51 protein-coding genes and 1 tRNA gene (2 of these 52 cut by a window edge) are annotated in these 57671 nt (G+C 71.8%); 28 read left to right on the top strand and 24 right to left on the bottom strand.

Features of this window, described 5'->3' with window-relative positions; all coding sequences use genetic code 11:
- On the bottom strand, positions 1-530 hold the 5' end (the start) of the coding sequence (locus AB0G74_RS00815) for a DUF1343 domain-containing protein (RefSeq protein ID WP_361138722.1). Its footprint begins 754 nt before the window's first position; the window shows 530 of its 1284 coding nt (coding positions 1-530); it begins with the start codon at positions 528-530; its stop codon lies off the left edge, out of view.
- 316 nt (positions 531-846) lie between these two features.
- Here AB0G74_RS00815 and AB0G74_RS00810 point away from each other — a divergent pair, with 316 nt between their 5' ends.
- Positions 847-1440 (top strand): TetR/AcrR family transcriptional regulator, encoded by a 594-nt coding sequence (locus tag AB0G74_RS00810; RefSeq protein ID WP_361138720.1) that lies wholly within the window; start codon positions 847-849, stop codon positions 1438-1440.
- 27 nt (positions 1441-1467) lie between these two features.
- Here the strand turns inward: AB0G74_RS00810 and AB0G74_RS00805 are convergent, their stop codons facing one another.
- The 5 genes from AB0G74_RS00805 to AB0G74_RS00785 form a co-directional block, all read right to left on the bottom strand.
- Positions 1468-2682 carry an acyl-CoA dehydrogenase family protein gene (locus AB0G74_RS00805; RefSeq protein ID WP_361138717.1) on the bottom strand — a complete coding sequence of 405 codons (1215 nt, stop codon included), beginning with the start codon at positions 2680-2682 and terminating at the stop codon, positions 1468-1470.
- A 5-nt stretch (positions 2683-2687) separates the two neighbouring features.
- Complete coding sequence (locus AB0G74_RS00800) at positions 2688-3722, bottom strand: phosphotransferase family protein (RefSeq protein ID WP_361138715.1); 1035 nt, start codon at positions 3720-3722, stop codon at positions 2688-2690.
- 118 nt (positions 3723-3840) lie between these two features.
- The gene (locus AB0G74_RS00795; RefSeq protein WP_361138713.1) at positions 3841-4206 is read right to left on the bottom strand and encodes a DUF202 domain-containing protein; all 366 of its coding nucleotides are present in this window, start codon (positions 4204-4206) and stop codon (positions 3841-3843) included.
- Entirely contained in the window at positions 4203-4601 is a 399-nt protein-coding gene (locus AB0G74_RS00790; protein ID WP_358825210.1) for a DUF202 domain-containing protein, read from the bottom strand. The genes AB0G74_RS00795 and AB0G74_RS00790 overlap by 4 nt, the downstream gene beginning before the upstream one ends.
- Before the next feature lie 66 nt (positions 4602-4667).
- Positions 4668-5207, bottom strand: a complete 540-nt coding sequence (locus AB0G74_RS00785; protein WP_361138710.1) for an NUDIX domain-containing protein — start codon at positions 5205-5207, stop codon at positions 4668-4670.
- Positions 5208-5338: 131 nt separating this feature from the next.
- Here AB0G74_RS00785 and AB0G74_RS00780 point away from each other — a divergent pair, with 131 nt between their 5' ends.
- Positions 5339-7000 (top strand): FAD-binding dehydrogenase, encoded by a 1662-nt coding sequence (locus AB0G74_RS00780; protein ID WP_361138707.1) that lies wholly within the window; start codon positions 5339-5341, stop codon positions 6998-7000.
- Between the two features lie 243 nt (positions 7001-7243).
- Here the strand turns inward: AB0G74_RS00780 and AB0G74_RS00775 are convergent, their stop codons facing one another.
- Positions 7244-8638, bottom strand: coding sequence for a gluconate:H+ symporter (locus tag AB0G74_RS00775; RefSeq protein ID WP_361138705.1), 1395 nt, complete (start codon positions 8636-8638; stop codon positions 7244-7246).
- A gap of 122 nt (positions 8639-8760) precedes the next feature.
- On the bottom strand, positions 8761-9276 hold the full coding sequence (locus AB0G74_RS00770) for a gluconokinase (protein WP_361138702.1): 516 nt from the start codon (positions 9274-9276) through the stop codon (positions 8761-8763).
- 144 nt (positions 9277-9420) lie between these two features.
- On the opposite strand from AB0G74_RS00770, the gene AB0G74_RS00765 reads away from it, so the two are divergent.
- The 4 genes from AB0G74_RS00765 to AB0G74_RS00750 all read left to right on the top strand — a co-directional run bounded on the left by AB0G74_RS00765 (position 9421) and on the right by AB0G74_RS00750 (position 13731).
- Entirely contained in the window at positions 9421-10170 is a 750-nt protein-coding gene (locus AB0G74_RS00765; protein WP_361138699.1) for an FCD domain-containing protein, read from the top strand.
- Positions 10171-10383: 213 nt separating this feature from the next.
- The gene (locus AB0G74_RS00760) at positions 10384-11859 is read left to right on the top strand and encodes an amino acid permease (RefSeq protein ID WP_361138696.1); all 1476 of its coding nucleotides are present in this window, start codon (positions 10384-10386) and stop codon (positions 11857-11859) included.
- 142 nt (positions 11860-12001) lie between these two features.
- Positions 12002-13087 carry an S-(hydroxymethyl)mycothiol dehydrogenase gene (locus tag AB0G74_RS00755; RefSeq protein ID WP_361138693.1) on the top strand — a complete coding sequence of 362 codons (1086 nt, stop codon included), beginning with the start codon at positions 12002-12004 and terminating at the stop codon, positions 13085-13087.
- Positions 13084-13731, top strand: coding sequence for an MBL fold metallo-hydrolase (locus tag AB0G74_RS00750; RefSeq protein ID WP_361138690.1), 648 nt, complete (start codon positions 13084-13086; stop codon positions 13729-13731). Before AB0G74_RS00755 ends, AB0G74_RS00750 begins: the two co-directional genes overlap by 4 nt.
- Here the strand turns inward: AB0G74_RS00750 and AB0G74_RS00745 are convergent.
- Both AB0G74_RS00745 and AB0G74_RS00740 read right to left on the bottom strand, forming a co-directional pair.
- Positions 13716-14636 (bottom strand): pseudouridine synthase, encoded by a 921-nt coding sequence (locus AB0G74_RS00745; protein ID WP_361138687.1) that lies wholly within the window; start codon positions 14634-14636, stop codon positions 13716-13718. The two genes, AB0G74_RS00750 and AB0G74_RS00745, sit on opposite strands and share 16 nt — an antisense overlap.
- 63 nt (positions 14637-14699) lie before the next feature.
- Positions 14700-14784, bottom strand: a tRNA-Leu gene (locus AB0G74_RS00740).
- Between the two features lie 175 nt (positions 14785-14959).
- Between AB0G74_RS00740 and AB0G74_RS00735 the strand changes: the two genes are divergently transcribed.
- From AB0G74_RS00735 to AB0G74_RS00725, 3 genes are all read left to right on the top strand, one after another.
- The gene (locus AB0G74_RS00735; RefSeq protein ID WP_361138684.1) at positions 14960-16285 is read left to right on the top strand and encodes a M20/M25/M40 family metallo-hydrolase; all 1326 of its coding nucleotides are present in this window, start codon (positions 14960-14962) and stop codon (positions 16283-16285) included.
- Between the two features lie 183 nt (positions 16286-16468).
- Positions 16469-16702, top strand: coding sequence for a chaplin ChpH (gene chpH / locus AB0G74_RS00730; RefSeq protein ID WP_361138682.1), 234 nt, complete (start codon positions 16469-16471; stop codon positions 16700-16702).
- 155 nt (positions 16703-16857) lie between these two features.
- Entirely contained in the window at positions 16858-17628 is a 771-nt protein-coding gene (locus AB0G74_RS00725; RefSeq protein WP_361138679.1) for a chaplin, read from the top strand.
- Positions 17629-17830: 202 nt separating this feature from the next.
- Here AB0G74_RS00725 and AB0G74_RS00720 read toward each other — a convergent pair whose 3' ends face one another.
- Positions 17831-18019 (bottom strand): DUF5703 family protein, encoded by a 189-nt coding sequence (locus AB0G74_RS00720; protein WP_056786418.1) that lies wholly within the window; start codon positions 18017-18019, stop codon positions 17831-17833.
- A 47-nt stretch (positions 18020-18066) separates the two neighbouring features.
- Between AB0G74_RS00720 and AB0G74_RS00715 the strand changes: the two genes are divergently transcribed.
- The gene (locus AB0G74_RS00715; protein ID WP_361138676.1) at positions 18067-18717 is read left to right on the top strand and encodes a hypothetical protein; all 651 of its coding nucleotides are present in this window, start codon (positions 18067-18069) and stop codon (positions 18715-18717) included.
- 118 nt (positions 18718-18835) lie between these two features.
- Here the strand turns inward: AB0G74_RS00715 and AB0G74_RS00710 are convergent, their stop codons facing one another.
- The 3 genes from AB0G74_RS00710 to AB0G74_RS00700 form a co-directional block, all read right to left on the bottom strand.
- Positions 18836-19762 carry an aminoglycoside phosphotransferase family protein gene (locus AB0G74_RS00710; protein WP_361138674.1) on the bottom strand — a complete coding sequence of 309 codons (927 nt, stop codon included), beginning with the start codon at positions 19760-19762 and terminating at the stop codon, positions 18836-18838.
- 151 nt (positions 19763-19913) lie between these two features.
- On the bottom strand, positions 19914-22331 hold the full coding sequence (locus AB0G74_RS00705; protein ID WP_361138671.1) for an AAA family ATPase: 2418 nt from the start codon (positions 22329-22331) through the stop codon (positions 19914-19916).
- Positions 22328-23311 carry an aldo/keto reductase gene (locus AB0G74_RS00700; protein WP_361138669.1) on the bottom strand — a complete coding sequence of 328 codons (984 nt, stop codon included), beginning with the start codon at positions 23309-23311 and terminating at the stop codon, positions 22328-22330. The genes AB0G74_RS00705 and AB0G74_RS00700 overlap by 4 nt, the downstream gene beginning before the upstream one ends.
- Positions 23312-23476: 165 nt before the next feature.
- On the opposite strand from AB0G74_RS00700, the gene AB0G74_RS00695 reads away from it, so the two are divergent.
- The 7 genes from AB0G74_RS00695 (at position 23477) to AB0G74_RS00665 (ending at position 30734) form a co-directional block, all read left to right on the top strand.
- The gene (locus AB0G74_RS00695; protein ID WP_361138666.1) at positions 23477-24526 is read left to right on the top strand and encodes an LLM class F420-dependent oxidoreductase; all 1050 of its coding nucleotides are present in this window, start codon (positions 23477-23479) and stop codon (positions 24524-24526) included.
- Positions 24527-24795: 269 nt separating this feature from the next.
- A complete protein-coding gene (locus AB0G74_RS00690; protein WP_361138664.1) occupies positions 24796-25584 on the top strand; it encodes a ferritin-like domain-containing protein in 789 nt (262 codons plus the stop codon).
- Between the two features lie 186 nt (positions 25585-25770).
- The gene (locus tag AB0G74_RS00685) at positions 25771-26493 is read left to right on the top strand and encodes a histidine phosphatase family protein (protein ID WP_361138662.1); all 723 of its coding nucleotides are present in this window, start codon (positions 25771-25773) and stop codon (positions 26491-26493) included.
- A 181-nt stretch (positions 26494-26674) separates the two neighbouring features.
- A complete protein-coding gene (locus AB0G74_RS00680) occupies positions 26675-27265 on the top strand; it encodes a DUF3090 domain-containing protein (RefSeq protein WP_358825322.1) in 591 nt (196 codons plus the stop codon).
- Entirely contained in the window at positions 27229-28068 is an 840-nt protein-coding gene (locus AB0G74_RS00675; protein ID WP_361138659.1) for an SCO1664 family protein, read from the top strand. The genes AB0G74_RS00680 and AB0G74_RS00675 overlap by 37 nt, the downstream gene beginning before the upstream one ends.
- Before the next feature lie 242 nt (positions 28069-28310).
- Positions 28311-29540 carry a cysteine--1-D-myo-inosityl 2-amino-2-deoxy-alpha-D-glucopyranoside ligase gene (gene mshC / locus AB0G74_RS00670; protein ID WP_361138657.1) on the top strand — a complete coding sequence of 410 codons (1230 nt, stop codon included), beginning with the start codon at positions 28311-28313 and terminating at the stop codon, positions 29538-29540.
- Between the two features lie 201 nt (positions 29541-29741).
- Positions 29742-30734 carry a superoxide dismutase gene (locus tag AB0G74_RS00665; protein ID WP_361138654.1) on the top strand — a complete coding sequence of 331 codons (993 nt, stop codon included), beginning with the start codon at positions 29742-29744 and terminating at the stop codon, positions 30732-30734.
- Between the two features lie 99 nt (positions 30735-30833).
- Here the strand turns inward: AB0G74_RS00665 and AB0G74_RS00660 are convergent, their stop codons facing one another.
- The 6 genes from AB0G74_RS00660 to AB0G74_RS00635 all read right to left on the bottom strand — a co-directional run bounded on the left by AB0G74_RS00660 (position 30834) and on the right by AB0G74_RS00635 (position 38552).
- Positions 30834-32087: a PAC2 family protein gene (locus AB0G74_RS00660; RefSeq protein WP_361138651.1), complete on the bottom strand. Its 1254-nt coding sequence runs from the start codon at positions 32085-32087 to the stop codon at positions 30834-30836.
- 237 nt (positions 32088-32324) lie between these two features.
- Positions 32325-32996 (bottom strand): FCD domain-containing protein, encoded by a 672-nt coding sequence (locus AB0G74_RS00655; RefSeq protein ID WP_361138649.1) that lies wholly within the window; start codon positions 32994-32996, stop codon positions 32325-32327.
- A gap of 132 nt (positions 32997-33128) precedes the next feature.
- Positions 33129-34739 carry a glycerol-3-phosphate dehydrogenase/oxidase gene (locus tag AB0G74_RS00650; RefSeq protein ID WP_361138646.1) on the bottom strand — a complete coding sequence of 537 codons (1611 nt, stop codon included), beginning with the start codon at positions 34737-34739 and terminating at the stop codon, positions 33129-33131.
- A 6-nt stretch (positions 34740-34745) separates the two neighbouring features.
- Positions 34746-36272: a glycerol kinase GlpK gene (glpK, locus tag AB0G74_RS00645; protein WP_361138961.1), complete on the bottom strand. Its 1527-nt coding sequence runs from the start codon at positions 36270-36272 to the stop codon at positions 34746-34748.
- A gap of 95 nt (positions 36273-36367) precedes the next feature.
- On the bottom strand, positions 36368-37153 hold the full coding sequence (locus AB0G74_RS00640) for an MIP/aquaporin family protein (RefSeq protein WP_361138644.1): 786 nt from the start codon (positions 37151-37153) through the stop codon (positions 36368-36370).
- Between the two features lie 622 nt (positions 37154-37775).
- On the bottom strand, positions 37776-38552 hold the full coding sequence (locus tag AB0G74_RS00635; RefSeq protein WP_361138958.1) for an IclR family transcriptional regulator: 777 nt from the start codon (positions 38550-38552) through the stop codon (positions 37776-37778).
- 431 nt (positions 38553-38983) lie between these two features.
- Between AB0G74_RS00635 and metH the strand changes: the two genes are divergently transcribed.
- The 3 genes from metH (at position 38984) to AB0G74_RS00620 (ending at position 45384) form a co-directional block, all read left to right on the top strand.
- On the top strand, positions 38984-42508 hold the full coding sequence (gene metH / locus AB0G74_RS00630) for a methionine synthase (protein WP_361138641.1): 3525 nt from the start codon (positions 38984-38986) through the stop codon (positions 42506-42508).
- 161 nt (positions 42509-42669) lie between these two features.
- Positions 42670-43371 (top strand): HAD family phosphatase, encoded by a 702-nt coding sequence (locus AB0G74_RS00625; RefSeq protein WP_361138638.1) that lies wholly within the window; start codon positions 42670-42672, stop codon positions 43369-43371.
- A gap of 414 nt (positions 43372-43785) precedes the next feature.
- Complete coding sequence (locus AB0G74_RS00620; RefSeq protein ID WP_361138635.1) at positions 43786-45384, top strand: ABC transporter substrate-binding protein; 1599 nt, start codon at positions 43786-43788, stop codon at positions 45382-45384.
- Between the two features lie 120 nt (positions 45385-45504).
- On the opposite strand, the gene AB0G74_RS00615 is transcribed toward AB0G74_RS00620, so the two are convergent.
- A complete protein-coding gene (locus AB0G74_RS00615; protein WP_030356234.1) occupies positions 45505-46176 on the bottom strand; it encodes a response regulator transcription factor in 672 nt (223 codons plus the stop codon).
- A 9-nt stretch (positions 46177-46185) separates the two neighbouring features.
- Entirely contained in the window at positions 46186-47094 is a 909-nt protein-coding gene (locus AB0G74_RS00610) for a PD-(D/E)XK nuclease family protein (RefSeq protein WP_361138632.1), read from the bottom strand.
- A 155-nt stretch (positions 47095-47249) separates the two neighbouring features.
- Here AB0G74_RS00610 and AB0G74_RS00605 point away from each other — a divergent pair, with 155 nt between their 5' ends.
- From AB0G74_RS00605 to AB0G74_RS00595, 3 genes are all read left to right on the top strand, one after another.
- Positions 47250-48506 (top strand): site-2 protease family protein, encoded by a 1257-nt coding sequence (locus AB0G74_RS00605; protein ID WP_361138630.1) that lies wholly within the window; start codon positions 47250-47252, stop codon positions 48504-48506.
- 282 nt (positions 48507-48788) lie between these two features.
- Positions 48789-49697, top strand: a complete 909-nt coding sequence (locus AB0G74_RS00600; protein WP_361138627.1) for a tRNA (adenine-N1)-methyltransferase — start codon at positions 48789-48791, stop codon at positions 49695-49697.
- 199 nt (positions 49698-49896) lie between these two features.
- On the top strand, positions 49897-50493 hold the full coding sequence (locus tag AB0G74_RS00595) for a hypothetical protein (protein ID WP_361138625.1): 597 nt from the start codon (positions 49897-49899) through the stop codon (positions 50491-50493).
- A gap of 43 nt (positions 50494-50536) precedes the next feature.
- Here the strand turns inward: AB0G74_RS00595 and AB0G74_RS00590 are convergent, their stop codons facing one another.
- On the bottom strand, positions 50537-50848 hold the full coding sequence (locus tag AB0G74_RS00590) for a ferredoxin (RefSeq protein ID WP_361138622.1): 312 nt from the start codon (positions 50846-50848) through the stop codon (positions 50537-50539).
- A 266-nt stretch (positions 50849-51114) separates the two neighbouring features.
- Between AB0G74_RS00590 and arc the strand changes: the two genes are divergently transcribed.
- From arc to prcA, 5 genes are all read left to right on the top strand, one after another.
- Complete coding sequence (gene arc, locus AB0G74_RS00585; RefSeq protein ID WP_358827409.1) at positions 51115-52881, top strand: proteasome ATPase; 1767 nt, start codon at positions 51115-51117, stop codon at positions 52879-52881.
- A 236-nt stretch (positions 52882-53117) separates the two neighbouring features.
- Entirely contained in the window at positions 53118-54629 is a 1512-nt protein-coding gene (dop, locus tag AB0G74_RS00580; protein WP_361138620.1) for a depupylase/deamidase Dop, read from the top strand.
- A gap of 217 nt (positions 54630-54846) precedes the next feature.
- Positions 54847-55065, top strand: a complete 219-nt coding sequence (locus AB0G74_RS00575) for a ubiquitin-like protein Pup (RefSeq protein WP_358827411.1) — start codon at positions 54847-54849, stop codon at positions 55063-55065.
- 169 nt (positions 55066-55234) lie between these two features.
- A complete protein-coding gene (gene prcB, locus AB0G74_RS00570) occupies positions 55235-56080 on the top strand; it encodes a proteasome subunit beta (RefSeq protein ID WP_361138617.1) in 846 nt (281 codons plus the stop codon).
- 58 nt (positions 56081-56138) lie between these two features.
- Positions 56139-56906 carry a proteasome subunit alpha gene (gene prcA / locus AB0G74_RS00565; protein WP_361138614.1) on the top strand — a complete coding sequence of 256 codons (768 nt, stop codon included), beginning with the start codon at positions 56139-56141 and terminating at the stop codon, positions 56904-56906.
- A gap of 75 nt (positions 56907-56981) precedes the next feature.
- On the opposite strand, the gene AB0G74_RS00560 is transcribed toward prcA, so the two are convergent.
- Positions 56982-57671, bottom strand: the 3' portion of a protein-coding gene (locus AB0G74_RS00560; protein WP_361138611.1) for a hypothetical protein. It continues 402 nt past the right edge of the window; 690 of the gene's 1092 nt are visible here — the last part of the coding sequence; its start codon lies off the right edge, out of view — the gene reads right to left on this strand; its stop codon occupies positions 56982-56984.

Genomic DNA, 57671 nt, shown 5'->3' with positions numbered 1-57671 from the left:
GCGAGCGCCGCCGACTCCATGCAGTCGAAGAGCGTCCAGATGTACGTATAGAACCGGGCACCCGCGTCCTGGATGTCGAAGACCACGGTGTCCACGCCCGACGCGGTGAAGACGTCCGCGAGCGGCTGCCCCGACTTGCGGTACGTGTCGTACACCGGCAGCCCGGTCGCCGGATCGTCGTACCGGCCCTCGGAACCGCCCGCCTGCGCCGTACCGCGGAACCCGTGCTCCGGGCCGAAGACGGCGATCAGATCCACCCGGTCGTCGGCGTGCATCACATCGACGATATGCCGGACGTCCGGGGTCACCCCGGTCGGATTGGTGACCACACCGACCCGCTCACCGGCGAGCAGGCCGAAGCCGTCGGCCGCGAGCCGGTCGAAGCCGGTCCGCACCCGGCGGCCCGGCCGCCCGCCGCCCCGGGCGCCCGCACCGTCCTCCCGGTCGTCGGCGCGGGCCGCGGACCCGGCCGCCGCGAGCGCGCCCGCCGCGCCGCCCGCGCCCAGAAGTCCCCGTCGTGACAGGCTCATACGACTCCTCGGTCTCGCTCGGCGTACCGCGACCGTCCCCGCGGCACCCCGATGATCGGATCGTGCGCCCCGCACGCTAGTACGACCCGCCCGGCCACGGAACGACCTCGTCCGCGGAACCTCTTCCACCCGCGATACCGACCGCTTAGTCTGTGTCCCCGATTCCGTCGGGGACGACCCACCGGCCGGTCCTGCCGGGGACGGCCGCGCCACCGGATGGGAGGATCCCGGGGCGGCCGGGCCCGTACTCCGTACGGACCCCGGTCCCGGCGCCGCGCGGCCCGGACCACGACGAGCACGGAAGGCGGTAGGCGGCATGGCGAGGACGACGGACGGGAGCGACATCCCCGTACCGCGGAAGCTGCTCTCCGCCGCCACCCGGCTGTTCGCGGAGCGCGGCTACGACGGCACCTCCGTCCAGGAGATCGTCGAGGCGGCGGGCGTCACCAAGGGCGCCCTGTACCACTACTTCGGCTCCAAGGAGGATCTGCTCCAGGAGGTGTACGGGCGGATGCTCCGCCTCCAGCAGGAACGCCTCGACACCTTCGCCGACGCCGACGAACCGGTGGAGGTCCGGCTCAGGGCCGCCGCCGCCGACGTGGTCGTCACCACGATCGAGAACCTTCAGGACGCGCATATCTTCTTCCGCTCCATGCACCATCTCTCGCCCGAGAAGAACCGGCGGGTACGGGCCGAGCGCCGCCGCTACCACGAGCGGTTCCGGGCCCTGGTGGAGGAGGGGCAGGCGAGCGGGGTGTTCTCCACCGCGACCCCCGCGGATCTGGTGGTGGACTACCACTTCGGCTCGGTACACCAGCTGTCGACCTGGTACCGCCCGGACGGCAGACTGACGAAACAGCAGGTCGCCGACCATCTGGCGGATCTGCTGCTAAGGGCGCTGCGCCCCTGACGACGCGCCGCCCGGCCGCACCCCGGGTCAGCGGTACCGGGACAGCTCGCGCCGGGCCAGCGACCGCTGATGGACCTCGTCGGGCCCGTCCGCCAGCCGGAGCGTCCGGGCCGCCGCCCACAACTCCGCCAGCGGCGTGTCCTGTCCGACCCCGGCGCCCCCGTACAACTGGACCGCCCGGTCGATGATCTCCACCACCGCGCGCGGAGTGGCGATCTTGATGGCCTGGATCTCGGTATGGGCGCCCCGGTTGCCGACGGTATCCATCAGCCAGGCGGTCTTCAGTACCAGCAGCCGGAGCTGCTCGACCGTCACCCGGGCGTCGGCGATCCAGTTCCGTACCACCCCCCGCTCGGCGAGCGGCCCGCCGAACGCGGTACGGGACACCGCGCGCTCGCACATCAGCCCGATCGCCCGCTCGGCCATCCCGATCAGCCGCATGCAGTGATGGATCCGGCCCGGTCCCAGCCGGGCCTGGGCGATCGCGAAACCGCCGCCCTCCTCGCCGATCAGCTGCGAGACCGGCACCCGGACGTCCTCGAAGACCACCTCGGCATGGCCGCCGTGGGCGTGGTCCTCGTAGCCGTACACCTTCATCGCCCGGACGATCCGCACCCCGGGGGCGTCCCGGGGCACCAGCACCATGGACTGGCGGCGCCGGACATCGGCCCCGTCCGGGTCGGTCGCCCCCATCACCACGAAGACGGCGCACGCCGGATGCATGGCGCCGGAGATGTACCACTTGCGGCCGTTGACGACATAGCTGTCGCCGTCCCGCTCGATCCGGGTCCGGATATTGGTCGCGTCGGAGGAGGCGACCTCCGGCTCCGTCATCGCGAACGCCGACCTGATCTCGCCCGCGAGCAGGGGCCGCAGCCAGCGCTCCCGCTGCCCGGCGGTGCCGAACCGGGCCAGCAGCTCCATGTTCCCGGTATCGGGGGCGGCGCAGTTCACGGCCGTCGGGCCCAGCCAGGGGCTGCGGCCGGTCAGCTCGGCGAGCGGCGCGTACTGGAGGTTGGTGAGCCCGGCGCCGTACTCGGTGTCGGGCAGGAAGAGGTTCCACAGCCCGCGCCGGCGGGCCTCGGCCTTCAACTCCTCGACCACCGGCGGCGTCTCCCACGGGGACGCGAGCCGGGCGCGCTGCTCCTCCGCGACCGGTTCGGCGGGCAGCACGCGCTCCGTCATGAAGGCGCCCAGCCGGGCCCGCAGTTCCTCGGTCCGGGCGTCGTAGGCGAAGTCCACGCGGTTCAGCCCTTCCGCAGGGTGTTCAGGCCCCGTTCGACGAGGACGGGGACGAGCCCGCCGATCCGCTCGAAGCCCGGTCCAACGGTCCGGCCGAGGGTGTAGCGGTAATGGACGCCCTCCAGGATCACGGCCAGCTTGAACCAGGCGAAGGCGGTGTACCAGGAGATGGCGGAGGTATCGCGGCCCGAACGGGTGGCGTACCGCTCGACCAGCTCTTCGACCGAGGGATGGCCGGGCGCCGTCGCCAGGTCGCCGACCGGGGCGCCGGGCACCCCGAGCGGCCGGCTGTAGACCGCCAGCAGGCCCAGATCGGTCAGTGGATCGCCGAGGGTGGACATCTCCCAGTCCAGTACGGCGCTGATCCGGTCGTCCGGGCCGACCAGGACGTTGTCGAGGCGGAAGTCGCCGTGGACGATCGCGGGCGCGGGGGAGCGGGGGAGCGCCCGGCCCAGTACGGCCCGGAGTTCGTCGATCCCGTCGAGCGGACGGCTCCGGGAGGCGGCGAGCTGCTTCCCCCAGCGCCGCACCTGCCGGTCGAGAAACCCCTCGGGGCGTCCGAAGTCACCGAGCCCCACGGCCTCGGGGGTCACGGCGTGCAGATCGACCAGGGCGTCCACGAGTCCGAGCAGTACGGCCCGGGTCCGCTCGGGCCCCAGGCCGGAGAGCTGGGCGGCGGTCCGGTACGGGGTCCCCGCCACGTACTCCATGACGTAGAACGGCGCCCCGGTCACCGAACCCGCCGCGTCCTCGTCCGCGCAGAGCAGCAGCGGCCGGGGCACGGGCACCGGCGTCGGATGCAGCGCGCTGATCACCCGGTACTCGCGGCGCATGTCGTGCGCGGTGGCGAGGACATGCCCGAGCGGAGGCCGCCGGACGACCCAACGGCCGGAGCCGTCGGTGATGTCGTACGTCAGATTGGACCGCCCGCCCTCGATCAGCCGTACCTCCAACGGCCCGTTCACCAGACCGGGGCGCTCCCGCTCCAGCAGCTCGCGGAGGCCACCGGGATCGAGCCCCGGCACAGGATCGACGCTCATGACGCGGCCACCTCCGGCTACGGCGGAACGGACCATCCGATAATGACCGACCGGTCGGTATGCAGTCCACCCCCGAACCACCGCCCGCCCCGCGAACCCCGCCCGCCCCGTACGCGCGTCACCACAACAGCGTCACCGCCGAGAGCGCCAGCACCACCGCGCACCCCGTCGCCGCCCATGCCGTCCGGCCGGGCAGTACCGCCGGGCGGGACGAGGCCCGCAGCGCCCGGGCGCGCCGGTGCGCCACGACGAGGAAGGCCAGCCAGACCAGCGCGCCCGCGCCCCAGCCCACGACGGCCACCACGTCCGGGCCCGCCTCCGCCGACCCCATGGCGACCTGACGTGCCGCCAGTACCGCCACGACCGTGAACGCCAGTGCCGTACGCCGCCACGCGAGCCGGGTCCGTTCCGGCTGGAGCCCGGGGTCCCGCACCCCGGCCCCGGAGGACACCGGCGCCCCGCCCCCGGCCGGGCCGCCCGTCACCGGCCGCCCTCCCATCCCAGCAACACCACGACCACCATCACCACGGCCACCACCGCCACCACCAGACTCAGCAACGCGGGCAGCCGGGAGACCGGCAGATCCTCGCCCCGGCGCATGGCCCGTTCGCACCGCACCCAGTGGTTGACCGCCCGTAGCGCGCAGAGCACCCCGGCTCCCAGCAGCCCCAGCGCCATCGCGGCCCGGACCGCCCACGGCAGATCCGGCAGGAACTGGTCGACCGCGAACCCGCCCGCTATCAACGCCAGCGCCGTCCGCAGCCACGCCAGGAACGTCCGCTCATTGGCGAGCGAGAAGCGGTAGTCGGGCGTCTGCCCCTCGTCCCGCACCCGCTCCGGCCTGAACCACAGCCGCAGGCTCCGCACCCTGTCCGTCATCCTTCGGACGATACCCGCGACAAGATCACCCGGCTCCGTGGCGAGAACCACGCCCCCGAAGGGTTGTTATCCGGCCATTTCCGAGCGGCCCCGGCCGTCCCGCCGATCCCGCAGCCGCTGCCACGCCACCAGCCCGTCCGGCGCCCACTCCCAGCTCCCCAGCCTGCGCTCCAACTCCTCCTCCGGCAGAAACGCCCACCAGGCGACCTCCTCGGCCTGGGGCCGGACCGGAAGCGTGCATCGGACCTGATACACCGCCGACCACCAGGAGGCCCGGCCGTCTCCGGTGTCGTAGCGGAAGGTGAACAGGGGTTCGGGTACGGGGAGGCCCCGGACTCCCAGCTCCTCCTCCGCCTCCCGGAGCGCCGCCTCGTCGTAGGTCTCGCCCGCGCCGACGACTCCGCCGACGAACATGTCGTAGAGCGAGGGGAAGACGCGCTTCTCGGCCGTTCTGCGGTGGACGAAGATCCGGTCGTCCCCGTCCCGGACCAGAACGAACGCGACCCGGTGCCGCAGCCCGCGGGCGTACGCCTCCCCCCGGGTCGCCCGCCCGGTCACCCGGTCGGACTCGTCCACGATGTCGATCAGCTCCTGGTCGCTTCCCATTCCCCCATTCCACACCGGCGCCCCGCCCCGGCCGCCCGCGCCCCGCCCCGCCGGGCCTGTTGACTTGCCGTCGGCGGGTGCCGAAGATCGGGATCCGCGACCGCACCGGGCGGGCACGGAGACGGGGAGTCATGGCGTACGACGCGGACGTGATCGTGATCGGGGCCGGGCTCGCCGGTCTGGTGGCCACCGCCGAACTCGTCGCCGCCGGACGGACGGTGATCGTCCTCGACCAGGAGCCCGAGCAGTCGATCGGCGGCCAGGCGCACTGGTCCTTCGGCGGCCTCTTCCTCGTCGACTCGCCCGAACAGCGCAGGCTGCGGATCCACGACAGCCAGGAGCTGGCCTACCAGGACTGGCTGGGCACGGCCGGTTTCGACCGGGAGGACGAGGACCGCTGGCCGCGCCGGTGGGCCGCCGCCTATGTCGACTTCGCCGCCGGTGAGAAGCGGTCCTGGCTGCGGGAGCGCGGCGTCGGTTTCTTCCCCGTCGTCGGCTGGGCCGAACGAGGCGGCTACGGGGCCACCGGCCACGGCAACTCGGTACCCCGCTTCCATATCGTCTGGGGTACGGGCCCCGGTCTGGTCGCCCCCTTCGAGCGCCGGGTCCGGGAGGGCGTGGAGCAGGGGCTCGTACGGCTCTGCTTCCGGCACCGGGTCACCGGGCTCGGCACCACCGACGGCGTCCTCGACACCGTCAGCGGCGAGGTCCTGGAGCCCTCGGCCGCCGAACGGGGCACCGCCAGCAGCCGGGAGATCGCCGGGGCGTTCGAACTCCGGGCCCAGGCGGTGATCGTGACCTCCGGCGGGATCGGCGGCAACCACGATCTGGTCCGCGCCCAGTGGCCCGGACGGCTCGGCGCCCCGCCGAAGACCCTGCTCTCCGGGGTCCCGGCGCATGTCGACGGGCTGATGCTGGGCATCGCCGAACGCGCCGGGGCCAGCCATGTCAACCGCGACCGGATGTGGCACTACACGGAGGGCGTCGAGAACTGGAACCCGGTCTGGGCGCGGCACGGCATCCGGATCCTGCCCGGGCCGTCGTCGCTCTGGCTGGACGCGCGCGGGCGGCGGCTCCCCGTCCCCCTCTTCCCCGGCTTCGACACCCTCGGCACCCTGGAACACATCGTGACCTCGGGTTACGACCACACCTGGTTCGTCCTCGACCAGAAGATCATCGGCAAGGAGTTCGCGCTCTCCGGCTCCGAACAGAACCCGGATCTGACCGGCCGTTCGGTCCGCGGGGTGATCGGCCGGGCCAGGGCGGACGTCCCGGGGCCGGTCCGGGCGTTCATGGACCACGGCGCGGACTTCGTGGTCGAGCGGGATCTGGGGGCGCTGGTGCGCGGGATGAACGCGCTCACCGGGGACACCCTGATCGAGGAGGCGGCGCTGCGCCGGGAGATCGTCGCCAGGGACCGGGAGATCCGCCACCCCTTCACCAAGGACCTCCAGGTGACGGCGATCCGCGGGGCCCGGAAGTACCTCGGTGACCGGCTGATCAGGACCGCCGCGCCGCACCGGATCCTGGACCCGTCGGCCGGTCCGCTGATCGCCGTCCGGCTGCGGGTACTGACCCGCAAGTCGCTCGGGGGTCTGGAGACGGATCTGTCGTCGCGGGTACTGGGAACGGACGGGGAGCCGCTGGCCGGGCTGTACGCGGCGGGGGAGGCGGCCGGGTTCGGCGGCGGCGGGGTGCACGGCTACCGGTCCCTGGAGGGGACCTTCCTCGGCGGCTGTCTCTTCTCGGGGCGGGCGGCGGGCCGCGCGGCGGCGGAGGCGGTCGCGAGCTGACGACCCCCGGCTCGCCCGGCCCGGACCGGCCCGCGGCCGGAGCGCCCGTACGCCTCCGGAGCCGTAGACGCGTTACCCGTACGCCTCCGGAGCCGTACGGCATCGGAACCACCGGCGCCCCCGGAGCCCCGCGCCCCGGCGCCCGCCCCTCCCGGGAACGGGAACGTCCCGCGGCGGGCCGGGCCCACCGCGGGACGTTCATCGGCGTCTTCAGGACGCGGGATCGCTTTCCGCGACGCCGGACTACAACACCAGCGACAGCAGCAGGACGCAGACGATACCGACGACCGAGATGATCGTCTCCATCACCGACCAGGTCTTGATCGTCTGGCCGACGTCCATCCCGAAGTACTCCTTCACCAGCCAGAAACCGGCGTCGTTGACATGGCTGAAGAAGAGCGAGCCCGCACCGATCGCCAGCACCAGGAGCGCCGAATCGGTGGTCGACATCCCGACCGCCAGCGGGGCGACCAGACCGGCGGCGGAGATCGTCGCCACGGTCGCCGAACCCGTCGCCAGCCGGATGGCCACCGCGATCAGCCAGGCCAGCAGCAGGGTCGGGATCGACCAGTTCTCGGAGAAGTCCAGGATCATCTGGCCCACGCCGACGTCGATCAGGGTCTGCTTGAAGCCGCCGCCCGCGCCGACGATCATCAGTACGCCCGCGATCGGGGCGAGCGACTTCTCCACCGTGGAGGAGATCCGGTCCTTGGTGAAGCCCGCCGCGCGGCCCAGGGTGAAGAGGCCCACGAGGACCGCGGCCAGCAGGGCGATCAGCGGCGAACCGATGACGTCGGTGACCTTCTGGACCGGGTTCTCCGGGTTGTCGATCACGATCTCGACCAGGGCGTTCGACAGCATCAGCACCACGGGCAGCAGCACCGTGAAGACGGTCGCGCCGAAGCCCGGGCGCTTGTCCAGGTCCTCGGAAGGACGGGCCGGGATCATGTTCTCCGGCGCCGGGACGTTCACCCAGCGGGCCGCGTACTTGGCGAAGAGCGGCCCGGCGATGATCACGGTCGGTATGGAGACCAGCACACCGAGGGCGAGGGTGACGCCCAGATTGGCGTTCAGCGCGTCGATCGCCACCAGCGGACCGGGGTGCGGCGGGATCAGCCCGTGCATCACGGAGAGACCGGCGAGGGCCGGGATACCGATCCGCATCAGCGAGTAGTTGCCCCGCTTGGCCACCATCAGCACCACCGGGATCAGCAGCACGATGCCGACCTCGAAGAAGAGCGGCAGACCGATCACCGAGGCGATCAGCACCATCGCCCACGGCATGGTCGACCCCTTGGCCTTCGCCAGGATGGTGTCGACGATCTGGTCACCGCCGCCGGAGTCGGCGAGCAGCTTGCCGAGGATCGCGCCGAGCGCGATCAGCACACCGACACCCGCGACGGTGGAGCCGAGGCCCTTGGAGAAGGACTCGATGGCCTTGCCGAGCGGAGCCCCGGCGAAGGCGCCCAGCGCCAGCGACCCGATGGTCAGCGCCAGGAAGGCGTGCATTTTGTACTTGGTGATGAGCAGCACGATGACGGCGATGCCCGCGAGTACGGCGATACCGAGCTGGGCGTTGCCGGCCGAGGTGATCGGCTCCAGATCCGCTGCCAGCGTCTCGACGCTGAGACTGGTCACGGTGGTTCCTTACGAGAACGAGGGGGTCGGGGACGGGGTGTGGGGGGCTCGGTGCCGGTCCGGTGCGGCCGGGTACCGAAGGGGAGGGGCGGCGGGCCGGACGGTGCCGGGCCCGCCGGGGGTCAGCCGGCGGCGGACCGGGCCGCCAGGGCCGCCACCGCGCGGGCGGTGATCTCCGCCGGGCTGCCGGTGACGTCGACGGCGACGCCCGCCTCGTCCGGCTCCAGCGGCTCCAGGGTGGCGAACTGGGAGTCCAGCAGCGCCGTGGGCATGAAGTGCCCCCGGCGGGCCGTCATCCGCTCCTCGATGAGCACCCGGTCACCGCTGAGGTGGAGGAAGACCGCGTCCGGGGCGGCGGCCCGGAGCCGGTCCCGGTAGGCCCGCTTCAGGGCGGAGCTGGAGACCACTCCGCCCAGGTCGGCCCGGCCCCGTGCCCACTCGCCGATGGAGTCGAGCCAGGGCAGCCGGTCGCCGTCGTCCAGCGGGGTCCCCGCGGACATCTTGGCGATGTTCGCCGGGGGGTGGAAGTCGTCGCCCTCGGCGTACGGAACGCCCAGGGCCTCGGCGAGCAGGGGACCGATCGTGGTCTTGCCGGTCCCTGCCACGCCCATCACCACGACGACCTGCGGGGTGCTCATGTACGTGCCTCACTTCTGACGTCGACTCCGGTGTCGACATCGGTCCGTCGCGCTACTGAAACCTATTAGGTACGACTTATTCAAGATGTCGAGATGCAAACGTCATACTTTTCCGGTGTGATCCTCGCCCCTTAGGCTTGGCTCATGACCACAGCGGGCCATGGCCTCCATACACATGTGCTGGACACCCTTGGCCTTGCCATCACCGCGGGTGAGTACCCCGGCGGGAGCGTGCTGCGGACCGACGAGATCGCCCAGAGCTTCGACGTCTCCCGGACCGTGGTCCGCGAGGTGGTCCGGGTCCTGGAGTCGATGCGGCTGGTCGAGTCGCGCCGCCGGGTCGGTGTCACCGTCCGCCCCATCGAGGAGTGGAACGTCTACGACCCCCGGGTCATCCGCTGGCGCCTCGCGGGCTCCGACCGGCCCCGCCAGCTCCGCTCCCTCACCGTGCTGCGGTCCGCCGTCGAGCCGGTCGCCGCCGGGCTCGCGGCCCGTAACGCCACCCCCGAGCAGTGCGCCGAGCTGACCGCCTGCGCCCTCGGCATGGTGGAGACCTCGCGCGGCCAGCAGCTGGACGCGTACCTCCGGCACGACATCGCCTTCCACCGGATCGTGCTCACCGCTTCGGGGAACGAGATGTTCGCCCGGCTCGGGGACGTGGTGGCCGCCATCCTGACCGGACGCACCCACCACCAGGTCATGTTCGACGACCCCGACCCGGCCGCCGTCACCCTGCACGTCCAGGTCGCGGAGGCCGTCCGGGAGGGCGACGCGGAGCGGGCCGAGCGGATCACCCGGGAGATCGCCGTCGGGGCCCTGGCGGAGCTGGACGTCCTGGCCCCGGCCCCGGTGGTGGCCCCGAGCGGAAGTGCGAGACATTCCTCCGGTTCGTGATTTACTGCCACCTTGGTTTGCGTGTCGGCAACCTCAGAATCACCTCAGATCTCTTTCTCGGTGACCTGTAGCACTGCCAACATCGCAGGACCGCCCGATGCAGTGCCGTCGGTCGCGTTCCGGCTGCCTTGATGTGGTGACCCCGCCGTCGGCTGTCGGGGCCGACGTGCGCCATCACCCCCCACGCACCCTCACGAAGGCGACCATTCCTCCATGAGTGACCGCATCACCGCGTCCGAACACCCGGTCGCCGGGGCCGCCCCCGCCGGGACCGCCCCGACCGCCACCCCCCATGTGGACGCCGGTGACGCCGGTTACAGCAAGGATCTGAAGTCCCGCCATATCAACATGATCGCCATCGGCGGGGCGATCGGAACCGGACTCTTCCTCGGCGCCGGCGGACGGCTGGCCGACGCCGGTCCCTCCCTCGCCCTCGCCTACGCCCTCTGCGGCGTCTTCGCCTTCTTCGTGGTCCGGGCCCTCGGCGAGCTGGTCCTCTACCGCCCCTCCTCCGGCGCCTTCGTCTCCTACGCCCGTGAGTTCATGGGCGAGAAGGGCGCCTTCACGGCCGGCTGGCTCTACTTCCTGAACTGGTCCACCACCACCGTGGCCGACATCACGGCCGCCGCCGTCTTCGCCCACTACTGGTCCCTCTTCAGCGACATCCCCCAGTGGGTCCTGGCGCTGATCGCCCTCGCCGGTGTGCTGGCGATCAACCTGATCTCGGTGAAGTACTTCGGCGAGATGGAGTTCTGGTTCGCGATCATCAAGGTCGCCGCCCTGGTCTCCTTCATGCTGATCGGCATCTTCCTGCTGGTCACCCAGCAGGACGTCGGCGGCCACAACCCGGGCCTTGCCACCATCACCGAGAACGACGGGATCTTCCCGGTCGGCCTGCTCCCGATGCTCGTGGTCATCCAGGGCGTCGTCTTCGCCTACGCCTCCGTCGAGCTCTGCGGTGTCGCGGCCGGTGAGACCAAGAACCCCGAGAAGGTCATGCCCCGCGCGATCAACTCGATCATGTGGCGGGTCGGCCTCTTCTACGTCGGCTCCGTGGTGCTGCTGGCCCTGCTGCTCCCGTACACCGCCTACTCGGCCGACGAGAGCCCCTTCGTCACCGTCATGGACAAGCTCGGCATCCCCGGCGCCGCCGGGGTGATGAACCTCGTCGTCCTCACCGCCGCGCTCTCCAGCCTCAACGCCGGGCTCTACTCCACCGCCCGCATCCTGCGCTCCATGGCGATGGCGGGCTCCGCGCCCCGCTTCACCGCCCGGATGAACAAGGGCCAGGTGCCGTACGGCGGGGTGCTGCTCACTGCCTCCTTCGGTGTCGCGGGCGTCGGCCTGAACTACGTCGTCCCCGGCCAGGCGTTCGAGATCGTGCTCAACCTGGCCTCCATCGGCATCCTCGGCACCTGGGGCATGATCATGCTCTGCTCCCTGCTCTTCTGGCACCGCGCCAAGGACGGCCGGGTCACCCGCCCCGAGTACCGGCTGCCCTGGGCCCCGTACACCCAGATCGTCACCCTGGTCTTCCTCGTCGGCGTGGTCGTCCTGATGTGGTGGGGCGGCGGGGTCGGCCGGACCACCGTCAACCTGCTGCCGCTGATCGCCGCCGCCCTGGTCGCCGGATGGTTCGCCGTCCGCCGCCGGGTCAACGCGATCGCGGCGGAGCGCGAGACCCTCTGACCACCCCTCCCGGGCGGGGCGACCCGCCCGGGAGCACGTCCGTGACCTGCGGAGCGGAAGATATCCACAGGTTGTCGCGGCGAACCGCCCGACGGTCCATAGTGGTGATCTCGTACGAGGCGCTACGAAGGGCGGAATCCCGATGTCCCAGCAGGTCCGCGGAGTGATCGCACCGGGCAAGGACGAACCGGTCCGGGTCGAGACGATCATCGTCCCCGACCCCGGCCCGGGAGAGGCGGTGGTGGCCGTCCAGGCATGCGGGGTCTGCCATACCGACCTCCACTACAAGCAGGGCGGCATCAGCGACGACTTCCCCTTCCTGCTCGGCCACGAGGCCGCCGGGATCGTCGAATCCGTCGGCCCCGGGGTCGACGAGGTCGCCCCCGGCGACTTCGTGATCCTCAACTGGCGCGCGGTCTGCGGACGCTGCCGCGCCTGCCGCCGCGGCCGCCCGTGGTACTGCTTCGACACCCACAACGCCCGGCAGCGGATGACCCTCACCGACGGCACCGAACTGACCCCCGCCCTCGGTATCGGCGCCTTCGCCGAGAAGACCCTGGTCGCCGCCGGACAGTGCACCAAGGTCGACCCCGCCGTGGCCCCCTCCGTCGCCGGACTCCTGGGGTGCGGCGTCATGGCGGGCATCGGCGCGGCCGTCAACACCGGAGCCGTCGGCCGGGGCGACACCGTCGCCGTCATCGGCTGCGGCGGCGTCGGGGACGCGGCGATCGTCGGCGCCCGGCTCGCCGGAGCGGCCACGATCATCGGCGTCGACGTGGACGACCGCAAGCTGGCCACCGCCCGCGCCATGGGCGCCACCCATACGGTCAACTCCACCACCACCGACCCCGTCACCGCCGTCCGCGAGCTGACCGGCGGCTTCGGCGCCGATGTCGTGATCGAGGCCGTCGGCCGCCCCGAGACCTACCGCCAGGCGTTCTACGCCCGCGACCTCGCCGGAACGGTCGTCCTCGTCGGCGTCCCCACCCCCGAGATGACCCTCGAACTGCCCCTGATCGACGTCTTCGGCCGCGGCGGCGCCCTGAAATCGTCCTGGTACGGCGACTGTCTGCCGTCCCGCGACTTCCCGATGCTGATCGACCTCCACCAGCAGGGCCGGATCGACCTCGGCGCCTTCGTCACCGGCACCATCGGCATCGACGGTGTCGAGGACGCCTTCGCCCGGATGCACGAGGGCGACGTCCTCCGCTCGGTGGTGGTCCTGTGACCCCCGCCGCCTCCGGCACCCCCCGGATCGACCACCTCGTCACCACCGGCACCTTCTCCCTCGACGGCGGAGTCTGGGACGTCGACAACAACGTCTGGATCATCGGCGACGACACCGAGGCGATCGTCGTCGACGCCGCCCACGACGCCGCCGCGATCGAAGCCGCCCTCGGCGGACGGACACTCCGGGCGATCATCTGCACCCACGGCCACGACGACCACATCGACGCCGCGCCCGCCCTCTCCGCCGCCACCGGCGCGCCCGTCCTGCTCCACCCCGACGACCTGCCCCTGTGGAAGCGCACCCACCCCGACCGCGCCCCCGACGGCGAACTGGCCGACGGAGAGCGGATCACCGTCGCCGGAATCGAGCTGACCGTGCTCCACACCCCCGGACACGCCCCCGGGGCGATCTGCCTCCACGCCCCCGCGCTCGACACGGTCTTCACCGGCGACACCCTCTTCGCGGGCGGCCCCGGCGCCACCGGCCGGTCCTTCAGCCACTTCCCGACGATCATCCGCTCGATCCGGGAGAAGCTGCTCACCCTGCCCCCGGGGACCACGGTCCGCACCGGCCACGGCGACACCACCACCATCGGCGCCGAGGCACCCCACCTCGACGAGTGGATTCAGCGCGGCCACTGACCCGGCGGCAACCGGCTCTCGAACCGGAACGCCTCACCCGTCAGCGGATCCGTGAAAGCCAGCACCCCGGCCAGCAGCCCCAACGGCCGGGACCAGTCCTCGGTCCCGGCCGCCCGGACCACCGGATACAGCGGATCCCCCAGCAGCGGCAGCCCCAGGGAGTTCATATGGACCCGCAGCTGATGCGTCCGCCCGGTGACCGGCAGCAGCCGATAGCGGCCGAGACCCGCCCGGTGCTCCACCAGCTCCACCCGGCTCTCGCTGTTCGGCTCGCCCGCGACCTCCCGGGCCGCGAGCACCCCCCGCTCCTTCACGATCCGGCTCCGTACGGTCCGCGGCAGCTCCACTCCCGGATCGTGCGCCGCCACCCCCACGTACTCCTTGAACACCGCCCGGTCCCGGAAGAGGGTCTGATACGCCCCCCGGTCCCCGGCCCGGACCACACAGAGCACCAGCCCCGCCGTCAGCCGGTCCAGCCGGTGCGCGGGCTGCAACTCGGGCAGATCCAGCTCCCGCCGCAGCCGGGCCTGCAACGTCTCGGTGATATGCCCGCCGCGCGGCGTCGTGGCCAGGAAGTGCGGCTTGTCGGCGACCAGGATCCGCTCGTCCCGGTACACGACCCCGATCCCGAACGGCACCGGCTCCTCCGGCGCGAGCTCCCGGTGGAACCAGTACACCCGGCCCGCCGCGTACACCTCGTCGCCCGAGGCGACCCCGTCGTACGACACCAGACCACCCGACCCGAGCAGTGCCTCCGCCCGCCCGGCGCCGTACCGCTCCACCAGATGATCCCGTACGGTCGCCCACCGGCCCCCGGGATCCTCGGGCAGCCTCAGCCGTACCGGGTCCACCCCGGCCCGCTGAGCGAGCGGCGAGACCGGCGCCCGCCGTCCACGACCCACCATGACTCCTCTCGGCCCGCCCGGGCATATGAGAAAAGCCCCTCCGAAGAGGGGCTTTTCCGCCGGTGTCCGAGGGGGGACTTGAACCCCCACGCCCGATAAAGGGCACTAGCACCTCAAGCTAGCGCGTCTGCCATTCCGCCACCCGGACCAGGTGTCCGCCGTTCGGCCTGGGCCGTTCCGACGTAGAAAACCATAGCAAACAATCAGGGGTCCCCGATCACCCCTTCCACCCGGAGGGCGCTTACCGCCCGGGGTGTCTTGGGGGAGCGGGCCCGGCGCGGGAGGATGAACGGGTACCACCAGCCACAGCGGGAGGAATCAGCGTGAGCGAGCCGACGAAGGCCCGTACCGTCTCGGGCGAGGACGAGGTCGTGGATCTGTGCCGTGAGCTGATCCGGATCGACACCAGCAACTACGGCGACCACTCGGGACCGGGGGAGCGGGGAGCCGCCGAATACGTGGCCGAGAAGCTGGCCGAGGTGGGTCTCGAACCCCGGATCATCGAATCCCACCCCGGCCGCGCCTCCACGGTGGCCCGGATCGCGGGGGAGGATCCCTCCCGCCCGGCGCTGCTGATCCACGGCCATCTGGACGTCGTCCCGGCCAACGCCCACGACTGGACCCACCACCCCTTCTCCGGCGAGATCGCCGACGACTGCGTCTGGGGCCGGGGCGCGGTCGACATGAAGGACATGGACGCCATGACCCTCGCCGTCGTCCGGGACCGGCTGCGCAGCGGCCGCAGGCCCCCGCGCGACGTGGTCCTCGCCTTCCTCGCCGACGAGGAGGCCGGCGGCACCTACGGTGCCCGCCATCTGGTCGACAAGCACCCCGACCTCTTCGAGGGCGTCACCGAGGCGATCGGCGAGGTCGGCGGATTCTCCTTCACCGTCAACGAGGACCTGCGCCTCTATCTGATCGAGACCGCCCAGAAGGGCATGCACTGGATGCGGCTGACCGTGGACGGCACCGCCGGACACGGCTCCATGACCAACGACGACAACGCGATCACCGAACTCTGCGAGGCCGTGGGCCGACTGGGACGGCACCGCTGGCCGGTCCGGGTCACGCCCACCGTACGGTCCTTCCTCGACGAGTTGTCCGACGCCCTCGGCACCCCGCTCGACCCCGAGGACATGGACGCCACCCTCGCCAAGCTCGGCGGCATCGCCAAGATGATCGGCGCCACCCTGCGCAACTCCGCCGCCCCCACCATGCTGGGCGCCGGATACAAGGTGAACGTCATCCCCGGCCAGGCCACCGCCCATGTCGACGGACGGTTCCTGCCCGGGTACGAGGACGAGTTCCTGGCCGACCTCGACCGGCTGCTCGGCCCCCGGGTGCGCCGTGAGGACGTCCATGCCGACAAGGCGCTGGAGACCGGGTTCGACGGAGACCTGGTGGACGCCATCCAGTCGGCGCTGCGGGCCGAGGACCCGGTCGCCCGGGCCGTGCCGTACATGCTCTCCGGCGGTACCGACGCCAAGTCCTTCGACGATCTGGGCATCCGCTGCTTCGGCTTCGCGCCGCTCAAGCTCCCGCCCGAGCTGGACTTCGCGGGCATGTTCCACGGGGTCGACGAGCGGGTCCCGGTCGACGGACTGAAGTTCGGCGTCCGCGTACTGGACCGATTCCTCGACGCCTGCTGAACCCGCCGGGCGCCCGGCACGGGCGCCCGGTCCCGGTCCGGGCCACTCCTCGGACCATCGTTCTTTTGTGCGCATCCGACTGGAAAGAGTGAAAGTCCCTTACGCCTCGTAGCCCTCTGTCGTCCTCCTCGTTACAGGTGATGCGGTCCGCGGCTGGGATCGCATTGCCTACTAGGAGGAACAATGATCAAGAAGGTCGTCGCCGCCGCGGCTGCCACCGGTGGTCTGGTGCTCGCCGGCGCGGGTGTGGCCATGGCCGACGCGGGCGCCCAGGGTGCCGCCGTGAACTCCCCCGGCGTGCTCTCCGGCAACGTCGTCCAGGTCCCGGTCCACGTGCCCGTGAACGTCTGCGGCAACAGCATCAACGTGGTCGGCCTGCTGAACCCCGCCTTCGGCAACACCTGCGTCAACGGCTGAATGCCGGACGCCATGTCCCGGGCCCTCGGGGTCCGGTCGTGAACGCGGGGCGGTCCCGGAGGGCGAACGAGGCACTCCGGGACCGCCCGGCTTTACCGCCCCGGGCGCCCGTGCCCGGCGGAATTCCTGAGATCAAGTAAGGCAGGGAACCACCTATGCGACAGGTCACGCGTAAGGGCCTGATCACCATGGCCGCGGCAGCGGGCGGGGCACTCGCGCTGGGCGGGGGATACGCGCAAGCGGACTCCGGGGCGCACGGAGCGACGGCCAACTCCCCGGGCGTCGGCTCCGGGAACTCCGTCCAGGTGCCGGTCAACGTCCCGGTCAACGCCTGCGGCAACTCGGTCGACGTCGTCGGCCTGCTCAACCCCGCGTTCGGCAACAACTGCGCCAACACCGGCAGCTCCGGAACGGGGGCCGCCAAGCCCGCCCCCGCGCCCGCCGCCCCCGGCGCGGGCGTCCCCGGCACCAATCTCCCCGCCGGGACCACCGGCGGCGGCGCCCAGGCGAGCGGCGGTGCGGTCAACTCCCCGGGCGTCGGCTCCGGGAACACGGTCCAGGCCCCCGTCGACGTCCCCGTCAACGCCTGCGGCAACACCGTGGACGTCGTCAGCCTGCTCAACCCGGCGTTCGGCAACAACTGCGCCAACGACAGCTCCATCGCCAAGCCCCCGGTGGAGCCGCCGGTCACGCCCGTCAAGCCGAACAAGCCGGTCCAGCCCGTCAAGCCGGTCGAGCCGCCCACCAAGTCCAAGCCGGTCGACCGCGAGCCCACCGCCCCCAGCCGCTCCACCGAGCGCCCCCCGGCGGACGACGACGTGCTCGCCCACACCGGAGCCGGATCGCTGGGGCTGATCGTCCCGGTCGGCGCGGGCATGCTGCTCGGCGGTGCCGTCCTCTACCGCCGGGCACGCGCCTCCGCCTGACCGGCCCGCGACCCCGTATCCCTCCGAGGTACGGCGGTCACGCGAAACGGGTCCGCGCCCGAACGGGCCGGACATGACTCAGCCGGAGCAGCCAGCTTCACCGGGCCCCGCCGACGCGGGGCCCTTTTCGTACCCACCGGTCGCGTCGACCGGTGCGGAGGTGCCGATCCGCCCGGTGAGGCCGCTCACCGGGCGGTATCGATCACCAGGTCGCGCGCAGCTGTCGGATGATGCGCCGGCGCAACCGCACTCTGCGGCTGCCGTCACGGCGCAGCGTCAGTCGGTCCAACTCCCAGTGTCCGTACTCGGCATGGTCCGTGAGCAGGCGGGTCGCCTCCTTGCGGGAGACCCCGCGCGGGACGTACACGTCGACAAATTCGTATTCCGGCATCGCATCTATTGTGCGGGCAAGGGCCCCCTACGGATAGCGTCTTCCCTATGTCTGATGCTGCGCAGCCCACCGCTGCCGAGGTACGAGCCGCCGCCGAGGCGGTCAAGGCCGCACTGGACCGTCACCTCACGGCGGTCGAGAACCGCACGGGAGAGGACGACCCGGCCGTCTACGAGGCGTTCAACGCCCTGGCCGTGGCGGCGGAGGCGTACGACGAACGCCTCTACGACCGCTACGACGAGGTCACGCCCTTCGAGATCCCCGGAGCGGACGACGCGCTGCCGCCCTATGCCGGGCCCGAGGAACCGAACGCCCTGAGCGTGCTGATCCGCCGTGATTACGCGGTGGTCGAACCCCGGCGGCTGATCGCACAGGCACAGCGCGTCTCCGACGTCGAAGCGGCGGACGGCGCCGGGAACGGTACGGGCAGGGGCGCAGGGGCGAGTACGCATACGGCGCTCGGGGTGCTCTTCGGCGAGTACGAACCCGATGAGATCGCCTCCCGGCACAAGGAGTTCGGACTGGAGGAGGGCGACTCCACACTCTGGGTCTGCGCCACCGACGAACTGCCGGAAGCCGGTGAGTGGCTGGCCGCCCCCTTCGAGGCGGACGCCCAGCGGGTGATCTGCCGATTCGATGTGAGCGCGGTCTTCGACGAGGACGATCTGGGCGAGGAGCTGGACGAACTGCGGCGCTGACCGGCGCCGGAGCCGGGCCCCTTCCCCCCGGTGCGGGGAGGAAGGGGCCCGGCCGTACCCCGGAAGTGCCCTGGTTGTGCCCTTGTCGTGCCCCGGCCCGGGCGGGCCGGGCGTGGGATCACCCCCGGTGCTCCAGCAGGGTCCGGGCGATCAGTACCTGGGTCGGCTCCAGAGCGTCCTTGCCGTCCTCGACGTCCCAGAGCGCGTTCTGCAGCACCCGCCCCAGGGTCCAGCCGACGGCTCGCCGCCGGTCCGCGCCAATCGCCTCGGTCAGCCGGTCGAAGCGCCGGAGCACGGCCCCGGCCGGATCGTCCGATGCCTCGATCGCCGCCCACCGGTCGTCCAGACCGGGCAGCAGATCGAATCCCGGGTCACCGGCCAGCGGCTCCGGGTCGATCGCCAGCCAGGGCTCGCGCGTCCCGGCCAGCACATTGCCGCTGTGCAGATCCCAGTGGAGCAGCCGGTCCCCGGCCTCGCCCATCAGCTCGGCCACGGTCGACGCGCAGTGCTCCACCAGCTTCCGTTCCGCCGGATCGCGCAGCGCCGGTACGGCGCCGGGGGCGTCGGCCACCATCGCGGCGGCGATGTCCGACAGCCGCCGCAGCCCGGCGGGCGCGGGTACGGAGGTCAGCCGGGCCAGCAGCTCCGCGAGGATCCCGGTCGCCCGCTCCTCGTCCGTGACGGACGACAGGGGACGTTCCGCGTCCAGCCGCTCCAGCAGCTGGACCGTGGTCGCCTCGTCGTGGTCGAGCAGCCGGACGATGCCTTCGCCCCGCCACCGCAGCAGACCCGGGATCACCCCGGTGCTCTCCTCCCGGGCCTGCTGGAGCTTGAGCACGGCGGATGACCCGTCGGCCCGGAGCACCGGCAGGGCGAGCGACGCCATCCCCCAGCGGGTGGGTCCGTCGAGCCGCAGCTCCCAGCGGTCCAGGAACGAGCTGCCGAGCGCCGGCAGCTCAGCGAGCCAGGTACGGGCCCCGGGGTTCTCGTCGGCGTACGACGCGGCGAAGGCGTCGGGGACCTCGATCAGGGGTGATGTGTTCATGGAAAGTACTCCTTCGTGGAGATCGGATATCGATGTCGTACGAAGGAGTCGGCGGGGGTGCCCGGGCCTCGGGCATGCGTCAAAGCATGAGGCGAGCCTAGGTGATCCCCCGCCGGAACTCAGCCGTATTTTCCGGGCTCCCCGGGGGCGGTCAGCCGGTCGGCTCCTCCCCGGGCTCCTGGAGCAGGGCAGCCAGCAGGGGGCGCAGCCGGGTGGTGCGGGGCAGCGCCGGGATCGTCGCCACCGCCCGCGGCAGCGCGCCCTCCGCGCCGTGCACCACGGAGAGATGACGGTCGGCCCGGCCGAACGCGGTGTACACCCAGGGGCGGCTCAGGGCCGCCGTCGCGTCCCCGGGAAGTACTACCACGGCGGCGGGCCAGCGCAGGGCCGCCGCCTGGTGGGCGGTGAGGGCCCAGCCGTGCCGCAGCTCGGCCCCGACCCGCTCCTTCGCCACGGTCACCGCCGTTCCTCCGCAGTCGAGCCGGAGGCCGGCGGCGTCGGCGGAGACGACCGTTCCGGGCACGGTCCGGCCCGGCGCCGGGGTGTACGCCACCCGGTCACCGGGGTCGTAGCCGCCGAAGCGGCCGGGGCCCGGGTTCAGCCGGGTCTTCAGCGCCGCGTTCAGCGCCCGGGTGCCCGCGGAACCGCCGTGCCCGACGGTGATCACCTGCGTATGGTCGGCGGGCACGCCGATCGCCCGGGGGATGGAGTCGGCGACCAGCTGGACCGCGCGGTGGACGGCCTCGCCCGCGTCCCGTACCGGCACGATCACGACCTCCTTGCCGGGCGCCGCGACCTGGTTCAGCTCACCGGCCCCGATCCCGGAGACCAGCTCCCCGATCGGGCCGGGGTCGGGGATCCGGGAGGCGATCCGGGGGCAGACCCCGGCGGCCAGCAGATCGGCGAAGACATCGCCCGCGCCCGCCGGGCCGAGCTGTCCCGGGTCGCCGCTGAGCACCAGCCGGGCCCCGTCCGGCAGGGACTCCACCAGCATCGCGGCGCTCTCCGTGTCCAGCCGGGGAGCGTCGAGGACCACCAGCAGATCGAGGGCCCAGGCGCCGTCCTCGTCCCGGCCGGGGCCCGCGGTACCCGCGAGCAGGGCGGCGACGGTGACCCCCGCCGGGTCCGCCGAGCGGGCCGTCTGCTCGCTGTGGGCGGCGACGACGGCGGTCAGTCCGAGTTCGCGCGCGAGCCCGGCCAGCGCGGCGGGTTCGGCCCGGGCGGCCTCCCCGCCGGTATGCGCCACCAGCCCGCAGGCGGCGAGGGCGCGGGTCAGGCCGGTGGGCTCGGCCACGGAATCCCAACGGGGCTCCGGGCCGCCCCTGGCCAGCCGGGCCAGACCGTCGGCCAGGCTCTCCTCGGCCAGCGCGTACCGGTCGAGGCCCAGCAGTACGGGGCCCTCGGGCCCGGGGTCGTCCTCCGGCGCCCCGGCGCCCTCGGCCGGGTCGTGCGCCTCGGAGGCGGCCGAATCCGGCGACTCCTCCGAGCCGTCGTCGCCTTCGCCGTCGGTGGCGAAGGCCAGCACGACGCCCTCGGTCACCGCCCGGTCCAGCGCGCCGCGCGGATCCGGTACGGAACGGTCGGCGAGCGCGCCGAGCACCTCGGTCGACTCGACGGCGGTATGCCCCCGCAGGGCCGCCCGCTCCAGTTCCCAGGCGATCAGCGCCGCCGCCCGCCGGGGGTCGTCGGGCCCGCAGGCGCCGCCCAGCAGGGCGCGGGCGAAGCCGTCGGCCTGCTCCGGCCGGATCCCGGGCACGGAGAGCAGCCGCCAGGGGTCGTCCCGCAGCACGGTGTCGGCCCGCTCGCCGAGCGCCTCGGCCGCCGGAACGGCGGCGGACTCGGGCCCGTTCCCCGCCAGGAGGACGGTACGGACGGCGGCCACGACATCGGGTGCGGCGCCCTGCCGGGCGGTGGGCACGGGCGCCGGGCGCGGCGCGGCGGCCCGTGCCCCGCCCGCGTCCGCGGGTCCGGCGGACCGGGTGGCGGGGGCGGCGGGGGCGTCGTAGAAGGCGCTGCCGGGCCGGTCGCCGCGTTCCACGGCCCGTACGGCGGCCAGCAGATCGGCCGCCGAGCCGCTGAGCCCGGAACCGCTCGCCACGGGGCCGCCGCGCTCCGCCTTCCGCTGCTCGATCCGGGCCCGCAGCTCCCGCTGAGCGGCCAGCTCCGCCTGGGCCTCCGACAGCTCGGGCGCTCCGCCCCCGGCGTCCGTTCCGGTGTCCGCCGTCTCCGTGGTGTCCGTGGTGTCCGCCCGCTCGGCGGGGCCGGTCGTGCCGGCGGAGTCCGCCGGGCCTTCGTCGGCGCCGGGCCCATTCGCGCCCGCCGGGCCGGAGGCGTCCCCGGCCCCCTCTTCGTTCTCGGCCCCGGAAACGGAGGAGGAGTCGTCCGTTCCGGGTTCTTCTGTACCGCTCCCGTCGACGGACCCGGTCGACCCGGCGGCCGGGGCGGGGGAGTCCGTGGGCTCGTCCGCCGCGGTGGGGGCGACGGCGTCGGCGGCGTCGGCCGGGTCGGCGGCGGTGGCCTCGGGGTCGGCCGGGGGTTCGGGGTGCGGCCCCCGGGAAGACGCGGTCACAGCGTGCTCCAGTCCTGGTCGGGATAGCGGTGCACGGGCGCCGACACATCGTCGAGCGCCTGGCAGATCTCGTCAGGAAGACTAAGCGTCTCCACCGACAGCGCCTCCGTGAGCTGCCGCGCGTTGCGCGCGCCGATGATCGGGGCGGCCACTCCGGGGCGGTCCCTGACCCAGGCGAGCGCCACCTGGAGCGGGGTGGTCGCCAGTCCGTCCGCGGCGGTGGACACCGCGCCCACGATCCGGTCGGCGGTCTCGTCGAGATAGGGCTCGACGAAGGCCCCGAGCCGCTCGGAGGCCCCTCGCGAGTCGGTGGGCACCCCGCCGCGGTACTTCCCGGTGAGCACCCCGCGCCCCAGCGGTGACGACGGCAGCAGTCCGATCCCCAGATCGAGCGCGGCGGGCAGCACCTCGCGCTCCACCCCCCGCTGGAGCAGGGAGTACTCCATCTGGGTACTGGCGAGCCGGGTACGCGGCCCGGGCGCGGCGAGCTGCCAGGTCGCGGCCTTGGCGAGCTGCCAGCCGCAGAAGTTGGACACCCCGGCATAGCGGGCCCGGCCGCTGCTGACGGCGATGTCGACGGCCTGGAGCGTCTCCTCCAGCGGGGTCAGCGGATCGAACGCGTGGACCTGCCACAGATCGACGTGGTCGGTACCGAGCCGCTGGAGGGAGTCGTCCAGGGCGGCCAGCAGATGGCCCCGGGAGCCGTCGAACCGGCGCTCCGGGTCGGGCACGCTGCCCGCCTTCGTCGCCAGCACGAGATCCCGCCGGGGCACCAGTCGCTCCACCAGCCGTCCCAGCAGATACTCGGCATCCCCGCCGCCGTACACGTCGGCGGTGTCGACGAGCGTGCCGCCCGCCTCCCAGAACGCCTTCAGCTGATCGGCGGCGTCGTGCTCGTCGGTGTCCCGGCCCCAGGTCAGGGTGCCGAGTCCGATCCGGGACACACGCAGGCCGGTACGGCCGAGATGCCTCTGCTCCATGAAGGCTGAGAGTACTGGCCGGAACGTGACGCGGAGAGGGGCTGTGGAGAACCCCGGACCGCCCGCCGGCGGACCGGTGGCGGGCTCCGGGGCCCTGACGGATCCGGTACGGGCGCGCTAGAGTCCCCGGCACAGGGATGTTACTGATTGGTAAGGGGAGTGGGTATGCGGCTCGGCATCAATCTCGGCTACTGGGGCGCGGGCATGGACGGCGACAATCTCGCCGTCGCCCAGGAGGCGGACCGGCTCGGCTATGACGTCTGCTGGGCCGCGGAGGCGTACGGCTCCGACGCGCCGACCGTCCTGAGCTGGGTCGCGGCCAAGACCGAACGGATCGACGTCGGCTCCGCCATCCTGCAGATCCCGGCCCGGCAGCCCGCCATGACCGCCATGACCGCCGCCACCCTGGACTCCCTCTCCGGCGGCCGGTTCCGGCTCGGGCTCGGCGTCTCCGGCCCCCAGGTGTCCGAGGGCTGGTACGGGGTCAAGTTCGACAAGCCCCTGGCCCGTACCCGGGAGTACGTCGAGATCGTCCGCAAGGCGATGAGCCGCGAACGGCTGACCCATGACGGGGAGCACTGGACCCTGCCGCTGCCCGGCGGTCCCGGCAAGGCCCTGAAACTCACCGTCCACCCCGAACGCGAGCACATCCCCCTCTACATCGCCGCGATCGGTCCCCGGAACCTCGAACAGACCGGCGAGATCGCCGACGGGGCCCTGCTGATCTTCCCCGCCGCCGAGCACCTGGAGGAGACCGCGATCCGCCACCTGCGCGCGGGCCGCGAGAAGGCCGGGAAGACCATGGACGGATTCGACGTCTGTCCGACCGTGCCGATCGCCGTCGGCGACGACGTCGACGCGCTCGCCGACCTGTTCCGCCCCTATACGGCCCTGTACGTCGGCGGTATGGGCAGCCGCAACCAGAACTTCTACAACCAGCTCGCCCGGCGGATGGGGTACGAGGAGGCGGCGACCGAGATCCAGGACAAGTACTTGGCCGGGGACAAGGACGGCGCCGCCGCAGCCGTACCGCGTGAGCTGATCGACTCGACCGCTCTGCTCGGCCCGGTCGAGCGGATCGCCGACGGGATGCGGGCCTACGCCGAGGCGGGGGTCACCACCCTCACCCTCTCCCCGGCCGGATTCACCCTGGACCAGCGCCTGGCCGCCGTCCGCGCCGGCGTCACGGCCTGGGAGCGCGCCGGGCTGGCCTGATCCGGGCGCCCGGGTCCGCCGGGCGCGGCACGGACCGTACGGCACCGTGCGCCGTGCACCGCGCGGGGCCGGACCGGGAGCACCGGCCCGGCCCCGCGCGAACCGGCCGCCGAACACCCAGCCGCGCCGACGGGCCCGCCGAACAGGTCCGCGAACGGGCCGCCGTCCGCCCCCTGACCCGTTCGGCGCAGACGGCCGCCGGAGCTGTTGCCGCCTCGGCCCATCCGCATTTGACTCGTTCTGCGCGGATGCCTTCAGGAGGTGCAGCCATGCTCTCGGCCCGAAGCCTGTTCCAGGAGATCCTCGACAACGACGACTCCTACCAACTCTTCTGCTCCATCGCCGCCAGCGGTGAGACCCAGGGCGGCTGGGAGAACGCCCGGATCGCCGCCCTCGTCCCCGCCGCGATGAGCGACCTCGCGCCGAGGATCACCCGGCACGGCGCCGACGAGGACAAGCACGGCAGGATCTTCAACGCCCTGCTGAAGAAGCGCGGCCTCGAACCCGTGCCGGTACCGCCCGAGGCCGACTACACCATGCTCCTCGAACGCGCGGGTATCGGCCTCGCCCACGAGAAGCTCGGCGCCGACGAACCCCTCACCGAACGGGACATCGTCGTCTATCTCTCCCACAGCCGCGTCACCGAACAGCGCGCCGCCGACCAGATGGTGATGCTGGTCAAGTTCTTCGGCGACCACCCCGAGGTCGGCAAGGCGATCCGGATGATCTCCAACGACGAGGACAACCACCTCGCCTACTGCCACGAGGAACTGCTCCGCCTCGCCGCCGCGGGACACGGCCGGACGATCCAGCGGACCCTGCGCGAATGCGCCCTCGCGGAGATCAAGATCTACCGTGACGTCAGCCTCGCCGTGACCTCCCGGATGGGCCGGCTGCTGGGCTGGCCGAAGCCGAAGGCGGCCGTCCTCACCGCCGGTGTCCACGCGATCTACGCCTATGAACGGCTCGGCGGCTGGCGGCGGATGGTCCGGCTCCGGATGCCCGAGCGGCGCGGCGCCCTCGACGGGCCCGCCACGGCCGCCGCCGCCGCGTTCTGAACCCCGCCCGGCCGCGGGCCCCGGCCCTACGGCCCCGCGCCCCGGGGCGCGACGCCCGTACCGCCCCGAACGGGTACGAACACCCCGGCCGAGGAACAGGTGTACGACGCGGGGCCGGGTGGGCGGTCCCGCCACCGTTTTCCACAGGGCCCCACACGCCGCGCCGGGCCGCCTACCCTGACGGACATGGCCACCCTGATTCTCGTACGCCACGGACGCTCCACCGCGAACACGGCCGCGGTGCTCGCAGGACGGACCCCCGGAGTCGCGCTCGACGAGCACGGAGTCGAACAGGCCGCCGCCCTCCCCGGCCGGCTCGCCGCCGTGTCCCTCGCCGTCGCCGTCACCAGCCCCCAGCAGAGATGCCGGGAGACCCTGGCCCCGCTGCTCGCCGCCCGGCCCGGTCTGGAACCGGTCACCGAGGACCGGATCGCCGAATGCGACTACGGGGACTGGTCCGGCCGCAAACTGGCCGAGCTGGCCGACGACCCCCTGATGGAAGTCGTCCAGCACCACCCGTCGGCCGCGGTCTTCCCCGGCGGCGAGTCCATGCGAGCCATGCAGCAGCGCGCCGTCGAGGCGGTCCGCGACTGGGACGCCAGGGTGACCGCCGAACACGGCCCCGACGCCGCCTTTCTGATGTGCACCCACGGCGACATCATCAAGGCGATCGTCGCCGACGCCCTCGGCCTCCACCTCGACCTCTTCCAGCGGCTGCACGCCGAGCCCTGCTCCGTCACCGCCGTCCGCTACACCAGAACGCGCCCGTTCCTGCTCCGCCTCGGCGACACCGGCGACCTCGGCTCCCTCGGGCCGCGCCCCGACCGCCGGGACGGCGCCCCCGGACCCGGCGAGGAGGGCACCCCCGAGGGGAACGCGGTGGTAGGGGGTGGTGCGGGCGCCCCGTGATCGTCGGGCGCAGTAGGGTGGACAGGCGGTCGGCGCGTACGGCCGCACGGCCCGTGGCGCCGTCCGCGCCCCGCGCCGTCGGCGCCGCGTCCCCCACAGCCGTACCAGCCGTTACAGCGCAGTCACCACGCCGTCATCGCGCGGCCCGGCGGCTGTTCCCGAACCCCGAGGGAGTCAGAGCGTGTCCCGTCAGGTGTTCCTCTACGACCCGCCGGACCGGTTCGTCGCCGGTACGGTCGGGCTCCCCGGACGCCGTACGTTCTTCCTCCAGGCATCAGCCGGAGGCCGCGTCACCAGTGTCGCCCTGGAGAAGACCCAGGTGGCGGCGCTCGCCGAACGGATCGACGAACTGCTCGACGAGGTCGTACGGCGCACCGGCGGCAACGCCCCGGTCCCCGCGGTCGCCCCCGCGGACATTGCCGACACCGCCCCGCTCGACGCGCCCGTCGAGGAGGAGTTCCGGGTCGGCACGATGGCCCTGGCCTGGGACGGCGAGGAACAGCGCATGATCGTCGAGGCCCAGGCGCTGGTCGAGCTGGACGCCGACTCCGAGGAGGACCTCGCCGAGGCCGAGGAACGACTGCTCCAGGACGAGGAGAACGGACCGCCGATGCTGCGGGTCCGGCTCACCGGCGCCCAGGCCCGCGCCTTCGCCAAACGCGCCCTCGACGTCGTCAACGCCGGACGCCCGCCGTGCCCGCTGTGCAGCCTCCCGCTCGATCCGGAAGGACATGTATGCCCCCGCCAGAACGGATACCGCCGAGGGGCGTGACCACCCCTCGCGACCGTACGGAGGTGCTGCGCCTGCTCACCCGGGGCGAGCTGACCGTCCGCGGCCGGGTACCCGAGGCGTCCAACGCGGTGCTGCTCTGCTCCGTCGCCCTCGACGGCGAGGCGGCGTCCTGCGTCTACAAGCCCGTCGCCGGTGAGCGGCCCCTCTGGGACTTCCCCGACGGCACCCTCGCCGAACGCGAGGTCGCCGCCTACGAGGTCTCCGAGGCCCTCGGCTGGGGCCTCGTCCCGCCGACCGTCCTGCGCGAAGGACCCTACGGCCGGGGCATGGTCCAGCTCTGGATCGACGCCGACCCCGACGCCGGACTGCTCGCCCTGGTCGACGGCGACGAACCCGGCGACGGCTGGAAGGCCGTCGGCCACGCCCAGGTGGGGGAGGGCCGTACGGCGCTCCTGGTCCACGCCGACGACGAACGGCTCCGCCGGCTCGCGATCCTCGACGCGGTGATCAACAACGGCGACCGCAAGGGCGGCCATCTGCTGCCCTCGACCGACGGCACCCTCTACGCCATCGACCACGGCGTCACCTTCAACGCCGACGCCAAGCTCCGTACCCTGCTGTGGGGCTGGGCCGGGGAGCCCCTGCCGCCCGCCACCCTGCCCGCCCTGGCCGGCCTCGCCGCGGCCCTGGGCCCCGGCGCCCCGCTCGCCGACCGGCTGGCCGAACTCATCACCCCCGCCGAGGTCGACGCGGTCCGCGCCCGGCTGGCCGCCCTCCGGGAAACCGGCCGCCACCCCGTACCGACGGGGGAGTGGCCCGCGATCCCCTGGCCCCCGGTCTGACCCGGCGGCCACCCGGCCCGGCAGGATCCACAAGAGGCGACCCGAGGCGCCGACCCCGCCCGGTGCCGGTCCGCCGCCGGTCCGCCGCTCCCGGAACTCCCGCATCCGGTCCGCCCGGGCCGGTCCACCGGCCGGAAGTGCGGGTTTCCCGGCCGCCCGGGTGGGGAAGAACACCCGGGCCCGCCCAGGTCGCCGCCCCCCGCGGCAGCCGTCGTACGGGAGCTGCGGTTAGGCTCGGAGGCATGCATGCCTGGCCCGCTTCCGAGGTCCCCGCCCTGCCCGGCAAGGGCCGCGACCTCATGATTCACGACACCGCGACCGGTGAGCGCGTCACCCTCGCTCCCGGTCCCGTCGCCCGTATCTACGTCTGCGGGATCACCCCGTACGACGCGACCCACCTGGGTCACGCGGCGACCTACAACGCGTTCGATCTCGTACAGCGCGTGTGGCTCGACACGAAGCGACAGGTTCACTACGTCCAGAACGTCACCGACATCGACGACCCACTCCTGGAGCGCGCCGTCCGTGACGGAGAGGACTGGACCCATCTCGCCGAGCGGGAGACCAAGCTCTTCCGCGAGGACATGACGGCCCTGCGAATGCTCCCGCCCCGCGACTACATCGGCGCCGTCGAGGCCATACCCCGGATCGTCCCGCTGGTGGAACGCCTCCGGGACGCCGGGGCCGCCTACGAACTCGACGGCGACATCTACTTCTCGGTCGAGAGCGACCCCCACTTCGGCGAGGTCTCCGGACTCGACGCCGAGGCGATGCGACTGCTCTCCGCCGAACGCGGCGGCGACCCCGACCGCCCCGGCAAGAAGAACCCCGTCGACCCCATGCTGTGGCTGGCCGCCCGGGACGGCGAACCCCACTGGGACGGCGGCAGCCTCGGCCCCGGCCGCCCCGGCTGGCACATCGAGTGCGTCGCCATCGCCCTCGACTACCTGGGGATGGGCTTCGACATCCAGGGCGGCGGCTCCGACCTGGTCTTCCCGCACCACGAGATGGGCGCCTCCCACGCCCAGGCCCTCACCGGCGAGCACCCCTTCGCCCGCGCCTACGTCCACGCGGGCATGGTCGCGCTGGACGGCGAGAAGATGTCGAAGTCCCGGGGCAACCTGGTCTTCGTCTCGGCACTGCGCCGGGCCGGTACCGACCCGGCCGCCATCCGGCTCGCCCTCCTCGCCCACCACTACCGCGCGGACTGGGAGTGGACGGACGCCGAGCTGACGGCGGCCGAGGAGCGACTGGCCCGCTGGCGGGCCGCCGTGTCCCGCCCCGACGGGCCCGCCGCCGACGAGCTGCTGGAGCAGATCCGTACCGCCCTCGCCGACGATCTCGACACCCCGGCCGCGCTGGTCGCCGTCGACCGCTGGGCCGAACGGCAGCACGCCTCGGGCGGTACGGACGAAGGGGCGCCCGGACTCGTCTCGCGGACCGTGGACGCCCTGCTGGGCGTGGCGCTCTGACCTCGCGCCCGGACGGCCTCTGACGGCCTGTCCGGTCCATCGCGCACCCGCCGGAGAGCGCGGGAAAAAGACGCCGGATCCCCGGGGAATAGCCCCCGGGGATCCGGCGTTCTGGTGTGATCACCCCCTTCGGGCCGCGGTGACGAGCGAGATCGGCTGCGGCCCGGGGCGGCCGGTTACCGCCCACTGAAAGGATGTCCCGTGCATCGATCTTGGTCGCGCAGAGGATTACTGGCCGCCGCCGTCGGCGGAGCGGCGCTGGCCGGTCCGCTCGCGCCCGTGGCCCGGGCCGCGCCCGGCGGCGGTCCGGCCGGGAGCCCGGAATCCGGGGCGCCCTGGCCGGACCGGTTTTCGTTGCCGAACGGCTTCCGCCCCGAGGGCATCGCCATCGGGTCGCGCCCGTACGCCTACTTCGGTTCCCTGGCCGACGGCTCGGTGCTGCGGGTCGCCCTGGCCACCGGCGCCGGACAGATCCTGGTCCCGCCGCAGGGCGCCGCGCACCCGGTGGTCGGTCTCAAGGTCGACCGGGCCGGCCGACGGCTCTTCCTGGCCGGGGGACAGGCCCGGGAGATCCGGGTCGCCGACGCGCGAACGGGCCGGGAGCTACGGCGCTACGGCGACCTCGGCCTCGCGAACACCTTCGTCAACGACGTCGTCCTGACCCCCGGCGCCGCCTGGTTCACCGACTCGGCCACCCCGCACCTGTTCCGGCTGCCGCTGGGCCCCGACGGCACGCCGGGCGACCGCGTCGAGCCACTGCCGCTCACCGGGGACTGGTCGCAGGGACTGCCCTACTCCGGCAACGGGATCAGCACCACGCCCGACGGCCGGGCCCTGGTGGTGACCAACGCGTCGCTCGACGGCGGGTCCCTGGTCCGGGTGGATCCCGCGACCGGGGTGGCCCGGCGGATCGACACCGGGAGCCTGCGGCTGCCCGCCGCCGACGGTGTGCTGCTGCTCGGCCGGACCCTCTACGTGGTCCAGCAGTTCCTGAACACCGTCAATGTGCTCCGGCTCGACCGGGCGGGCACCCGGGCCCGGGAGATCGCCACCCTCACCGACCCCCGGTTCCGGGTCCCGACGACGGTGGCCGCGTTCGGGGACCGGCTCTATCTGCCGAACGCGCGGTTCGACGTGGCGCCGACCCCGGACACCGAGTACGACGCGGTGGCGGTCCGGCGGGTACGGCCCTGACGGGACGCGCCCGCCGGTGAACGGCCGAGGGGTGGTACCGCGATCCCGTCGCGGTACCACCCCCGGAAACCGCCGAACGGATCAGCGGCGGACCTCACCTCAGGCTGTGTCCTCGTCGGACCCGTCGGCCCGGTCGGACCCGTCGGATTCGGTGGAACCGCCGGATTCACCGGACTTGCCCGACGTGCCGGACCCGCCGGATGTACCGGAGCCCTTGCGCCCCGGTCCTCCCGCCTTCCGGCCGCCGGTGGAGCCCCCGCCGCCGGAGCCGCTGCCGGACTCCCCGTCGGGCGTCTCCGCCGCCGCGGGATCCGGGGACTCGCCGGGTCCTTCCGCCGGACCCGACGATTCGTCACCGCTCGGCCAACGGCCCTTCGACGACCGCCCGAGCCCCGACGCCGGATCGCGCCGGTACGGGCCCGCGGCCGGACCACCGGGCCCGCCCGCGCCCGGCTCACCCGAGTCGGAAGCGACTCCGGGACCCGTACCGGGCCCGCCCGCGCCGCCGGGACCACCGTCCCGCCGCCGCAGATAGCGCTCGAACTCCCTGGCGATGGCCTCGCCCGACGCCTCCGGCAGGTCGGCGGTGTCGCGGGCCTCCTCCAGCGTCTGGACGTACTCCGCCACCTCCGAGTCCTCGGCCGCCAGTTGGTCCACGCCCAACTGCCACGCCCGCGCGTCCTCCGGGAGTTCGCCCAGCGGGATCCGCAGCCCGATCAGATCCTCCAGCCGGTTCAGCAGCGCCAGCGTCGCCTTCGGGTTCGGCGGCTGCGACACATAGTGCGGCACCGCCGCCCAGAGACTCACCGCGGGCACCCCCGCGTGCGTGCACGCCTCCTGGAGGATGCCGACGATGCCCGTCGGGCCCTCGTACCTGGTCTCCTCCAGATCCATCGCCCGCGCCAGATCGGGATCCGAGGTGATGCCGCTGACCGGCACCGGACGGGTGTGCGGGGTGTCCCCGAGCAGCGCGCCGAGGATCACCACCATCTCCACTCCCAGTTCATGGGCGAAGCCGAGGATCTCGTTGCAGAACGAACGCCAGCGCATGGACGGTTCGATACCGCGGACCAATACCAGATCGCGCGGCTTCTCACCGCCGATCCGGACCACCGAGAGCCGGGTCGTGGGCCAGGTGATCTTGCGTACCCCGCCGTCCATGTACACCGTGGGCCGGTTGACCTGGAAGTCGTAGTAGTCCTCGGCGTCGAGCGCCGCGAACACCTCCCCCTTCCATTCCCGGTCCAGATGCCCGACCGCGGTGGAGGCGGCGTCGCCGGCGTCGTTCCAGCCCTCGAACGCGGCCACCATGACCGGGTCGATCAGCTCGGGTACCCCCTCGAGCTCGATCACCCAGTGCCTCCTTCCGAAGTTCCCTCTCGTACGCCCCAACCTTACGGCTTGCGGGCGGTGCCGCCGCAGCCCTCGTGCACGCCCGGGTGAATGGGGCACCGTTCGTTCGCCACGCCACCACACCGGGAATACATCCGAGCTGTCCGGGGGATTTACCGGCCGGCCCGGCGGGAACGGGGGCCACCTGAAGCCAGTGCTACCGGTCGACCGGCGCTACGGGGGACGGCCCACCGGCCGTCACAGGGCCTGCCGGAGCCGCTGTTCCACCCCCGCGATATGGACCGTGGCCCAGGAACGGGCGGCCTCCGCGTCCCCGTCCCGCAACGCCCCGAGGACGGCCCGGTGCTCACCGACGATCCGGTCCGCCACGCCCTCCACCGCCAGCGCCCGCCGGATCCGGGCCCGGGCCGCGGCCCCGGACAGCCCGTCGAGCAGCGAGCAGAGCACCGTATTGCCCGACCAGCGGGCGACGCCCCGGTGGAACGCCAGGTCGGCGGCGACCAGCGCCTCCACGGACGGCGAGGGGCCCAGCGCGTCCAGCTCCGCCGCCAGCGCCGCGAGTCCGGCCGGGGTGATCCGGCTCGCGGCCATCGCCGTCGCCGCGGGTTCCAGGATCCGGCGGACGGCGAGGAACTCCAGTTCGGTGTCGTCCCGGTGGACGTCGACGACGAAACGGAGCGCCTCCAGCAGTACCTGGGGGTCGAGACTGGTGACATACGTACCGTCGCCCTGGCGGACGTCGAGCACCCGGATCAGGGAGAGCGCCCGGACCGCCTCGCGCAGCGAGTTGCGCGACAGCCCGAGGGCGGCGGCCAGCTCGCTCTCCTTCGGCAGCCGGTCACCGGGGCGCAGTTCGCCCGAGACGATCATTTTCTTGATCTTCTCGATGGCCTCGTCGGTGACAGCCATGACGGCCCCCTCGCCCCGGTGCGCCGGTCCCGTGAGTCATCGGACGTCTGTCGGGCGCCCGATGGTGCCCGAGCGTACAACGTGGGCGGCTCCGTCCGGAGCCGCCCACATCGGGGTGACCGGGGCCGGGGCTCAGGAGCGCCGCCCCAGCAGGCCCTCCACCTTCGCGGTGATCTCGTCGGTGGCCAGACCGCGGATCGTCAGGGTGGTCCGGCGGCGCAGCACGTCCTCCGCCGTCTCGGCCCACTCGTGGTCGCGCGCGTAGACGACCTGCGCCCAGATCTCCGGGGCGTCGGGGTGGATCCGCTCCGCCAGCGCCGGGTCGTCGTTGGCGAGCCGGGCGATGTCGAAGGCGAGGGAGCCGTAGTGGGTGGCGAGATGCCGGGCGGTGTCCGCGGCCATCCGGGGGCCGGGCGCCGGGCCGTCGACCAGCAGCCGGTGCTCCACCGCCCGCGGGTTGGCTATGCCGGGCAGCGGCAGCTTGCGCGGCAGTCCGGACATCGGCGTCATGTCCTCGGCCAGCGGCTGTCCGGGCAGGGCGGCCAGCTTGTTCATGATGGTCCGGCCGATGTGGCGGAAGGTGGTCCACTTGCCGCCCGCGACCGAGAGCATGCCGCCCCGGCCCTCGGAGACCACGGTTTCCCGCTTGGCCTGGGAGGTGTCGCCGGGGCCGCCCGGCAGGACCCGGAGACCGGCGAAGGAGTAGGTGATCAGATCGCGGGAGAGCTGCTGGTCGCGGACGGAGAAGGCGGCCTCGTCGAGGATCTGCGCGGTGTCCTTCTCGGTGACGGAGACGTCGGCGGGGTCGCCCTCGTACATCTCGTCGGTGGTGCCGAGCAGCAGCATGTCCTCCCAGGGGAGGGCGAAGGTGATCCGGTACTTGTCGATCGGGGTGGCCAGCGCCGCCCGCCAGGGCGAGGTGCGCTTGAGCACCAGGTGGGCGCCCTTGGAGAGCCGGATCGACGGGGCCGCGTTCGGGTCCTCCATCCGGCGCAGATGGTCCACCCACGGGCCGGTGGCGTTGAGTACCAGCCGGGCGGTGACGCCGAACTCGGTGCCGTCGGTACGGTCCCTCAGCTCGGCCCCGCTGACCCGGCCCTTGGTGAACCGCAGCCCGGTGACCTCGGCGTGGTTGAGGACGGTGGCGCCCGCGGCGGCGGCCGCGCGGACGGTCATCAGCGCCATCCGGGCGTCGTTCATCTGGTCGTCGCCGTAGACGGCGACGGCCTTCAGATTCTCGGTCCGCAGCTCGGGCACGTCCCGGCGGGCCTTCGACGGGCTGATGACATGGCCGACACCGTCGCCGAAGGCGGAGAGCGCGGAGTACGCGAAGACCCCGGCGCCGAGCTTGGCGGCGCCGTGCGGGCCGCCCTTGTAGACCGGCAGATAGAAGGTGAGCGGGTTGGCGAGGTGGGGGGCGACCTCACGGGAGACCGCCCGCCGCTCGAAGTGGTTCTCCGCGACCAGCTTCACGGCCCCGGTCTGCAGATACCGCAGACCGCCGTGGAGCAGCTTGGAGGAGGCGGAGGAGGTGGCGCCGGCGAAGTCGCCGGCGTCCACCAGGGCCACCCGCAGCCCGGCCTGAGCGGCATGCCAGGCGGTGGAGATGCCCAGGATGCCGCCGCCGATCACCAGGAGATCGTAGGTCGCGAGGGCGAGCTGGTCCCGGGTCTCGGCACGGCTCGGCAGGGAGCCGGCGGCCGGGTGCGTCCCGAGGGCCGGGACACTCTGCAGGGTGGTCATTTTCGATTACTCCTCGTGCTCGATCCAGCCCATGGTCCGCTCGACGGCCTTGAGCCAGTTCTTGTATTCGCTCTGACGCCGGTCGGCGTCCATGCGAGGGGTCCATTCGGCGGCCCGGCGCCAGTTGGCGCGAAGCGCGTCGGTGTCGGGCCAGAAACCGACCGCGAGCCCGGCCGCGTAGGCCGCGCCGAGGCAGGTGGTCTCGGCGACCATCGGCCGGACGACGGGGGCGTCCAGCACGTCGGCGAGGGTCTGCATCAGCAGATTGTTGGAGGTCATACCGCCGTCGACCTTGAGGGCGGTCAGTTCGACGCCGGAGTCCTTGGTCATGGCGTCGGTGATCTCACGGGTCTGCCAGGCGGTCGCCTCCAGCACCGCGCGGGCGATGTGGGCCTTGGTGACGTACCGGGTGAGTCCGGCGATCACGCCCCGGGCGTCGGAGCGCCAGTAGGGGGCGAAGAGACCGGAGAAGGCGGGCACGACATAGGCGCCGCCGTTGTCCTCGACCGAGAGGGCGAGGGTCTCGATCTCGGCGGCCGACTTGATCAGCCCCATCTGGTCGCGCATCCACTGGACGAGCGAGCCGGTGACGGCGATCGAGCCCTCCAGGGCGTAGACCGGCTCCTGGTCGCCGATCTGGTAGCCCACCGTGGTCAGCAGTCCGTTGTACGAGTTCACCGGGGTGCCGCCGGTGTTCATCAGCATGAAGGTGCCGGTGCCGTACGTGGACTTGGCCTCGCCCTCGGAGAAGCAGGTCTGGCCGAAGAGGGCGGCCTGCTGGTCACCGAGGGCGGAGGCGACCGGGATGCCGTCGAGCACGCCGCCCTTGGCGGCGCCGTACACCTCGGAGGAGGACCGGATCTCCGGGAGGAGGGCGGCCGGGATCTCCATCGAGCTGAGGATCTTGTCGTCCCACGACATGGTGTGCAGATTCATCAGCATGGTGCGGGAGGCGTTGGTGACATCGGTGACGTGGACACCGCCGTCGGTGCCGCCGGTCAGATTCCAGATGACCCAGGAGTCCATGGTGCCGAAGAGGATCTCGCCCCGCTCGGCGCGCTCCCGCAGACCGGGGACGTTGTCGAGCAGCCAGCGGACCTTGGGTCCGGCGAAGTAGCTGGCGAGCGGCAGTCCGGTCTCCCGGCGGAAGCGGTCCTGGCCGACGTTGCGGCCCAGTTCCTTGCAGAGCGAGTCGGTACGGGTGTCCTGCCAGACGATCGCGTTGTGCACCGGCTCACCGGTGGCGCGGTCCCACAGCAGGGTGGTCTCGCGCTGGTTGGTGATGCCGATGGCCTTGACGTCGTCGCGGGTGATCCCGGCCTTGGCGAGGGCGCCCGCCACCACTTCCTGCACATTGGCCCAGATCTCGGTGGCGTTGTGCTCCACCCACCCCGGCTTGGGGAAGATCTGCTCGTGCTCCTTCTGGTCGACCGAGACGATCCGGCCGTCCTTGTCGAAGACGATGCAGCGGCTGGAGGTGGTGCCCTGGTCGATGGCGGCGATGAACGGTCCGGCGGTGTGTGCGTCGGTCACGGGGTGCTCCTGCTCGGAGGTCTCGGAGATCTCGGGGTCCCCGGCGGGCCGGGGGATCTCGGGGGTCTTCGGGGTCATGGGACTCGGCTCCCGGCTCAGGCGAAGGCCAGGTCGTAGATACCCGCCGCGAGGGCGCCACCCGCGAGCGGGCCCAGGACGGGGATCCAGGCGTAGCCCCAGTCGGAGCGGCCCTTGTTGGGCAGCGGGAGCAGGGAGTGCACGATCCGGGGGCCGAGGTCACGGGCCGGGTTGATGGCGTAGCCCGTGGGACCGCCGAGCGAGAGGCCGATACCGACCACGACGAAGGCGGTGATCAGTGCGCCGAGCGTGCTCAGACCCTTGCCCTCGGCGTTGAGGCCCTGGGTGAGCACGGCGAGGACGAGGACGACGGTGCCGAGGATCTCGGTGGCCAGGTTCTGCCAGGCGATCCGGATCTCGGGGCCGGTGGAGAAGATGCCGAGGACCGGTCCGGCCCTGTCGCCGCCGTGCGGGCCCTCGATGGGCTTCTCGGCGGGGTCGCCGGTGATCTCGGGGTCGGTGAGATGGGCCATGAACTGCCCGTAGTAGGCGACCACGACCAGGGCGGCGCCGATCATCGCGCCGAGCATCTGGCCCGCGACGTAGTAGGGCACGTTCGACCAGGTGCCGTCCTTGATGGCGATACCCAGCGTGACAGCGGGGTTCAGATGGGCGCCGGACAGGGAACTGGTCATGTACACGGCCGTCATAACGGCGAAGCCCCACCCGAAGGTGATGGCCAGCCAGCCCGCGTTGCGCGCCTTGGACTTCTTCAGCGATACGGCTGCGACCACACCGCCGCCGAGCAGGATGAGAACGGCGGTACCGATGACTTCGCCGATGAAGATATTGGAGCTGGACACCGCGACTCCTTTGTCCTGGTCCAGTGATGGCGAACCCCGGCTCCTCCGGCGGCTCGCGCCCGGCGGCGGGAGCCACCGGGCGGTATCGGTCCTTGGCGCAGTCACACTCTAACGCGATTTTCCGTCAGCTGTTCGACAATGCCGACCGATGAACGGCAGTTTTCCTCTGCGTAAACACGCCGTCAAGGGGTGCGGGCCCTGTGGTCCGGAAAAAACGGAAAGAACGGCACCGGTCCGGCCGGTCCGGTGCGTGGTGACTCTATGGAAATGTTTAGTCATCCGATGATGCGCCCGAATCGTCCCATGCGCGCGATGTCCTCGCCCGGACCGGGGACGGCCCGGCGCGGCCGACCGGAGGTGCCGCGGGTGCCGGGAGGTCGCGGTCCCGGGGCGTACGGGCCGGAAGGCCGGGGCCACGGACTCCCGCGCCGGACCGGCGGCCCGGCGGCGTACGGCTTACGGCGCGTACGCGCGTCTTATGGGTCGTACGCGCGCGGGGCGCGAAGGCGTCCGGCGGTCGCGGGCCGTACGCCCCTTCACTCGCCCGGGGCCGGGGCGGGCGGACCGGCCACCGGCCCCGCCCACCACGGCCGGTCCGGTGCCGTGCGCGGCCCCGGCGCGGTCAGAAGCGTCCGGCGCCCAGATCGCGCGAGACCGCCCTGGCGCACTCCCGGACCGCCGTGATCAGCTCCGGGCGCAGCTCGGGCGGGCCCAGCCGGTTCTCGCAGATACGTTCCACGGCGCCCGTGATGGCGACCGCGCCCACCGGCATCCGGCGCCGGTCGTGGATCGGCGCGGCCACCGCGGCCACGCCCTCCCAGGTCTCCTCGACGTCCGCCCCCCAGCCCCGGGCCCGGGTCTCGGCCAGTACGGACTCGAACTCGTCCAGGCCGGTCACCGTCAGCGGGGTGAAGGTCTTCCGGTCCGCCTCGACCGCCTCGGAGTGGGCCACCGGGTCGTACGCGGCCAGGACTTTGCCCAGGGCGGTGGAGTGCAGTGGCTGCATCGCGCCCACCTCCAGTACCTGGCGGCTGTCGTCGGGCCGGAAGACATGGTGGACGATCAGTACGCCGTGCTGGTGGAGCACCCCCAGATGGACGCTCTCTCCGCTGGAGCGGGCCAGGTCGTCGGTCCACACCAGGGCCCTGGCGCGCAGCTCGTGGACATCGAGATAGCTGTTCCCGAGGCGCAACAACTCGGCACCGAGCTGATAGCGGCCGGACGCCGGGTCCTGTTCGACGAAGCCCTCCGCCTGGAGCGTGCGCAGAATGCCGTGCGCGGTCCCCTTCGCCAGATCGAGCGACGAGGCGATGTCGGAAAGGCCGAGGCGGCGCTCGCCGCCCGCGAGCAGTCGCAGCATCGCCGCCGCGCGCTCCAGCGACTGGATGTTCTTCGCCATCGGATCGGCCCTCTCCCGCTGCTGTTCGACAATGCTGAACACTATCGGCCGATGCCGACCGCGCATGCCGTTGTGCGAGTATCTCGCGGCCGAAAGCTTCACGAGAACCCCACAAACCTGGGAGACATCCTCCGGCACGTCCCCCTGAGCCGTCCGGGTGCCGGGACGATCCCGCCCGCCCCGTCCGGCCGTACCACCACCACCTTTCCACCGCCCCCGGGAAGCGCCCCGAACGCCTCCCGGCCGCCTCTTGACCGGCCCCCGGACCGGCCCCGGACCGGCCCCGGACCGGCCCCCGGCCGGGGGCCGGAACACGTCCGGCCCGTGGGACACCCTGACCGCACCCCGCCGGGCCCGGTTACCCTGACTCCGTGCGCCTTCCCACCGGAAGCCGCAAAGCCGACAGCCGTCGCAGCCCAGGGAGCCCGTTCATGGCCTCGTCGCCCACCCCTTCCGTACCCTCCGCCGACAGCCGGACCCGGGTCGCCGCACTCCGGGAGGCCCTCGCCACCCGGGTCGTCGTCGCCGACGGAGCGATGGGCACCATGCTCCAGGCCCAGGACCCGACCCTGGAGGACTTCCAGAACCTGGAAGGCTGCAACGAGGTCCTCAACGCCACCCGGCCGGACATCGTCCGCTCGGTCCACGAGGCGTACTTCGACGCCGGGGTCGACTGCGTGGAGACCAACACCTTCGGCGCCAATCACTCCGCCCTCGGCGAGTACGAGATCGCCGACCGGATCCACGAACTCTCCGAGTCGGGCGCCCGGATCGCCCGTGAGGTCGCCGACGCCTACACCGCGCGCGGCGGCGGCCAGCGCTGGGTCCTCGGCTCCATCGGCCCCGGTACCAAGCTGCCCACCCTGGGCCACGCCCCGTACACCGCGCTCCGCGACGGCTTCCAGGCCAATGCCGAGGGGCTGATCGCCGGGGGCTCGGACGCCCTGCTGGTCGAGACCACCCAGGACCTGCTCCAGACCAAGGCCGCGATCCTCGGCGCCCGCCGGGCCATGGAGGCCACCGGTACCGAGGTGCCGCTGCTCTGCTCGATGGCCTTCGAGACCACCGGCACCATGCTGCTCGGCTCCGAGATCGGCGCCGCCCTCACGGCCCTGGAGCCGCTCGGCATCGACATGATCGGGCTGAACTGCTCCACCGGCCCGGCGGAGATGAGCGAGCATCTGCGCTATCTCGCCCGGCACTCCCGGATCCCGCTGCTCTGCATGCCGAACGCCGGGCTCCCCGTCCTCGGCAAGGACGGCGCCTACTTCCCGCTGGACGCCGAGGGCCTCGCGGACGCCCAGGAGACCTTCGTCCGCGAGTACGGCCTCTCGCTGATCGGCGGCTGCTGCGGTACGACCCCCGAACACCTGCGCCAGGTCGTCGAGCGGGTCCGCGGGGTGACGCCCCCCGAGCGCGTCCCCAGCCCCGAGCCGGGCGCCGCGTCGCTCTACCAGACCGTCCCGTTCCGGCAGGACACCGCCTATATGGCGATCGGCGAGCGGACCAACGCCAACGGCTCCAAGAAGTTCCGCGAGGCGATGCTCGCGGGCCGGTGGGACGACTGTGTCGAGATGGCCCGCGATCAGATCCGCGAGGGCGCCCACATGCTCGACCTCTGCGTCGACTACGTGGGCCGGGACGGCGTCGCCGACATGGCCGAACTGGCCGGCCGGTTCGCCACCGCCTCCACCCTCCCCGTGGTGCTGGACTCCACCGAGGTCGACGTCATCCGGGCCGGGCTGGAGAAGATCGGCGGCCGGGCCGTCATCAACTCCGTCAACTACGAGGACGGTGACGGCCCCGAGTCCCGGTTCGCCCAGGTCACCCGGCTGGCCCGGGAGCACGGCGCGGCCCTGATCGCCCTCACCATCGACGAGGAGGGCCAGGCCCGGACCGTCGAGAACAAGGTCGCCATCGCCCAGCGGCTGATCGCCGACCTCACCGGCAACTGGGGCATCCACGAGTCCGACATCCTCGTCGACACCCTCACCTTCACCATCTGCACCGGCCAGGAGGAATCCCGCCGCGACGGCATCCACACCATCGAGGCGATCCGGGAGCTCAAGCGGCGGCACCCCGATGTCCAGACCACCCTCGGGCTCTCCAATATCTCCTTCGGCCTCAACCCGGCCGCCCGGATCCTGCTGAACTCCGTCTTCCTCGACGAGTGCGTCAAGGCCGGACTCGACTCCGCCATCGTGCACGCCTCCAAGATCCTGCCGATCGCCCGCTTCGACGAGGAGCAGGTCACCACCGCCCTCGATCTGATCTACGACCGGCGCGCCGAGGGCTACGACCCGCTCCAGCGGCTGATGGAGCTGTTCGAGGGCGTCGACACCAAGTCCCTGAAGGCGGGCAAGGCCGAGGAACTGCTCGCCCTCCCGCTGGACGAGCGGCTCCAGCGCCGGATCATCGACGGCGAGAAGAACGGCCTGGAGACCGACCTCGACGAGGCGCTGGCCGAACGGCCCGCCCTCGACATCGTCAACGAGACCCTGCTGGAGGGCATGAAGGTCGTCGGCGAACTCTTCGGCTCCGGCCAGATGCAGCTCCCGTTCGTCCTCCAGTCCGCCGAGGTCATGAAGAACGCGGTGGCCTATCTGGAGCCGCACATGGAGAAGTCGGACGCCGAGGGCAAGGGCACCATCGTGCTCGCCACCGTCCGCGGCGACGTCCACGACATCGGCAAGAACCTCGTCGACATCATCCTCTCCAACAACGGCTACAACGTCGTCAACCTGGGCATCAAGCAGCCCGTCTCGGCGATCCTGGAGGCCGCCGAGGAGCACCGGGCCGATGTCATCGGGATGTCCGGACTGCTGGTCAAATCCACGGTGATCATGAAGGAGAACCTGGAGGAGATGAACCAGCGGAAGATCGCGGCGGACTACCCCGTGATCCTCGGCGGTGCCGCCCTCACCCGCGCCTATGTCGAACAGGACCTGCACGAGCTGTACGAGGGCGAGGTCCGCTACGCCCGGGACGCCTTCGAGGGCCTGCGGCTGATGGACGCCCTGATCGGCGTCAAGCGCGGCGTCCCCGGCGCCGCGCTGCCCGAACTGAGGCAGCGCCGGGTCCGGGCCGCCGCGCCCGCCGTCACCGCCGACGAGCGCCCCGAGGAGGGCGCCGTACGCTCCGACGTCTCCGTCGACAACCCCGTACCGGAGCCGCCGTTCTGGGGCACCCGGGTCATCAAGGGCATCCAGCTCAAGGAGTACGCCTCCTGGCTCGACGAGGGCGCCCTCTTCAAGGGCCAGTGGGGCCTCAAGCAGAGCCGGGCCGGCGACGGACCCGGCTACGAGGAGCTGGTGGAGAGCGAGGGCCGGCCCCGCCTCCGCGGCCTGCTGGAGCAGCTCCACACCCGTAATCTGCTCGAAGCCGCCGTCGTCTACGGCTACTTCCCCTGCGTCTCCAAGGGCGACGACCTGATCGTGCTCAACGAGGACGGCTCGGAGCGCACCCGGTTCACCTTCCCCCGGCAGCGCCGGGGCCGCAGGCTCTGTCTGGCCGACTTCTTCCGCCCCGAGGACTCGGGGGAGCGGGACGTCGTCGGCTTCCAGGTCGTCACCGTCGGCTCGAAGATCGGGGAGGCCACCGCCGAACTCTTCGCGGGTGACGCCTACCGCGACTATCTGGAGCTGCACGGACTCTCCGTCCAGCTCGCCGAGGCGCTCGCCGAGTACTGGCACGCCCGGGTCCGGGCCGAACTCGGCTTCGGCGGCGAGGACCCCGACGCCGTGGAGGACATGTTCGCCCTCAAGTACCGCGGCGCGCGGTTCTCCCTCGGCTACGGGGCCTGCCCCGACCTGGAGGACCGGGCCAAGATCGCCGAGCTGCTGCGGCCGGAGCGGATCGGCGTCCAGCTCTCCGAGGAGTTCCAGCTCCATCCCGAGCAGTCGACGGACGCCATCGTGATCCACCACCCGGAAGCCAAGTACTTCAACGCGCGGTAGTCGGATCATCACACCGACGGCGGGTGCCGGTGGACAAACCACCGGCGCCCGCGCCGTCCGGGTCGTACACTTGTCGGTCCAACGCAGGCCGGTCGCCTGCCCCAGCGGGGAAGCCGAGGGGGAGAGGCGGCCGGCCTTCTCGTCCCTCCGGAGGTACGCCGATGACCAGCGCGATCCCCACGTCCCTCACCCGTACGGCGGACGGGGCGGCCCTCGGCGCCGTACTGCTGGACATGGACGGCACCCTCGTGGACACGGAGGGTTTCTGGTGGGACGCGGAGGTACGGGTCTTCGCCGAGCTGGGACACCGGCTGGACGACGCCTGGCGCGAGGTGGTCGTCGGCGGCCCGATGACCCGCAGCGCCGGCTATCTGATCGAGGTCACCGGCGCCGACATCACCCTCCCCGAGCTGACCGGACGGCTCAACGACGCCTTCGAGAAGCGGATCAGCGAAGGCGTGCCGCTGATGCCGGGCGTACGGCGCCTGCTGGCCGAACTGGCCGCCGCCGGGCTGCCCACCGCCCTGGTCTCCGCCTCCCACCGGCGCATCATCGACCGGGTCCTGGAGTCCCTGCCGCACGAGTTCGCGCTCTCCGTCGCCGGTGACGAGGTCCCGCGCACCAAGCCGCACCCCGACCCGTATCTGCTGGCCGCCGAGGGCCTGGGCGTGGCGCCCGCCCACTGCGCCGTCGTCGAGGACACCGCGACCGGGGTGGCCTCCGCCGAGGCGGCGGGCTGCCGGGTGGTCGCCGTGCCCTCCGTGGCCCCGATCGCCCCTGCCGAAGGCCGGGTCGTCGTGGAGTCGCTGGAAGGCGTCGACCTGCGCTTTCTCCGGGCGCTGATGGCCGGATCCGGCACCTGATCCGCCGTCACCGAGAGCCGCGATCCGATAAGTTTTCCCGCGTGACATTCCTCACCCGGCGCCTACTGGACTAGCCCCGGCCCGCCGCCCCGCGGCGGGCCGTCGCCGCTCCATGTGTCCGCATTGGTGAAGACCTGTACGAATCATTCCCCGGGGCGGGAATCGCGGCCGGGATATGACCGGTCACTCAGCGATTACGGCCCCCGAACGGCCCCGTCAACCCCTCCCGGCACCGCCGACTAATGTCTTCGCGAGTCCTCGCCGCACCACCGACACGCCCCGGCGGTCGTCCAACCGTCGCGCACCCTGGGGCCGGTCCTTCCGGGTTCCCGGACGGTCCAACCGCCCCGAACGGGCGACGCGGTGGGACTCCTCGCACGAAGTACCCAGTGCCGGATGAGGAGAACGCCCAGGATGAACCGTAAGACTTTGGTGCTGCCGGCCGTGGTCGGCCTGCTCGCGCCCGCGCTCGTCGCCTGCGGCGGCTCCAAGGGCGACTCCTCGGGCGGGGGAACCATCGTCGTGGGCACCACGGACCAGATCGCGGGCGGCAAGGACAACCCGGCACCCCTCGACCCGGCGCACGCGTACGACACCGGCGCCTGGAACGTCCTCCGGCCCAGCCTCCAGACCCTGATGCGGACCCCGCAGAGCGGCGGCCTGCCCTCGCCCGAGGCCGCCCAGTCCTGCGCCTTCACCGACAACTCCAGCCAGAGCTTCCGCTGCAAGCTCCGCGACGGGCTGAAGTTCGCCGACGGCTCCGCGGTCACCGCCGAGGACGTCAAGTTCTCCATCGAGCGGGTCCTGGGCATCGACTCCGACGACGGCGTCGCCGCACTCCTCTCCACCGTGGACACCATCGAGACCAAGGGCGACAAGGAGGTCGTCTTCCACCTCTCGACCCCGGACGCCACCTTCCCGTACAAGCTCTCCACGCCCGCCGCGAGCATCGTCAGCAAGAAGAACTACCGGGCGGACAAGCTCCGCAGCGGCTTCCAGGTCGACGGCTCCGGCCCGTACACCATGAAGGCCGAGACCGAGAACGACCGGATCAGCAAGGTCACCTTCACCCGCAACGACTCCTACCGCGGCGGCATCAAGGTCTCCAACCAGAAGGTTGAGATGCGCGTCTACCCCGACGCCGCCGCCATGGGCCAGGCGCTGGAGAAGGGCGAGATCGACGTCATGACCCGGGAGATGTCCCCGGAGCAGATCAGGAACTTCACCGAGAATCCGCCCAAGGACACCGAACTCGTCGAGATGCCGGGCGTCTCCATCCGCTACCTCGCCTTCAACACCGACGCCCCCCAGGTGAAGGACAAGGCGGTACGGCAGGCGATGGCGGCCGTCATCGACCGAGGCCAGATCGCCGGACAGGTCTACGGCGCCACCGCCGAGCCCCTGTACTCGCTGATCCCCGCCACCATCGGCGGGCACAAGAACTCCTTCTACAACGAGTACGGCGAGCCCAGCGTCAAGAAGGCCCGCAAGATCCTCGCCGACGCCGACATCAGCACCCCGGTCGAGATCGACCTGCACTACACCACCGACCGCTACGGTGCCGGAACCGCCAAGGAGTTCGAGGTGCTGCGGAAGCAGCTCAACGACTCCAAGCTCTTCTCGGCGTCCATCAAGGGCACCGAGTGGGCCTCGTTCCGCGCCGCCCAGAAGCGCGGCGACTACCCCGTCTACGGCATGGGATGGTTCCCCGACTTCCCGGACCCCGACAACTACATCGCGCCCTTCCTCGACAAGGACAACTTCCTCAACTCGCCCTATGTGAGCCAGAAGGTGCGCGACCTCATCCCGCAGTCCCGCCGCCACGCCGACCGCACCGCCGCCGGAGCCGCGTTCAGCACCATGCAGGACATCGTCGCCGACGACGTCCCCGTACTGCCGCTCTGGCAGGGCAAGCAGTACGTCGCCTCCCGCAAGGGCGTCGGCGGTGTCGAGCGCCTGCTCAACGCCACCTCCGACCTCCAGATCTGGGAACTGAAGGCCGCCGCGAAGTAACCGGCACCGGCGCGACGCGCAGACGGCAGAGCGGCGGCGGGCCCACCGGCCCGCCGCCGCTCCGTCGTACCACCGTCCCGTCACGCCACGACGGGCGTTCCCCCGCCCGTCCGGGCCGGACTACTGCGCCCCCGGGCGCACCAGGCCGCTCTCGTACGCGTACACCGCCGCCTGGACCCGGTCCCGCAGCCCCAGCTTCGTCAGCACATGGCCCACATGGGTCTTCACCGTCGTCTCACTGACGAACAGATCCGCCGCGATCTCCGCGTTCGACAAACCCCGCGCCACCAGCTTCAACACCTCGACCTCGCGGTCCGTCAGCGTATGCAGCGTGTCCGGCACCGGCTCGTCACCCGACGGCAGATGCCCCGCGTACTTGTCCAGCAGCCGCCGGGTGATACTCGGCGCCAGCATCGCCTCACCCGCCGCGACCACCCGGATCGCCTGCACCAGCTCATTCGCCGGGGCGTCCTTCAGCAGAAAACCGCTCGCCCCCGCCCGCAGCGCCTCCACCACGTACTCGTCGAGATCGAACGTCGTCAGCACCAGCACCTTCGCCGGGCCGTCCCGCCCCGGGCCGGTGATCTGCCGGGTCGCCTCCACCCCGTCCATCCGGGGCATCCGGATGTCCATCAACACCACATCGGGCTGCAGCGCCCGCACCTGGTCGAGCGCCTGAAGACCGTCCCCGGCCTCACCGACGACCGCGATGTCCTGCTCCGCCTCCAGGATCATCCGAAAGCCGGTACGCAGCAGCGGCTGATCGTCGACCAGCAGAACGCGGATTGCCACAGGAACTCCTCACACTCGGTCGGGGCCCATTCTGCCCTGACCGTCCCCGGCGGGCTCCGCCGGGGAAACGCTCAGCGGATACACCGGGGGAGTCCCACCGAACTCCGGACAACGCGCCTGATGGTCGCACCAGCCGCACAGCTTCGTCGGCCGCGGCCGCCACTCACCCGTCTCGGTGGCCAGCCGGATCGCCTCCCACAACGCCAGCAGCTTCCGCTCCACCCGCTCCAGATCCGCCGGCACCGGATCGTAGGTGATCACATCGCCACTCCCCAGATACACCAGCTGGAGCCGGCGCGGCACCACCCTCCGCAACCGCCACACCACCAGCGCGTAGAACTTCATCTGGAACAGCGCGCCCTCCGCGTACTCCGGACGCGGCGCCTTCCCCGTCTTGTAATCGACGATCCGCACCTCACCCGTCGGCGCCACATCCACCCGGTCGATCACCCCGCGCAGCCGCAGCCCCGAATCCAGCTCCGCCTCGACGAACAGCTCCCGCTCCGCCGGCTCCAACCGCGTCGGATCCTCCAGCCCGAACCACCGCTCCACCAGCGACTCCGCCTCACCCAGCCAGCGCGCCAGCCGCTCACCGCCCTCGTCGTCGGCGAACAGCTCACCCAGCTCGGGACGGCCCTCCAGCAGCCGCCGCCACTGCCCCGGAACCAGCCCCCGAGCCCGCGGAACCGTACGCTCCGCCGCCGGGGCGTCGAAAAGCCGCTCCAGCACCGCATGCACCAGCGTCCCCCGGGTAGCCGCCGCACTCGGCTTCTCCGGCAGCCGGTCGATCACCCGGAACCGGTACAACAAAGGACACTGCATGAAGTCACTCGCCCGCGACGGCGACAGCGACGTCGGCGGCGACACGGACACCGCGGTGCCCGAGCTCTCCCCGGAGGTGGCCTGACTCGTACTCATGACGCAGACCCTACGGCCCGCCACTGACAGCGAGCGCAATACCATCGACGTCACAGGACCGGGCACTGCATGATCGAAGCATTCACGCATCGAATCATCGAGCGAGAGATGATCGAAGTAGAGGTCCACCGGCGATCTCGCGACGAAGGGACCCCGTGAACGACCACGACCCGACGAACGGCTCGGGCCACGAGCGCTCACGCGCCGCGTCCGGCGGCCACGGCACACCCCCGGAGCCCGACGACACCAAGCGCAAGCGGCCCGACGGCCCCGGCGGCGGCATCCTCATGGGCCGCCCCTTCGGCGTACCCGTCTACGTCGCCCCCAGCTGGTTCCTCGTCGCCGCACTCATCACCTGGGTCTTCGGCGACCAGCTCAACCGCGTCCTGCCCGAGCTGGGCGGCCTCAACTACCTGGTCTCCCTCTTCTTCGCCGTCGCGTTCTACGCCTCCGTCCTCGTCCACGAACTGGCCCACACCGTCACCGCCCTCCACTACAAACTCCCCGTCCGGCGCATCCAGCTCCAGTTCTTCGGCGGCTCCTCCGAGATCGAGAAGGAGTCCGAGAACCCCGGCCGGGAATTCGTCATCGCCGTCGTCGGACCCCTGCTCTCCCTCGTCCTCGCCGGCGTCTTCTACCTCGGCATGAGGGCCGTCGAACCCGGCACGGTACCCGGCGTCCTGCTCGCCGGACTGATGATCTCCAACCTCATCGTGGCGATCTTCAACCTGCTCCCCGGCCTCCCCCTCGACGGCGGCCGGATGCTCCGCGCCGTCGTCTGGAAGATCACCGGCAAGCCCATGAGCGGCACCGTCGCCGCCGCCTGGGCCGGCCGCGCCCTCGCCGTCGCCGTCCTCATCGGCCTCCCCCTCTTCACCCACTCCGGCGCCCTCGGCACCCCCGGCCAGGAAATCGGCGGCATGCAGTCCGTCACCGACGCCCTGCTCGCCGCCATCCTCGCCGCCATCATCTGGACCGGCGCCGGAAACAGCCTGCGCACCGCCAGACTCCGGGAACACCTCCCCGACCTAGCCGCCCGCACCCTCACCCGCCGCGCCGTCCCCGTCGAAGCCGACACCCCCCTCTCCGAAGCGCTCCGCCGCGCCAACGAAGCCGGAGCCCGCGCACTCGTCGTCGTCGACGGCCACGGCGAACCCACCGCCCTCGTCCGCGAAGCCGCGATCGTCGGCGTCCCCCAGCACCGCCGCCCCTGGGTCACCGTCGGCGGCCTCGCCCAACCCCTCACCGACGGCATGCGCATGCCCGCCGACCTCGTCGGCGAATCCCTCCTCGACCACCTCCGCACCACCCCCGCGACCGAATACCTCGTCGTCGAAGACACCGGCGAGATCTACGGCGTCCTCTCCACCGCCGACGTCGAACGCGCCTTCGTCGCCGCCATGACCAAGTAATTTGTGGCTCGGTTCGCCTCCGGGGCGCTTCAGCCGTGTTCTTCAGTCGATCGTGCTCGGCCGCTCGTTCCTCGCGGCCTGCGCGCGTTCTCCTTCCAGAACACGACGCGCCCCTTCGGCTCACTCGCCTCTCCGGCGCGAGGGCAGGACGAGGCACCGGAGGTGAGGCCCTCGAAGTCCGATCATGTCGCCCCGGGTGATCCGGCGCTTCGGAGGCGAACCGAGCCACAAGTAAAGAAGCCCGTGGTCGGAGGGCTCGGCCAGGGCCGGTACGCTGGGGACATGTCCGAACCGACCGGTGCCGCCCGCCGTCGCGGGCCCTTCAAGGTCGGGGACCAGGTCCAGCTCACCGACCCCAAGGGACGCCACTACACCTTCACGCTCGAAGCCGGGAAGAATTTCCACACCCACAAGGGTTCCTTCCCGCACGACGAGCTGATCGGTGCTCCCGAGGGCAGTGTTGTCCGTACCACGGGGAACGTCGCCTACCTCGCGCTGCGCCCCCTGCTCCCCGATTACGTCCTGTCCATGCCCCGCGGCGCCGCCGTGGTCTACCCCAAGGACGCGGGGCAGATCCTGGCTTTCGCCGATATCTTCGCCGGCGCCCGCGTCGTCGAGGCGGGCGTGGGCTCGGGCTCGCTGAGCGCGTTCCTGCTCCGCGCCATCGGGGACACCGGCATGCTGCACTCGTACGAGCGCCGCGCCGACTTCGCCGATATCGCCCGGCAGAACGTGGAGCGCTACTTCGGCGGCCCCCACCCCGCCTGGCAGCTCACCGTCGGTGACCTTCAGGACAATCTCTCGGACACCGACGTCGACCGGGTCATCCTGGACATGCTCGCGCCGTGGGAGTGCCTGGAGGCCGTCTCCAAGGCGCTGGTCCCCGGCGGCATCCTCTGCTGCTACGTCGCCACCACCACCCAGCTCGCCCGGACCGTCGAGGCCATCCGGGAGATCGGCTCCTTCGCCGAGCCGCAGCCCTGGGAGTCGATGATCCGCAACTGGCACGTCGAGGGTCTCGCCGTCCGGCCCGATCACCGGATGATCGGACACACCGGCTTCCTCGTCACCGCCCGGCGGCTCGCCGACGGCGTCGAGCCCCCCATGCGCCGCCGCAGGCCCGCCAAGGGCGCCTACGGCGATGACTACACCGGCTGGGGCGGCAAGGACGGCGCGGCAGACAAGGGCTGACCGCCACCGCAACGACCCGGCGCCGCCGCCGGGTTCCCCCGCCACAGGGGGAACCCGGCGGCGGCGCCCGTGTGTTGGCCCCCGCTGTTCCCCGCCTCTGTGACGTATGGCACGATCGGGCTCCATCCCGGCCGCCCCTCCCGCCCGCACCACCCGTGCCGACCCCGCGTCGGCTCAGCCGCCACAGGAGACCTCACGCGTGCAGAATTCGGAGCTGCCCGACCTCGCGCACACCCGCACCCGTCCCCTGCACTGGGTCGCCACCGCGACCGCGATGGCCGCCGTGATCGCCCTGGCGGGCCTGCTCCAGCCGGACGACGCCACCGCCACCGCCTCCTCCGGCCGGGGATCCGGCGCCGGACCCGGACGGACCGCGCCCGACCCCGCGGCCGTACGGCTGCCGCTGGAGTGCGGGACCGCGGCGAGCACGGTGACCCGGAAGGCCGTCGGCGACCTCGACGGCGACGGCGGACCCGAAACGGTCGTCGCCGGACGGTGCGCCGCGGGTTCGGGAACGCCTCCGGAGGGCATCTATGTCCTGGCGGGGACACGGGACGGCGGGCCCCGGGTCGTCGCGACCCTCGTCGCGCCCGCCGACCGGCTCACCGTCGGCGACCTCGCCGTCACCGGCCGGGCCGTGACCGCGACCCTGTACGGCTACTCGACGCCCGAGGTCCCCGTCTGCTGTCCCGACCGGAAGGAGCGCGTCAGCTGGCGCTGGGACGGGGCGAAGTTCCTCCGTACCACCGAGAACGCCGAAGGCGGCACCGGCGGCCCGGACCTTACGGCGCTCTGAACCCCCGGCCCGACGGCCGCGGGCGCGGAGCGTGCCGCGGCGGTCACTCCGCGTCGGGTCCGTAGACCTCGACGCTGTCCGAAACCCGGCGTACGTGAATACAGTCGCCCGGGCACTCCCGGGCCGAGTCCACCACGTCCCGCAGCAGCGGCAGCGGTACCGGAGTCGTCGCCCCCGGAGCCTGCAGCAGCTCGTCCTCGGCGCTCTTCACATAGGCGAGACCGTCGATGTCCAGCTCGAAGACGTCCGGGGCGTACTGGGCGCAGATCCCGTCGCCGGTGCAGAGGTCCTGGTCGATCCAGACCTCCAGAGCCTCGGCTGCGTCGGGGGACGGGGCCTCGTGCTGCACGGTCATGTCTCCTGCCGTTCCTGCGTCGGGTGAAGCATCCGGCCGGGCGGTCCACGAGCAAGTCGCGCCAGCCCTGACGGGTGTTGAACACCCCCGACGATACAACCGCCCGCTTTCGGAACGGGCTGGGTGGGTATCCCCCTGGCGTGAGGGAGAGCGCAAGGGTGAAGATCGGACACGCCCCGACCGTCTTTGTGATCTAGGGGTTTCAATCACCACCCGCCCAGGTAGGGTCAGGAAGCGTCCAGCTCCCCTTGGAGGAGGTGAGGACCGTGGCAGCCCACGACGACGACATCAACCGCGGCATCCGGCCCGGGCGGGGGTCTGAGGACCCAGCCGGCCAGGTCGCCTATCTCGAGCAGGAAATCGCCGTCCTGCGCCGCAAGCTCGCCGACTCTCCGCGGCACACGAGGATTCTCGAAGAGCGGATCGTCGAGCTGCAGACGAATCTGGCCGGAGTGTCCGCGCAGAACGAACGGCTCGCGAATACGCTCCGTGAGGCCCGCGACCAGATCGTGGCCCTCAAGGAAGAGGTCGACCGGCTCGCCCAGCCGCCGGCCGGCTTCGGTGTCTATCTCCAGTCCAACGACGACGGCACCTGCGACATCTTCACCGGGGGCCGCAAGCTCCGGGTGAACGTCAGTCCCAGCGTCGAGCTCGACGAGCTGCGGCGCGGCCAGGAGGTCATGCTCAACGAGGCGCTCAACGTGGTCGAGGCCATGGCCTTCGAACGCGCCGGCGACATCGTCACCCTCAAGGAGATCCTGGAGGACGGCGAGCGCGCCCTGGTGGTAGGGCACACCGACGAGGAGCGGGTGGTGCGGCTCGCCGAGCCGCTGCTGGACGCCACCATCCGCCCCGGCGACGCCCTGCTGCTGGAGCCGCGCTCCGGCTATGTCTACGAGGTCGTGCCCAAGAGCGAGGTCGAGGAGCTGGTCCTCGAAGAGGTCCCGGACGTCGACTACAACCGGATCGGCGGCCTCGGCGGCCAGATCGAGATGATCCGGGACGCGGTCGAGCTGCCGTATCTCCACCCCGACCTGTTCAAGGAGCACGAACTCCGCCCGCCGAAGGGCATCCTGCTCTACGGTCCGCCCGGCTGCGGCAAGACGCTCATCGCCAAGGCCGTCGCCAATTCCCTTGCCAAGAAGGTCGCCGAGGTGACCGGGCAGCCCGCGGGGAAGAGCTACTTCCTCAACATCAAGGGTCCCGAGCTGCTCAACAAGTACGTCGGCGAGACCGAGCGGCACATCCGGCTGGTCTTCCAGCGGGCCCGGGAGAAGGCGTCCGAGGGCACCCCCGTGATCGTCTTCTTCGACGAGATGGAGTCCCTGTTCCGCACCCGCGGCTCCGGGGTCAGCTCCGACGTCGAGAACACCATCGTCCCCCAGCTCCTCGCCGAGATCGACGGCGTCGAGGGCCTGGAGAACGTGATCGTGATCGGCGCCTCCAACCGCGAGGACATGATCGACCCCGCGATCCTGCGCCCCGGCCGGCTCGATGTGAAGATCAAGATCGAGCGTCCGGACGCCGAGGCGGCGAAGGACATCTTCGCCAAGTACCTCACGCCGACGCTGCCGCTCCACGCGGACGACGTCGCCGAGCACAACGGCTCCAAGGAGGCCGCGGCCCTGGCGATGATCCAGTCCGTGGTCGAGCAGATGTACGCGGAGTCGGAGGAGAACCGCTTCCTCGAGGTCACCTATGCCAACGGTGACAAGGAAGTCCTCTACTTCAAGGACTTCAACTCCGGCGCGATGATCCAGAACATCGTCGACCGGGCCAAGAAGATGGCCATCAAGGCGTTCCTCGACCACGACCAGAAGGGTCTGCGGGTCGCCCACCTCCTCCAGGCGTGCGTGGACGAGTTCAAGGAGAACGAGGACCTGCCCAACACCACCAACCCGGACGACTGGGCCCGGATCTCCGGAAAGAAGGGCGAACGGATCGTGTTCATCCGGACGCTCGTCACCGGGAAGCAGGGCGCGGACACCGGACGCTCGATCGACACGGTGGCCAACACCGGTCAGTACCTGTGACGGCGGACACCGGCTGCGGATGCCCGGGCCGGGCATCCGCAGCCGGTGTCTTTTCCGGCCGTCCGGCCACTTACAGCAATGACGAAAACGATCTCCCCGCCGGCGCGGCGGCCATCTAGGCTCGTCGGTACCGCCGCGTCGCGCCGTGCGGGGCCGGGCACCGCACGCGCACCGGAGCACCAGCGGTACTTGAGCGCCGTTCCCGGCCGGGAGCGGCGCCGGGCAAGGAGGACCGCATGACCGTACGGCGAGTAATGGGCATCGAGACGGAGTACGGAATCTCCGTCCCTGGGCATCCGAACGCCAATGCCATGCTCACCTCGTCCCAGATCGTCAACGCCTACGCGGCGGCGATGCACCGGGCGCGCCGCGCCCGCTGGGACTTCGAGGAGGAGAATCCGCTGCGGGACGCCCGGGGCTTCGATCTCGCCCGCGAGGTCGCCGACTCCAGCCAGCTCACCGACGAGGACATCGGGCTGGCCAATGTGATCCTCACCAACGGCGCCCGGCTCTATGTCGACCACGCCCATCCCGAGTACAGCTCCCCCGAGGTCACCAACCCCCGGGACGCGGTGCTGTGGGACAAGGCGGGGGAGCGGATCATGGCCGCCGCCGCGGAACGCGCCGCCCGGCTGCCCGGCGCCCAGCCCATCCACCTCTACAAGAACAACACCGACAACAAGGGCGCGTCCTACGGCACCCACGAGAACTATCTGATGAAGCGGGAGACCCCCTTCTCGGACATCGTGCGCCATCTGACGCCGTTCTTCGTCTGCCGCCAGGTGGTCACCGGCGCCGGCCGGGTCGGGATCGGCCAGGACGGCCACGACCACGGCTTCCAGATCAGTCAGCGGGCGGACTACTTCGAGGTCGAGGTCGGTCTGGAGACCACCCTCAAGCGCCCCATCATCAACACCCGGGACGAGCCGCACTCGGACGCCGAGAAGTACCGCAGGCTCCATGTGATCATCGGCGACGCCAATCTCTCGGAGATCTCCACCTATCTCAAGCTGGGCACCACGGCACTGGTGCTCTCCATGATCGAGGACGGCTTCATCACCGTCGACCTGGCGGTGGAGCAGCCGGTCCGCACCCTGCACCAGATCTCGCACGATCCGGATCTGAAGCGGCTCGTCACGCTCCGCAGCGGCCGGACGCTCACCGCGGTCCAGCTCCAGATGGAGTACTACGAGCTGGCCAGGAAGTACGTCGACGAGCGGTTCGGCGCGGACGCCGACGAGCAGACCAAGGACGTGCTGATCCGCTGGGAGGACACCCTCCACCGGCTGGAGAACGATCCGATGAGCCTCGCCGGCGAGCTGGACTGGGTGGCCAAGAAGGAGCTGATGGAGGGCTACCGCCGCCGGGACGGCCTCGACTGGGACGCGGCCCGGCTCCATCTGGTGGACCTCCAGTACGCCGACGTACGCCCCGAGAAGGGGCTGTACAACCGGCTGGCGGCCCGCGGCCGGATGAAACGGCTGCTGGCCGAGGAGGACGTGGTACGGGCCCAGAGCAAGCCGCCCGAGGACACCCGGGCCTACTTCCGGGGCCGCTGTCTGGAGCAGTACGCGGACGACGTGGCCGCGGCGAGCTGGGATTCGGTCATCTTCGACCTGCCCGGCCGGGACTCCCTCCAGCGGGTCCCCACCCTGGAGCCGCTGCGGGGCACCCGTAGCCACGTCAAGGACCTGCTGGACCGCTGCCGTACGGCGGAGGACCTGGTCAGAGTGTTGTCCGGCGGCTGATCCCGCGGTCCCGGACAGGGGTGAAGACGGCCGGCCCGGGCATCATCACGGGAACGGTGGATCACGGAAGGACAGCGGGACACGGAATGACAGTGGAGGCCCCCCGGCGTTGAGAAAGTGCGGGGCCGTTGTCGGACGCTCCTTGTAGTGTCTGGGTAGCGTCCGATCATGAACCGGACCGGACTCACGTCAGGGCTAACCGAGCGGGGTGAGGGACATGGCGACCAAGGACACCGGCGGCGGACAGCAGAAGGCCACGCGTTCCACGGAGGAGGTCGAGGAGCAGACCCAGGACGCGCAGGCGTCCGAGGAGCTCCGGGAGCGGCAGGAGAAGCTCTCCGACGACGTCGACTCCGTCCTGGACGAGATCGACGACGTGCTCGAGGAGAACGCGGAGGACTTCGTCCGGTCCTTCGTGCAGAAGGGCGGCGAGTAGCCACTCGGCTCCCCCGGGAGCGCCGGACGTCCGCCCCCCTGCCCCCGCCCGCGGCGAAATCGGGGCACCGGGGCGGATGACCGGTCACCGCGCGGGTAATGTCCGTGCACAGTTCGTAAGATCGGCCCGCGCTCCCGAGCCGGGCCGCCGCCTACCCGGAAGGAATCGCGTGGAAGCCAATTCACGTAACACCGGGCGTCTGCCGGCAGCCTTCCTGACGCCCGGCTCGTCGTCGTTCATGGATTTCCTCGGCGAGCACTCCCCGGAGCTGCTGCCGGGCAACCGGGCGCTGCCCGTGGTGAAGGGGACCTTCGAGGCCCCGCACGGCACCACGATCGTCGCGGTCACGTTCGAGGGCGGTGTGGTGATCGCCGGTGACCGGCGGGCCACCATGGGCAACATGATCTCGCAGCGCGACATGGAGAAGGTCTTCCCGGCCGACGAGTACTCGGCCGTGGGCATCGCGGGCACCGCCGGACTCGCGGTGGAGATGGTCAAGCTGTTCCAGCTGGAGCTGGAGCACTTCGAGAAGGTCGAGGGCGCCCAGCTCTCCCTGGAGGGCAAGGCCAACCGGCTCTCCACCATGATCCGCGGCAATCTCGGCATGGCCATGCAGGGCCTGGCCGTGGTGCCGCTCTTCGCCGGGTACGACGTCGACCGCGGCCGCGGCCGGATCTTCTCGTACGACGTCACCGGCGGGCGCTTCGAGGAGCAGGGCTTCACCGCCACCGGCTCCGGTTCCGTCTTCGCCCGCGGCTCGCTGAAGAAGCTCTACCGCGACGACCTGACGCAGGAACAGGCCGTCACCCTGGTCGTCCAGGCGCTCTACGACGCCGCGGACGACGACTCGGCCACCGGTGGCCCGGACGTGGCGCGCCGGATCTATCCGATCGTCGTGGTCATCACCGACGAGGGCGTCCACCGCCTGACCGGGGAGCAGTCCTCGGAGGTGGCCCACTCGGTCGTACAGCACCGGCTGGAGCAGCCGGACGGTCCGCGCGCCGCGCTGCTGTGATGCCTCCCTACCTGACAAGACTTCTGGCAGAATTTTGGAAAGAAGGGTCGGATAGCCGGTGACGACACCGTTCTACGTCTCGCCCGCCCAGGCCATGCAGGACCGGGCGGAATACGCCCGTAAGGGCATCGCCCGCGGCCGCAGCCTCGTGGTGCTGCAGTATGCCGACGGCATCGTGTTCGTCGGGGAGAATCCGTCCCGCGCGCTGCACAAATTCAGTGAGATCTACGACCGCATCGGATTCGCGGCGGCCGGAAAGTACAACGAGTACGAGAATCTGCGGATCGGCGGGGTGCGCTATGCCGATCTGCGCGGCTACACCTACGACCGCGACGATGTGACCGCCCGCGGACTGGCGAATGTCTACGCCCAGACCCTGGGCACCATCTTCTCCAGCCAGGCCGAGAAGCCGTACGAGGTGGAATTGGTGGTCGCCGAGGTCGGTGACACCGCCGACGGCGACCAGATCTACCGGCTGCCGCACGACGGCTCGATCGTGGACGAGCACGGCTCGGTCGCGGTCGGCGGCAACGCCGAGCAGATCAGTACCTATCTGGACCAGCGGCACGACGACGGGATGTCCCTGTCGGCGGCGTTGAGACTGGCGGTCCAGGCGCTCTCCAACCAGACCAACGGCAATGAGCGGGAGATCCCCGCGGACCGGCTGGAGGTCGCGGTCCTCGACCGTACCCGCCCGCAGAAGCGGAAGTTCAAGCGGATCGTGGGCGGCCAGCTGGCCCGGCTGCTGGACGAGGAGGGGGCCGGAACCGAGGCGGGGACGGCCGAGGCGGACACCGAGGAGTCCGGCGAGGGCTCGGAGACGTAGGACAGCGGCTTTTCCACTCGGGCCCGGGGTGTTCCGCCACCGGCGGAGCATCCCGGGAGCCCGGTTCGCGGACCGTCAGCCCCCGGCCGGCAGCGACCAGCGGTGGAAGCCCCGGGCGCCCTCGGTGAGCCAGGTGCCGTCGCCGAGCGGGGTGACCGGGCCCGGCGGTTCCGGATAGCGCATCCGGCCCAGCGGGCGCAGGGTGGCGGTATCGCAGAGCCAGTGCCGGGGCGCGGGACGGCGGCCCGGCGGCTGGTGCCGGGCCGTGACCAGGACGTGCCGGGCGTCCAGCAGATGCGCGTCCTCGAAGACCGCCTCGCTCTCCCCCGGGTGGGCGCCCTCCCCGGGGGCCGGTTCCGGTCCGGTCAGGGCCGCCAGGTCGTACAGGGCCACCGGTTCGTCGGTACCGATGGTGTGGGCGGCCAGTTCGTCCCGGTCGTCGCCGGGCGCGAGCCGCTCCGCGCGGCGCAGGGTCAGGGCCCGGGACGAGCCGGGGACGAAGCCGACGACCTCCCGCATCCGGGCGCTGCCACGCAGATGGAGACCGTCCCGGCGGGGCGCCACCCACCAGGTCGACCAGGAGTACCAGGCCGTCCAGCAGGAGAGGGCCAGCAGCCGTCCGCCGGGGTGCCAGCGCTGGGTGACCACGGAGGCGCAGCTGTTCACCGGGCGGCTGGCCCGGACCCGGCCGTTGGCCGCCTCCACCAGCAGCAGCACGTCCCGGCCGTACCGCAGCCGGGTCCGCTCGTCCCGGAAGAGCACCTG

Origin of the sequence: Streptomyces sp. NPDC020875 (genome assembly GCF_040641415.1) — a bacterium.
Taxonomy (GTDB): Bacteria; Actinomycetota; Actinomycetes; order Streptomycetales; family Streptomycetaceae; genus Streptomyces.
The sequence above is the reverse complement of the archived record's forward strand: the minus strand, read 5'-3'. Positions and strand labels throughout refer to the sequence as shown.

Excerpts from the sequence above, each read along its gene's own strand:
- AB0G74_RS00610 (WP_361138632.1), bottom strand. The coding sequence starts at position 47,094 with ATGAGTACGAGTCAGGCCACCTCCGGGGAGAGCTCGGGCACCGCGGTG.
- AB0G74_RS00725 (WP_361138679.1), top strand. The coding sequence starts at position 16,858 with ATGCGACAGGTCACGCGTAAGGGCCTGATCACCATGGCCGCGGCAGCG.
- AB0G74_RS00800 (WP_361138715.1), bottom strand. The coding sequence starts at position 3,722 with ATGAGCGTCGATCCTGTGCCGGGGCTCGATCCCGGTGGCCTCCGCGAG.
- AB0G74_RS00600 (WP_361138627.1), top strand. The coding sequence starts at position 48,789 with ATGTCCGAACCGACCGGTGCCGCCCGCCGTCGCGGGCCCTTCAAGGTC.
- AB0G74_RS00590 (WP_361138622.1), bottom strand. The coding sequence starts at position 50,848 with ATGACCGTGCAGCACGAGGCCCCGTCCCCCGACGCAGCCGAGGCTCTG.
- AB0G74_RS00755 (WP_361138693.1), top strand. The coding sequence starts at position 12,002 with ATGTCCCAGCAGGTCCGCGGAGTGATCGCACCGGGCAAGGACGAACCG.
- AB0G74_RS00790 (WP_358825210.1), bottom strand. The coding sequence starts at position 4,601 with ATGACGGACAGGGTGCGGAGCCTGCGGCTGTGGTTCAGGCCGGAGCGG.
- dop (WP_361138620.1), top strand. The coding sequence starts at position 53,118 with ATGACCGTACGGCGAGTAATGGGCATCGAGACGGAGTACGGAATCTCC.
- AB0G74_RS00765 (WP_361138699.1), top strand. The coding sequence starts at position 9,421 with ATGACCACAGCGGGCCATGGCCTCCATACACATGTGCTGGACACCCTT.
- AB0G74_RS00625 (WP_361138638.1), top strand. The coding sequence starts at position 42,670 with ATGACCAGCGCGATCCCCACGTCCCTCACCCGTACGGCGGACGGGGCG.
- AB0G74_RS00785 (WP_361138710.1), bottom strand. The coding sequence starts at position 5,207 with ATGGGAAGCGACCAGGAGCTGATCGACATCGTGGACGAGTCCGACCGG.
- AB0G74_RS00575 (WP_358827411.1), top strand. The coding sequence starts at position 54,847 with ATGGCGACCAAGGACACCGGCGGCGGACAGCAGAAGGCCACGCGTTCC.
- AB0G74_RS00620 (WP_361138635.1), top strand. The coding sequence starts at position 43,786 with ATGAACCGTAAGACTTTGGTGCTGCCGGCCGTGGTCGGCCTGCTCGCG.
- AB0G74_RS00695 (WP_361138666.1), top strand. The coding sequence starts at position 23,477 with ATGCGGCTCGGCATCAATCTCGGCTACTGGGGCGCGGGCATGGACGGC.
- AB0G74_RS00780 (WP_361138707.1), top strand. The coding sequence starts at position 5,339 with ATGGCGTACGACGCGGACGTGATCGTGATCGGGGCCGGGCTCGCCGGT.
- AB0G74_RS00770 (WP_361138702.1), bottom strand. The coding sequence starts at position 9,276 with ATGAGCACCCCGCAGGTCGTCGTGGTGATGGGCGTGGCAGGGACCGGC.
- metH (WP_361138641.1), top strand. The coding sequence starts at position 38,984 with ATGGCCTCGTCGCCCACCCCTTCCGTACCCTCCGCCGACAGCCGGACC.
- AB0G74_RS00650 (WP_361138646.1), bottom strand. The coding sequence starts at position 34,739 with ATGACCACCCTGCAGAGTGTCCCGGCCCTCGGGACGCACCCGGCCGCC.
- AB0G74_RS00810 (WP_361138720.1), top strand. The coding sequence starts at position 847 with ATGGCGAGGACGACGGACGGGAGCGACATCCCCGTACCGCGGAAGCTG.
- AB0G74_RS00655 (WP_361138649.1), bottom strand. The coding sequence starts at position 32,996 with ATGGCTGTCACCGACGAGGCCATCGAGAAGATCAAGAAAATGATCGTC.
- AB0G74_RS00700 (WP_361138669.1), bottom strand. The coding sequence starts at position 23,311 with ATGGAGCAGAGGCATCTCGGCCGTACCGGCCTGCGTGTGTCCCGGATC.
- mshC (WP_361138657.1), top strand. The coding sequence starts at position 28,311 with ATGCATGCCTGGCCCGCTTCCGAGGTCCCCGCCCTGCCCGGCAAGGGC.
- AB0G74_RS00710 (WP_361138674.1), bottom strand. The coding sequence starts at position 19,762 with ATGAACACATCACCCCTGATCGAGGTCCCCGACGCCTTCGCCGCGTCG.
- AB0G74_RS00745 (WP_361138687.1), bottom strand. The coding sequence starts at position 14,636 with ATGGTGGGTCGTGGACGGCGGGCGCCGGTCTCGCCGCTCGCTCAGCGG.
- AB0G74_RS00675 (WP_361138659.1), top strand. The coding sequence starts at position 27,229 with ATGCCCCCGCCAGAACGGATACCGCCGAGGGGCGTGACCACCCCTCGC.
- AB0G74_RS00685 (WP_361138662.1), top strand. The coding sequence starts at position 25,771 with ATGGCCACCCTGATTCTCGTACGCCACGGACGCTCCACCGCGAACACG.
- AB0G74_RS00635 (WP_361138958.1), bottom strand. The coding sequence starts at position 38,552 with ATGGCGAAGAACATCCAGTCGCTGGAGCGCGCGGCGGCGATGCTGCGA.
- AB0G74_RS00720 (WP_056786418.1), bottom strand. The coding sequence starts at position 18,019 with ATGCCGGAATACGAATTTGTCGACGTGTACGTCCCGCGCGGGGTCTCC.
- AB0G74_RS00760 (WP_361138696.1), top strand. The coding sequence starts at position 10,384 with ATGAGTGACCGCATCACCGCGTCCGAACACCCGGTCGCCGGGGCCGCC.
- chpH (WP_361138682.1), top strand. The coding sequence starts at position 16,469 with ATGATCAAGAAGGTCGTCGCCGCCGCGGCTGCCACCGGTGGTCTGGTG.
- AB0G74_RS00715 (WP_361138676.1), top strand. The coding sequence starts at position 18,067 with ATGTCTGATGCTGCGCAGCCCACCGCTGCCGAGGTACGAGCCGCCGCC.
- AB0G74_RS00690 (WP_361138664.1), top strand. The coding sequence starts at position 24,796 with ATGCTCTCGGCCCGAAGCCTGTTCCAGGAGATCCTCGACAACGACGAC.